Annotated in this window: 45 protein-coding genes and 6 pseudogenes (2 of these 51 only partly in view); 24 read left to right on the plus strand and 27 right to left on the minus strand. The window is 61.1% G+C overall.

Annotated elements, in window-relative coordinates:
* The 3 genes from EEQ99_RS03380 to EEQ99_RS03390 all read left to right on the plus strand — a co-directional run.
* On the plus strand, positions 1-678 hold the 3' portion of the coding sequence (locus EEQ99_RS03380) for a sugar-binding protein (RefSeq protein ID WP_028756645.1). The gene continues 285 nt to the left of window position 1, outside the view; only the last 678 of its 963 coding nucleotides appear in the window; the start codon falls outside the window, past its left edge; its stop codon occupies positions 676-678.
* Positions 679-756: 78 nt separating this feature from the next.
* Complete coding sequence (locus EEQ99_RS03385) at positions 757-2,298, plus strand: sugar ABC transporter ATP-binding protein (RefSeq protein ID WP_028756397.1); 1,542 nt, start codon at positions 757-759, stop codon at positions 2,296-2,298.
* Between the two features lie 36 nt (positions 2,299-2,334).
* Positions 2,335-3,360 (plus strand): ABC transporter permease, encoded by a 1,026-nt coding sequence (locus EEQ99_RS03390; RefSeq protein WP_127430018.1) that lies wholly within the window; start codon positions 2,335-2,337, stop codon positions 3,358-3,360.
* Between the two features lie 396 nt (positions 3,361-3,756).
* Here EEQ99_RS03390 and EEQ99_RS03395 read toward each other — a convergent pair whose 3' ends face one another.
* Together EEQ99_RS03395 and EEQ99_RS03400 are read right to left on the minus strand one after the other, a co-directional pair.
* On the minus strand, positions 3,757-4,947 hold the full coding sequence (locus EEQ99_RS03395) for a DUF1173 domain-containing protein (RefSeq protein ID WP_028756399.1): 1,191 nt from the start codon (positions 4,945-4,947) through the stop codon (positions 3,757-3,759).
* A 124-nt stretch (positions 4,948-5,071) separates the two neighbouring features.
* On the minus strand, positions 5,072-5,335 hold the full coding sequence (locus EEQ99_RS03400) for a WGR domain-containing protein (RefSeq protein ID WP_373289065.1): 264 nt from the start codon (positions 5,333-5,335) through the stop codon (positions 5,072-5,074).
* A gap of 628 nt (positions 5,336-5,963) precedes the next feature.
* Here EEQ99_RS03400 and EEQ99_RS03405 point away from each other — a divergent pair.
* From EEQ99_RS03405 to EEQ99_RS03430, 5 genes and pseudogenes are all read left to right on the plus strand, one after another.
* A complete protein-coding gene (locus EEQ99_RS03405; protein ID WP_028758523.1) occupies positions 5,964-6,287 on the plus strand; it encodes a DUF736 domain-containing protein in 324 nt (107 codons plus the stop codon).
* Positions 6,288-6,626: 339 nt separating this feature from the next.
* The gene (locus EEQ99_RS34860) at positions 6,627-6,794 is read left to right on the plus strand and encodes a hypothetical protein (RefSeq protein ID WP_174824426.1); all 168 of its coding nucleotides are present in this window, start codon (positions 6,627-6,629) and stop codon (positions 6,792-6,794) included.
* A gap of 317 nt (positions 6,795-7,111) precedes the next feature.
* Positions 7,112-7,571 (plus strand): annotated as a pseudogene (locus EEQ99_RS03420) (hypothetical protein).
* 191 nt (positions 7,572-7,762) lie between these two features.
* A complete protein-coding gene (locus EEQ99_RS03425) occupies positions 7,763-8,029 on the plus strand; it encodes a type II toxin-antitoxin system prevent-host-death family antitoxin (protein WP_097596302.1) in 267 nt (88 codons plus the stop codon).
* Positions 8,029-8,442 (plus strand): hypothetical protein, encoded by a 414-nt coding sequence (locus EEQ99_RS03430; protein ID WP_097596301.1) that lies wholly within the window; start codon positions 8,029-8,031, stop codon positions 8,440-8,442. The genes EEQ99_RS03425 and EEQ99_RS03430 overlap by 1 nt, the downstream gene beginning before the upstream one ends.
* 20 nt (positions 8,443-8,462) lie before the next feature.
* On the opposite strand, the pseudogene EEQ99_RS03435 reads toward EEQ99_RS03430, so the two are convergent.
* The 4 genes and pseudogenes from EEQ99_RS03435 to EEQ99_RS03450 form a co-directional block, all read right to left on the minus strand.
* Positions 8,463-8,766, minus strand: a pseudogene (locus EEQ99_RS03435) (alkylphosphonate utilization protein).
* Between the two features lie 92 nt (positions 8,767-8,858).
* Positions 8,859-10,770, minus strand: a pseudogene (gene traG / locus EEQ99_RS03440) (Ti-type conjugative transfer system protein TraG).
* A complete protein-coding gene (locus EEQ99_RS03445; RefSeq protein WP_097622674.1) occupies positions 10,761-11,000 on the minus strand; it encodes a conjugal transfer protein TraD in 240 nt (79 codons plus the stop codon). The pseudogene traG and the gene EEQ99_RS03445 overlap by 10 nt, the downstream one beginning before the upstream one ends.
* Positions 10,990-11,278 (minus strand): annotated as a pseudogene (locus EEQ99_RS03450) (TraC family protein). Before EEQ99_RS03450 ends, EEQ99_RS03445 begins: the two are co-directional and overlap by 11 nt.
* A gap of 213 nt (positions 11,279-11,491) precedes the next feature.
* Between EEQ99_RS03450 and traA the strand changes: the two are divergent.
* Entirely contained in the window at positions 11,492-16,108 is a 4,617-nt protein-coding gene (gene traA / locus EEQ99_RS03455) for a Ti-type conjugative transfer relaxase TraA (RefSeq protein WP_127430019.1), read from the plus strand.
* Positions 16,109-16,198: 90 nt separating this feature from the next.
* On the opposite strand, the gene EEQ99_RS03460 is transcribed toward traA, so the two are convergent.
* The 3 genes from EEQ99_RS03460 to EEQ99_RS03470 form a co-directional block, all read right to left on the minus strand.
* Positions 16,199-16,648, minus strand: coding sequence for a 2'-5' RNA ligase family protein (locus tag EEQ99_RS03460; RefSeq protein ID WP_244604758.1), 450 nt, complete (start codon positions 16,646-16,648; stop codon positions 16,199-16,201).
* Between the two features lie 158 nt (positions 16,649-16,806).
* The gene (locus tag EEQ99_RS03465) at positions 16,807-17,139 is read right to left on the minus strand and encodes a type II toxin-antitoxin system RelE/ParE family toxin (RefSeq protein ID WP_029868341.1); all 333 of its coding nucleotides are present in this window, start codon (positions 17,137-17,139) and stop codon (positions 16,807-16,809) included.
* A complete protein-coding gene (locus EEQ99_RS03470; RefSeq protein WP_029868342.1) occupies positions 17,136-17,375 on the minus strand; it encodes a type II toxin-antitoxin system ParD family antitoxin in 240 nt (79 codons plus the stop codon). The genes EEQ99_RS03465 and EEQ99_RS03470 overlap by 4 nt, the downstream gene beginning before the upstream one ends.
* A gap of 816 nt (positions 17,376-18,191) precedes the next feature.
* Between EEQ99_RS03470 and EEQ99_RS03480 the strand changes: the two genes are divergently transcribed.
* Both EEQ99_RS03480 and EEQ99_RS03485 read left to right on the plus strand, forming a co-directional pair.
* Entirely contained in the window at positions 18,192-18,884 is a 693-nt protein-coding gene (locus EEQ99_RS03480) for a winged helix-turn-helix transcriptional regulator (protein WP_097622677.1), read from the plus strand.
* A 114-nt stretch (positions 18,885-18,998) separates the two neighbouring features.
* Positions 18,999-20,239: pseudogene (locus EEQ99_RS03485) on the plus strand (8-amino-7-oxononanoate synthase family protein).
* Between the two features lie 49 nt (positions 20,240-20,288).
* On the opposite strand, the gene EEQ99_RS03490 reads toward EEQ99_RS03485, so the two are convergent.
* From EEQ99_RS03490 to EEQ99_RS03505, 4 genes are all read right to left on the minus strand, one after another.
* Positions 20,289-21,344: an extracellular solute-binding protein gene (locus EEQ99_RS03490; protein WP_097622837.1), complete on the minus strand. Its 1,056-nt coding sequence runs from the start codon at positions 21,342-21,344 to the stop codon at positions 20,289-20,291.
* 34 nt (positions 21,345-21,378) lie between these two features.
* Positions 21,379-22,149 (minus strand): ABC transporter permease, encoded by a 771-nt coding sequence (locus tag EEQ99_RS03495; RefSeq protein ID WP_097622678.1) that lies wholly within the window; start codon positions 22,147-22,149, stop codon positions 21,379-21,381.
* Positions 22,150-22,219: 70 nt separating this feature from the next.
* Positions 22,220-23,128: an ABC transporter permease gene (locus tag EEQ99_RS03500; protein WP_029868302.1), complete on the minus strand. Its 909-nt coding sequence runs from the start codon at positions 23,126-23,128 to the stop codon at positions 22,220-22,222.
* Between the two features lies 1 nt (position 23,129).
* Positions 23,130-24,239: an ABC transporter ATP-binding protein gene (locus tag EEQ99_RS03505; protein WP_029868301.1), complete on the minus strand. Its 1,110-nt coding sequence runs from the start codon at positions 24,237-24,239 to the stop codon at positions 23,130-23,132.
* Positions 24,240-24,474: 235 nt separating this feature from the next.
* Here EEQ99_RS03505 and EEQ99_RS03510 point away from each other — a divergent pair, with 235 nt between their 5' ends.
* The 6 genes from EEQ99_RS03510 (at position 24,475) to EEQ99_RS03535 (ending at position 31,400) form a co-directional block, all read left to right on the plus strand.
* Complete coding sequence (locus EEQ99_RS03510; RefSeq protein ID WP_127430020.1) at positions 24,475-25,173, plus strand: GntR family transcriptional regulator; 699 nt, start codon at positions 24,475-24,477, stop codon at positions 25,171-25,173.
* A gap of 104 nt (positions 25,174-25,277) precedes the next feature.
* The gene (locus tag EEQ99_RS03515; RefSeq protein ID WP_029868299.1) at positions 25,278-26,639 is read left to right on the plus strand and encodes an aspartate aminotransferase family protein; all 1,362 of its coding nucleotides are present in this window, start codon (positions 25,278-25,280) and stop codon (positions 26,637-26,639) included.
* 2 nt (positions 26,640-26,641) lie between these two features.
* Positions 26,642-28,351: an acetolactate synthase catalytic subunit gene (locus EEQ99_RS03520; protein ID WP_029868298.1), complete on the plus strand. Its 1,710-nt coding sequence runs from the start codon at positions 26,642-26,644 to the stop codon at positions 28,349-28,351.
* Positions 28,348-29,106, plus strand: coding sequence for a 3-oxoacyl-ACP reductase FabG (gene fabG / locus EEQ99_RS03525; protein ID WP_028756402.1), 759 nt, complete (start codon positions 28,348-28,350; stop codon positions 29,104-29,106). Before EEQ99_RS03520 ends, fabG begins: the two co-directional genes overlap by 4 nt.
* 39 nt (positions 29,107-29,145) lie before the next feature.
* Complete coding sequence (locus EEQ99_RS03530; RefSeq protein ID WP_028756403.1) at positions 29,146-29,817, plus strand: response regulator transcription factor; 672 nt, start codon at positions 29,146-29,148, stop codon at positions 29,815-29,817.
* A gap of 452 nt (positions 29,818-30,269) precedes the next feature.
* Positions 30,270-31,400: an RHE_PE00001 family protein gene (locus EEQ99_RS03535; RefSeq protein WP_097622679.1), complete on the plus strand. Its 1,131-nt coding sequence runs from the start codon at positions 30,270-30,272 to the stop codon at positions 31,398-31,400.
* A gap of 221 nt (positions 31,401-31,621) precedes the next feature.
* Here the strand turns inward: EEQ99_RS03535 and EEQ99_RS03540 are convergent, their stop codons facing one another.
* Genes EEQ99_RS03540 through EEQ99_RS03550 form a run of 3 tightly spaced genes read right to left on the minus strand, consistent with a single transcriptional unit; the run spans position 31,622 to position 33,646 of the window.
* Entirely contained in the window at positions 31,622-32,332 is a 711-nt protein-coding gene (locus EEQ99_RS03540) for a Bax inhibitor-1/YccA family protein (protein ID WP_029868142.1), read from the minus strand.
* A gap of 20 nt (positions 32,333-32,352) precedes the next feature.
* Complete coding sequence (locus EEQ99_RS03545) at positions 32,353-33,120, minus strand: anti-sigma factor family protein (RefSeq protein WP_029868143.1); 768 nt, start codon at positions 33,118-33,120, stop codon at positions 32,353-32,355.
* On the minus strand, positions 33,107-33,646 hold the full coding sequence (locus tag EEQ99_RS03550) for a sigma-70 family RNA polymerase sigma factor (RefSeq protein WP_003553462.1): 540 nt from the start codon (positions 33,644-33,646) through the stop codon (positions 33,107-33,109). Before EEQ99_RS03550 ends, EEQ99_RS03545 begins: the two co-directional genes overlap by 14 nt.
* Between EEQ99_RS03550 and EEQ99_RS03555 the strand changes: the two genes are divergently transcribed.
* Both EEQ99_RS03555 and EEQ99_RS03560 read left to right on the plus strand, forming a co-directional pair.
* On the plus strand, positions 33,645-33,839 hold the full coding sequence (locus tag EEQ99_RS03555) for a hypothetical protein (protein WP_029868144.1): 195 nt from the start codon (positions 33,645-33,647) through the stop codon (positions 33,837-33,839). The two genes, EEQ99_RS03550 and EEQ99_RS03555, sit on opposite strands and share 2 nt — an antisense overlap.
* Positions 33,836-34,144, plus strand: coding sequence for a hypothetical protein (locus EEQ99_RS03560; protein ID WP_029868145.1), 309 nt, complete (start codon positions 33,836-33,838; stop codon positions 34,142-34,144). The genes EEQ99_RS03555 and EEQ99_RS03560 overlap by 4 nt, the downstream gene beginning before the upstream one ends.
* A gap of 37 nt (positions 34,145-34,181) precedes the next feature.
* On the opposite strand, the gene cueR is transcribed toward EEQ99_RS03560, so the two are convergent.
* The 5 genes from cueR to EEQ99_RS03585 all read right to left on the minus strand — a co-directional run bounded on the left by cueR (position 34,182) and on the right by EEQ99_RS03585 (position 47,477).
* Positions 34,182-34,571: a Cu(I)-responsive transcriptional regulator gene (gene cueR / locus EEQ99_RS03565; RefSeq protein ID WP_029868146.1), complete on the minus strand. Its 390-nt coding sequence runs from the start codon at positions 34,569-34,571 to the stop codon at positions 34,182-34,184.
* A gap of 9 nt (positions 34,572-34,580) precedes the next feature.
* Entirely contained in the window at positions 34,581-37,106 is a 2,526-nt protein-coding gene (locus tag EEQ99_RS03570) for a heavy metal translocating P-type ATPase (RefSeq protein WP_029868147.1), read from the minus strand.
* Between the two features lie 108 nt (positions 37,107-37,214).
* Positions 37,215-39,824, minus strand: coding sequence for a malto-oligosyltrehalose synthase (gene treY / locus EEQ99_RS03575; protein ID WP_063475946.1), 2,610 nt, complete (start codon positions 39,822-39,824; stop codon positions 37,215-37,217).
* A gap of 103 nt (positions 39,825-39,927) precedes the next feature.
* On the minus strand, positions 39,928-42,009 hold the full coding sequence (pbpC, locus tag EEQ99_RS03580) for a penicillin-binding protein 1C (protein ID WP_029868149.1): 2,082 nt from the start codon (positions 42,007-42,009) through the stop codon (positions 39,928-39,930).
* Complete coding sequence (locus EEQ99_RS03585) at positions 42,009-47,477, minus strand: alpha-2-macroglobulin family protein (protein ID WP_127430021.1); 5,469 nt, start codon at positions 47,475-47,477, stop codon at positions 42,009-42,011. The genes pbpC and EEQ99_RS03585 overlap by 1 nt, the downstream gene beginning before the upstream one ends.
* Before the next feature lie 198 nt (positions 47,478-47,675).
* Here EEQ99_RS03585 and msrA point away from each other — a divergent pair, with 198 nt between their 5' ends.
* A complete protein-coding gene (gene msrA / locus EEQ99_RS03590; protein WP_028756287.1) occupies positions 47,676-48,380 on the plus strand; it encodes a peptide-methionine (S)-S-oxide reductase MsrA in 705 nt (234 codons plus the stop codon).
* Between the two features lie 18 nt (positions 48,381-48,398).
* Here msrA and EEQ99_RS03595 read toward each other — a convergent pair whose 3' ends face one another.
* Complete coding sequence (locus tag EEQ99_RS03595) at positions 48,399-48,938, minus strand: L,D-transpeptidase family protein (RefSeq protein WP_028756286.1); 540 nt, start codon at positions 48,936-48,938, stop codon at positions 48,399-48,401.
* Positions 48,939-49,218: 280 nt separating this feature from the next.
* Here EEQ99_RS03595 and EEQ99_RS03600 point away from each other — a divergent pair, with 280 nt between their 5' ends.
* The gene (locus tag EEQ99_RS03600; RefSeq protein ID WP_028756285.1) at positions 49,219-49,659 is read left to right on the plus strand and encodes a response regulator; all 441 of its coding nucleotides are present in this window, start codon (positions 49,219-49,221) and stop codon (positions 49,657-49,659) included.
* Between the two features lie 29 nt (positions 49,660-49,688).
* Here EEQ99_RS03600 and EEQ99_RS03605 read toward each other — a convergent pair whose 3' ends face one another.
* Positions 49,689-50,429 carry a TetR/AcrR family transcriptional regulator gene (locus tag EEQ99_RS03605; RefSeq protein ID WP_028756284.1) on the minus strand — a complete coding sequence of 247 codons (741 nt, stop codon included), beginning with the start codon at positions 50,427-50,429 and terminating at the stop codon, positions 49,689-49,691.
* A 272-nt stretch (positions 50,430-50,701) separates the two neighbouring features.
* On the opposite strand from EEQ99_RS03605, the gene EEQ99_RS03610 reads away from it, so the two are divergent.
* Both EEQ99_RS03610 and EEQ99_RS03615 read left to right on the plus strand, forming a co-directional pair.
* The gene (locus EEQ99_RS03610) at positions 50,702-51,901 is read left to right on the plus strand and encodes a multidrug effflux MFS transporter (protein ID WP_028756283.1); all 1,200 of its coding nucleotides are present in this window, start codon (positions 50,702-50,704) and stop codon (positions 51,899-51,901) included.
* Positions 51,902-52,042: 141 nt separating this feature from the next.
* Positions 52,043-53,335 (plus strand): MFS transporter, encoded by a 1,293-nt coding sequence (locus EEQ99_RS03615; protein WP_097595617.1) that lies wholly within the window; start codon positions 52,043-52,045, stop codon positions 53,333-53,335.
* Between the two features lie 7 nt (positions 53,336-53,342).
* Here the strand turns inward: EEQ99_RS03615 and EEQ99_RS03620 are convergent, their stop codons facing one another.
* Together EEQ99_RS03620 and EEQ99_RS03625 are read right to left on the minus strand one after the other, a co-directional pair.
* Positions 53,343-54,380: a LacI family DNA-binding transcriptional regulator gene (locus tag EEQ99_RS03620; RefSeq protein WP_127430022.1), complete on the minus strand. Its 1,038-nt coding sequence runs from the start codon at positions 54,378-54,380 to the stop codon at positions 53,343-53,345.
* 123 nt (positions 54,381-54,503) lie between these two features.
* Positions 54,504-55,488, minus strand: a pseudogene (locus EEQ99_RS03625) (LacI family DNA-binding transcriptional regulator).
* Here EEQ99_RS03625 and EEQ99_RS35055 point away from each other — a divergent pair.
* Complete coding sequence (locus EEQ99_RS35055; protein ID WP_244604771.1) at positions 55,415-55,606, plus strand: hypothetical protein; 192 nt, start codon at positions 55,415-55,417, stop codon at positions 55,604-55,606. The pseudogene EEQ99_RS03625 and the gene EEQ99_RS35055 overlap by 74 nt on opposite strands.
* Positions 55,607-55,689: 83 nt before the next feature.
* Here EEQ99_RS35055 and EEQ99_RS03630 read toward each other — a convergent pair whose 3' ends face one another.
* Both EEQ99_RS03630 and EEQ99_RS03635 read right to left on the minus strand, forming a co-directional pair.
* Positions 55,690-56,007, minus strand: coding sequence for a hypothetical protein (locus tag EEQ99_RS03630; protein WP_097543513.1), 318 nt, complete (start codon positions 56,005-56,007; stop codon positions 55,690-55,692).
* A 106-nt stretch (positions 56,008-56,113) separates the two neighbouring features.
* Positions 56,114-57,671, minus strand: the 3' portion of a protein-coding gene (locus EEQ99_RS03635; protein ID WP_097543512.1) for an ABC transporter ATP-binding protein. The gene runs 341 nt beyond the window's last position; the window shows 1,558 of its 1,899 coding nt (coding positions 342-1,899); its start codon lies off the right edge, out of view; it ends in the stop codon at positions 56,114-56,116.

The raw sequence follows: 57,671 nt of genomic DNA on the forward strand, positions 1-57,671 counted from the left end.
GTCGATCCAAAGACGCAGACGGACGGCCTGAATAAAATTGGCTCGCAGACCGCTCTCTTCACCACCGACAGTGACGCCCCGCAGACCAATCGCGTCGCCTATATCGGTTCATCCAACATCGACGCTGGCCTGCAGGCAGCCGAAATCGCCAAGAAGGCGATGCCGGACGGCGGCAAGTGCATCGGCTTCGTCGGCCTGCTCGGCGCCGACAACGCCAAGGAACGCATCCAGGGCATGAAGGATGGCCTGAAGGGCACGAAGATCGAGTTGACCGATGTACGCGGCGACGATATCGATCAAACGCGCGCAAAGAAGAACGTCGAGGACGCGCTGGTGGCCAGCCCTGACGTCACTTGCATGGTCGGCTTCTACTCCTACAACACGCCACGCATCTATGAGGCGCTGCGCGACGCCGGCAAACTCGGCCAGATTACCGTCGTCGGCTTTGATGACGATCCGATCACGCTCGGCGGCGTCAAGGAAGGCACCATCGCGGCGACCGTCGTGCAGCAGCCGTTCGAGTGGGCCTATCAGGGCATGAAGCTGATGGCAGCCTATCTCAAGGGCGACAAATCAGGCGTTCCCAGCAACGGCTTGATCATCATTCCGACCGTGATCATCGGTAAAGATGACGTTGACAAATATGCCGCCAACCTGAAGGCCATGGCTGGTAAATAACCCTCCTTCGCGGCGGGGCACTTGCCGCCGCCGCGAAAGACGTCTCATGCCGACAGCTTTAGCAGCCATGGACAGGCGATGAACCACAGTTCCGACATTCCGTCACCGGACGCGCTTGCAACGCCGTTCCTTTCGCTTTCCGGCGTTGGCAAGACTTATCCAGGTGTCGTTGCCCTTGAGGGCCTGTCGATCGACATCATGCCTGGCGAGGTCATCGGCCTCGTTGGCGAGAACGGGGCTGGAAAATCGACGCTGATGAAGATTCTCGGCGGCGTGATTACCCCCGACCGAGGAACGATCATGCTCGACGGGGCAGAGCTTCGTTCCCTCACCGTGGAATCGAGCATCGCATCCGGCATTGCCTTCGTGCACCAGGAACTCAATCTCTTTGAGAATCTCGACGTTGCCGCCAATATCTTCCTGGGCCGCGAACCGCTGAAGGCCGGACCTTTCAAGCTCGTCGATCGAGATCGACTGCGAGACCTGGTCAAGCCGCTCCTGAAGCGCGTTGGGGCGCATTTTTCCGCCGACACACCAGTGGCATCGCTTTCCCTGGCCGAGCAGCAGATGGTGGAAATCGCCAAGGCGCTATCCATCAACGCCAGGCTCGTCATTTTCGACGAACCCACGTCGAGCCTGCCGCTGGCCGAAACCGAGCGGCTCCTGAGCATTATCAAATTGCTGAAAGCGGATGGCATCAGTGTCATTTTTATCTCGCATCGCCTCCACGAGGTTGAGCGGGTCGCAGACCGGGTCGTGGTCCTGCGCGACGGCACGCTGGTGGGCACACTCGCCAATCAAGACATCGGCCACGATCAGATGGTCAAGCTGATGATCGGTCGGGTGCTTGCGGCGCGAACCGCAAAACCGCAGCGCTCGCCCGGCTCGGTTGCGCTGAAGGCAATCGGCGTGCGCACCGAGGCCTATCCCGGCCGTCCCGTTGATCTGGAAATCCGGTATGGAGAAATCATGGGGCTTGCAGGGCTCGTGGGCTCGGGCCGCACCGAGCTTGCAAGGGTCCTCTTCGGCATTGATCGGTGCTACGGCGGAGCCATCCTGCAGGACGGGCGGCAAATTGCGGTCAAATCTGCCCGGGACGCCGTCGACCGCGGCATTTTCCTCGTGCCGGAGGACCGCAAGCGCAACGGCATTCTTCTTGATTTCCCGATCGCCCAGAACATAACCCTTGCCGATCTCCCCAAACTCTCCAGCCGCTTCATGCTCTCCGCTGAACGGGAGAAGGCGGCGGCCGAAAAGCAGCGCGTTCGTCTCGGTATCAAGGCGCCCTCGGTTTCGACGCGAACCGGCACTCTGTCCGGCGGCAATCAGCAGAAGGTGGTGCTTGCCAAATGGCTATCGATGAGCCCCAAGGTGATGATCTTCGACGAGCCGACACGCGGCATCGATATCGGCGCGAAGAACGAGATCTACGGCCTGATGCGAGCGCTTGCCGATGCGGGAGTGGCGATCCTGATGATATCCAGCGACATGGAAGAGGTGATCGGCGTTTCGGACCGCATCGCCGTCATGCATGAGGGCCAAATCGCCGGCATATTGGAAGAGGACGAAATCAGCCAGGAAAGCGTCCTTTTGCTTGCTGTTGGCAAACGGGTAAAATAGCGGCCTGTACAAATAAGTATCGGGGATGGATCTCGGATGATCAAAAAAGATCTCGGACTGCTGCTTTTGATCGTCGTCGTCGGCATCGTCGTCGCCATCATCAATCCGCGCTTCCTGCTGCCGATCAACCTGGCCAACACGGCCAACCTGATCGGCCTGTTCGGCATCCTGTCGATCGGCCAAGCCTTCGTCATCATTACAGGTGGTATCGAGCTTTCCGTGGGCTCGCTCGTCGCGCTTCTCGGTGTGCTGTTCGTCGATTTCATCGCGGTCCAGGATATGTCATGGATGCTGGCGCTGCCGCTCATTCTCGTGCTCGGTGCGGTCATAGGTGCCGTCCACGGCTGGCTGATCACCCGGCTCAACCTGCAGCCCTTCGTCGTCACCCTCTGCGGCCTCCTGATTTATCGTGGGGCGGCGCGTTTCTATACCGCCGACGGAACGGCGGGTTTTGCTTTTGGCCAAAATTTCCCCGAGCTCGAATTCCTGACCGCTGGGCGGTTTTATGGCGTTCCCAACACTTTCATCGCGCTCGTCATCATTGCCGTGGCCATGTGGGTTGTGCTCCATCGCTCCGTCTTTGGGCGCTATCTTTACGCGATCGGCAAGAACGAGGAGGCGGCCCGCTATTCCGGTATACGCGCCGGCCGTATGGTCATGTCGGCCTATGTCATTTGCGGACTGCTGACGGCGCTTTCGGCGATTTACTTCGCCATGTACACGCGCTCGATCTCGCCGGCCAGCCACGGCCAGTTCTATGAACTCTACGCGATTGCCGCTGCCGTACTCGGCGGCTTTTCGCTCCGCGGTGGCGAGGGATCGATCGTCGGCGTCGTGCTGGGAACGGTCCTGCTCCAGGAGTTGCAGAATCTCGTGAATCTCCTTGGCATCCCTTCGTCGTTGAATTTCGCTGTCATGGGTGGCGTGATCCTCATCGGCGTCCTGATCGACCAACAATGGCACGCGATCCGCGCAAGGCGTCGCCTCGTCTCTGCCGCCCGGCAGGCTGAAACTCGTCTTTCAAACGAAAGCAGCCTGCCGGTGGTCGCCAACCAGGACTAGGTCCGGGGACGGGCCACGGTATAGGTGATCTCCTCTTTGCCTCAGTCGAAGAGGGCAAGTGCGGCAAGACAGGCTGCCGCGAAAGAAAACTTCCCTCATGCTTCGCTGCTGACGCAGAAAAATAGGGCCACTGGAAAACCAGGGCCCTTTAAGGTGTGAAGGTCAATGAACCTCCAGAGGGGAACAGCTGATGCGATGGCACTGGGAGGAAAACCATCAGCTGCATCAACTGAAGGCAATATGCACATATTTTGACCGGCTGGTAAAATATTTATTATGCAGTGCAGCTATGCGGAAAAGGGAGAGCCGCATCATCCAGACGGGACGGAGCCCATGTGGAACTGTTCCTCCTACCATTCGCCAGCATACGCGCGCCGACGCAGTACCTGCCGGCGATCACGGCAGTGGCGGCATTTCTCCCTCGGCGATGCGCCAGATCCATGGCGTCATCTCCGGTCTCGCGGCAATTATCTCATTCAGGGCGAGTTCGTAGTCTTTGCCGGCGCTTATCGGGACGATGAACATCGCGACGGGCGCGGGGCGTTGTTCCGGCAAGGTGATCGAGACCACCGGTTGTTCACGCGAGAGATTGAAGCGCAGGCCTTTCACGCTCTTTCGCTTCAGCCTTGAAAGACGTTCCAGGAGATGTTGCTCATGGATGCTCTCGAACGGGATCCAGTTCTCGTTGACCACCATCATGGCGATCTCCTCGATTGAAGCGATCCCCGCGGCGGATATCCCGAAGGTGGCGATCATGATCAGATGGAAGTCTTCGCTCGACCGCCAGAGCTCGAGTTCCGTCTCGTATCTGGCGCTCAATCGCCTCCATGTCCAGCCCTGGATCATGAAAGGAAAAGGGAGGTGGCGAACGACGATTTTCTGGCCGCCGCGGGCAACCGCGAAATCCTTAACCTCAGCCACGGTTACCATAAGCTTCCGGGGGCCATGACCGGCGTCAAGAGCATTTGCTAGCGCGTTTGCCCGGCGAGAAGCTATTCCCTCGCGGTCCTCCTGATGAAACACTTCCGGTACGAACAGAATGTCACTCAACGGTTCGCCGCGAGCGGTCATCTGTGAGGCGGCATTTATGAGGCTTGTCCGAACCCGGCCCCAGCCGCGTTTTCCGGACCACGACGAGCGCCATTCCGTCAACTCTCCCGCCTCCCAGAGATAGTGCAGGACGGCGCGCAACGAGAGCTTCTTTGTCTCATTGCGCAGAGCCGACTCGGATGCCTCGGAAGAAGACGCGGGTGCGCCGCGAGTGCCTTTCTTGGTCAGGGCAAATTCGAGCTTTAGGGCTGCCTTCCCACTCGCGTCGATGTGGATCGCGTTGCCGATCAAGGATCCTAAGCCTGATAATTCGTAAGGCGGTTGGTAGGACGAACATGCGGGGTCATGGCCAGGCCCCGAAAGCGGCATGCGCTTGATGAAATAGAGGTCGTCGACGCGTGCGATGTACATGGGAAGCGGCGGGTTCTTGCACCGGCACAGTGGCCGCAGCTTCTGCGCGTAAGCACGTTCGAGCCGGGCCTGAAGCTCGGGAGCGTCTTCGTCGAATGTCTGGTCGCCGATTAAAAATTGTCTCACAGCGCTCCCATGATCATCTCGCCGGACCGGCTTACCAAACCACGGGCAAAAGTACCACGGACTTCGACCATTATACTAGCGCAAATTAGGAAGTATGTTGTTGCTGGACCAGCGCGGTGAGCGATCAGTTCGACGGCATCGCAGCTTCGCTCGGTCTATAGCCCTTTCGATGTTTCCGGCGTGCGAGGTCGAGAAAATGCGCGACAGCTTCCTGTTCGGTCCCGAACATGTCGGTCCTTTCACCGCCACGCCTGCCGATCCGTCCCCAGTTACGCACGACCGCGGTTTCGCCGAACAAGGTCGGCTGGATCGCAAGCATGTAATAGCGCGCCATATTTCGGCTTGCATCAATGCGCTGGAAATGCAGTTGGAACGACATTCGGTTCATGTCGGGAATCATTCCTGCTGGGGCCGGCCATGTCCAACGAGAGTTTTGAATCCGTTGCATCCGATGGATTCCGTTTTGTGATGTGTTGGCGGGTCAAAGGGCAGCGAAGAGCGCCTGACGAAGCCGGTGCCGGTCTACCGGTGTGGCCCGGGCGCCAGCGTCGGGTTAATGGCGCAACACCATCCATGAGCCGGCGCTGCCGGGCGTGTCGCCAAGGATCACGTATTCGATCCTCGCAGCGAACATCTACACTTGGCATTACCGTACGACCTGTAGCGCCGATGCGATTACCGCGCCGCCCGCCGGGCGCCGACGTATGATGGGCCAACTGGTACGAGTTTCTGGCTTGCCGCGGTTAGCACGGTGAGGGCTTTGTGCGGAATGGCGGCGGGTTATTCCAAGCTCCTGCCTTCTCGCAAGCACTGGACCGAGCGCCATAATGGTTTGTCTCGCCCTTCGGTCGCACGAGGCCATTCCCGTTCTGCATGTCACCTTTCTAAGGGATCGGCCGCCATCAGCGTCAACCCGCAAGGGGTTCCCCTGCGCTGCGCTTCGGTGACGCCTGCGGCTCGGCCCCTTCTTCGGGCGCCATCGGGAATGGTCCCGAGCAACCGAAGGAGACAATACCATGGCCACCACGATCGCAATCCTCACCGCAAAGAGCGACGGTACCCTCGAAGGTATCTTCGCCACCATCCGGGTCAACGCCCCGATCGCCATCGTTCCGAATGCCAACAAGGCGAGCGAGGAAGCTCCCGACTACCGCATCATCCACCGCAAAACCGGCTTCGAGATCGGCGCGGGCTGGAACCGCATCGCCCGCCTGACCGGCGAGGAATATCTCGCGGTGAAGCTGGAGGCTCCGGAGATCGGCGTGATCTTCGGCAACGTCGCTCCAGCCCCCGGTGGCGAGCCCAACCGCAAGGTCATCCTCTGGAACAATCCGAGCTGAACGACAGACCGTCGGCCTCGAGCGATCGAGGCCGACTTCCGGAATGTCTCTGCCGCGAGTCTTGTTGTTATTCGAGCCGTCAAGGGCATCGAACTCGTCGACGGCTCTTCTGGTGCCATACGAGAGGGAAGGTCTGCTCAATCGATCCGAGGGTGTCATGGCGGCATGAAGGCCTCAAGGATGAGCGGTGCCCCCAATTTTGCTTCCGCTCCGGTCCCCTCCATGTCGACAAAATCGGCTCCCCCACTCGCCGGCTCCGCCGGTTGCTTCGCAATCCTTGACCCCTCCATGCCGCCATGGCCGGGGCGCTCGTCTTTCACAAACGTCAAGGAGACGACAATGACCATTTGCATCGACGAAGTCATCGCACTGCTGCAGGCCGAGCTGCGGAACGCCGATCCAGCCGAGCGTCGCCAGATCGAGAACGAACTCGAACTGGCGCTGGCCGAACGTGAGGTGATCTGGGCCGAGCAGGACGGCCGTATCGACGCCGAGCCTCCGTTCTGACGGAGGCTTATCGCCGTGTCCGTGACCCTGGGCGGCCGGATCGACCAGGCGCCAGGCCATCAGGGGTTTCGCCCCTCGACACTCCCCGCCGGCTGACGCCGGAAACGGTCGCGACCCCTTTGGGGCCGCTGGTCTCTTCTCTCTCTGACGTCCTAATTTACTCCAGCAAATCCGGCGTCAAGGACGGCGCGGTCTCTCCCAATTTTGCCACAAGCGATAAAATCGGTTCCCCCGCTTGCGAGCCGCGTTCCGCGGTTCTTGACCCTCTTTGCAACAGAGTGGCCGATCTCCGTCATCAAGATGAAGGAGATCACATTATGACAAGCGACCAGAACCTCATGCTCTACACCAAGCTCGCTGGCTTTCGGCTGATGGTCCTTGCAGAGCGTCACGGATGCGACGATGCTTTCCGGCGGGTGCTTCATGACCTGCTGCTCGAGGGGCTCGACGCGGCAATCGCCCGGGTCCCGGTGATGAAGGCATTGGAACGAAGTGTTCTGACCGGAGGGGATGAATTCGCCGAATATCAGATGCAGGGTGAGAGCGAGATTTTCGGGCGCCTCACCATCAATCTGCTGGATGATCTCGAAATCGACGTCGACACCCACGAATACCGCATCAATGGCGGCAGCTGGATCAACGCTTTGACGGCCGATGACGGTGGGGTCGAGGTCCGGTTTCCGACATGGTTAGGTTGACCAATCGGTTCACTGGCATCGATTATTGAGGATATCGCTGGAAACTGGCATCCCCGTTCATGCGGTGCGCGCCATTTGATCCCTGTGGTAAACGATGCCGAGAGACGGCCGCCTCTATTTGGCGATGGCCTCAGTCTTTTAGAGCTGAGCGGCAATGGCGGGACGCCGCAATTTCCCTTCCAGCCGACGCGCAACACCTCAAACCAACAAATTTGCAGCATTGTTGGAAATGCTGTATATTGCAACAAATACAGCAGTAAGGAAACCCATATGTCTAAGTCAAGCGGTTCCTATTCAACCAGCGACCTCTCCCGTAAGTCTGGTGACATTATCGCCGAGGCCCTGCGCCATCCAGTGACCATCACCCAGCGGAATAAACCCCGTCTGGTCATCCTCAATATCGAAGACTACCAACGGCTGATGAAGCAGTCCGACCGACGCGCCGCCGGGACCATCGAAACGATGCCTGATGAACTGTTTACCGAGTTCGAAAAGGCCGTCGATGGCTACGCCGGCGAGGACGAGGCAGGCCACTGATGAACTACGAGCTGATCCAGACCGCAAGCGTCATACGCTATCCCTATCTATGGGCGAGAGAAGCTGGGCGTGGAGAGACGGAAGGACGCAAGGAGCGGCCGGTCGCCGTCGGCGTAAGAATGCCGCGGCCGGACGGCGATCTGGTTCTCTTCTTTCCCATCACCACCAAGCAGCCGGAGGCGTCGCGGTTTGCTGTGGAAGTGCCGGCCATCGAAAAGCGCCGCGCCGGCCTCGATGCCGATCGCAGGCTTTGGATCATCTTCGATGAGTTCAATACCGACATCGTCGGAAATTCATTCTATCTTGAGCCTGAGCCGCCAACCGGCCGCTTCAGCAAAGCCTTCTTCCTGCCGCTGCTGCGCGAATTCATCCGTCGCCGTAGGTCGGCCACGGAGGTCAGCCGATTCCGCTGAGCAGCCCCTGAGAACTCGAATTAGCGTTTGCGCACGAACTCGGTGCGTAGAACGAGGCCCTTGATTCCATCATGGCGGCAATCGATCTCCTCAGGACTATCGTAAGGCGGATCGACCTGATGACAGTGCCCTGTTTCAGCGTTAGGCCGGCCCCCTTGACCTTCAAATCCTTGATGACGGTGACCGAGTCGCCATCGGCAAGAAAATTGCCGCTTGCGTCTCGAACGACCGCCGCACGCCACTGGCGGATGCTGCCATCTCCGAAGCCGGACGCCATTCGCCAGTCACTTCGTCATAGATGTATTCGTCATTTTCAGCGGCCATGTTCGTCTCCGTGCGGGAACGGCGCGCAAAGGCGCTTATCGCAGACATCCGCCCAAGGCAACTCCGGCAGCGCTCCGGACTGCCTGTGAAAGTCAACTCCGCACGAAGCGATTGGCCTTTGCTTGCGCATCCATCTCCTTCCGACGGAAATAGATCGCCCTGCCGCAGCGGATCGGGCTATGGCCTTGAACGATGATGATCTGCTCGTCCTTGCGCATCGATTGGGTGATCTCGTGTGGCATGATCAGTGGCCGGCGCTGGAAATTGACGCTCTCGGATTTGCGCGCCCCGCCGCTTTTCGTGTCCCAGCCGATGTTGCGCGACCGCCCTTGCACCTCGACGGTCATTTCCCCGCATTGAGCGGAGACATTGCGGGCGGTATCGAGAGCCTTGATAGCCGCATAGGAGGCGAAAGCGCAGCCGTCGATCCATGACGTCGCGCCATCCTTCCCGAAGTGCCGTTCCAGTTGTCCGACCGATTGGTAGAGCAGCATCATGCTGATGCCATACTTGCGACCGCGATCGCGCGCCTCTTCCAGCACCCGCATATAGCCGAGCAGATCGACCTCATCGAGCATGAAGAGCGCTCGGCGACTGAAGCCGCCATCGGCCTGGACCATGGCGTTGATCAGAGAGCCGATGATGACGCGCCCGATGCCCGGATACGAGCGCAGGATGGACGCCGGGATATTGAGGAACACGTCCTTCTTGCCCGATACGATATCGCTCGACCTGAAGGCATTGCCGCAGACGAGCGCGGCGTAACTGTCCAATGAGAGCCACTGCGTATCCTTCGACGCCGTCGAATAGACACCGGAGAAGGTCTGTTCGGTCATGTTGGTGAAGACACCAAGCGTTTCGCGAATAAAGACAGTTTCCGAGTGTTCCTGAATGTCGCGCAGCATGGCGAGGACGGAGGGTTCCGGCTCGGACACGATCTGGCGCAGGCTGCGCAGGTTCCGCCGGCCGGCATATTCCGGCGACAACATGACATGGGCAAGCAATCCGGTTAGGAGATTGTGCGCCTGGTTCTGGAAATAGGAGCCCGTCGAGGATTCAAAACGCAGGCTTTCTGAGAGCAGCATGTGGGCGATGCCAACGATATCCTCCTCTTTCTGCTTCGAGTGCTCGATGCCGTCGAGGGCGTTGAAGCCCATGATCGGATTTGTGGGATCGAGCACCATGACCTCGCGCCCGAGCATGCGCGTGCGATGGTCGACCACCATCGGCGCGACCTCGGTCGAGGGATCGAGGCAGATCAGCGGTCCGGTATACCGCAGTGCCGTCGGCAGGACGTTGCTGGTCGTCTTGTATCCGCCTGATCCGGCGAAGAAGAGCATATGCGTGGAATCGAAGTCCTGGCTGTAGGCGAGCAGTGGCGCCTGGCCGCCCTGCCCCCACGTGCTGCGATCCTTCGGATCGAAAGGCACTTGGTGAACGGCTTCCTTGTCGACGCGGTAACACTCGCCGACGACGATCTCGCCATCGCACGGAAAGAGCCTTGCTGCCGCCGACATCGAAAGCCAATCGGCATCGCCGAAGGTTCCGCCCTTCGCCCGTTTGATTGCCTCGGGCACGACGACGGATCCGAGCAGCGACCGCCACGGCCATAAAGCCCGCCAGCGCGCCGATGACGGCAATGAAATCCAGGTAGGAAAGCGCATGGTCCCATGTGACGACGCCACTCTCCACCGACGGAGCGAGACGGCCATATTCGCGCAAGGCGTAAAATCCGGCGACAACGAGCAAGCACAGGAGGCTGACTATCGCGATCGGCCGCCGACGATGCAGCGGCAACGCCCAGACGGTCAGAAGACCAGCAAGCGGCCCGAACAGAAGCGTTGGCACAGGCGTTGCGCGGAAAAACCAGTATTCAGTTTTACCAGATAGGCTGTGCGCCAGCGCCGGCCATCGCCAGGCGGTGATGTAGACGGTGATCGCTGTCACGGCGATCGGCACGAAGACCAGCAGCAGGCTTGCATGCAGTCGACCCTTCAGCGCCATCCGGCGTTCTCCTCGACGCGCGGTGAAGAAGAATCGAGCGAAGGGGCCTTGAACGCCTCTTCACCGATATGGCGTAGCCACCGATGTTCGGACGATCCCGGAATCACTGTCGCCAGCACGAGGAGTCCGCCGAGCAGAAACGCCCGGTCCGCCTTCGACAGGCCGGCTTTGACGACGATGCCGCCGAGCAGGAATTTCTCGCGCGCTTCTTCCTTCCTCTCAGCCGTCATGTGAAACCTCCGGCGCCGGTCCAAGGCCACCAGCTGTTGGTCGACGCGCTTGAGGAGGCGGGCCGCCGGCCCCCTTTCTTCTCCTCTTTGCGAAATCGAGCGGCGATCTCTTCGAAGATCCGCTCGACCTCCTCGTCTGCAATTTCCATTTCCGCCAGCCCGGATTTCGTCGCAGCGCGGGCAAACCGCTCTGCCGATTTAACTGTCAAAACCCGCCGACGTTCTCGCAGCTTCTCCATCTGTGCATCGAGATCAGAAATCGATGATTTTATGGCCATTGAGGAATCTTCCCTCCTGGAACCAGCCTCAGCGATTATACTAACTAGTCTAAGATAGTTAAATAGGCTATTTTGCACCAACCCCAAAACGTCGCAGCTGGAATTTCGGCCGATGCCGTCTTCCGGGAAAGGCGGCATCGGCCCTTCGGTCCGATCGGTTTGAGGGCGCAATATACGTCGCTGTCGCGACGCGCCCGGGATCAGGAGACGGCAGTGGCGATCATGTTCGTCAGAGCGCAGGTGATCAGCAGAGGGGCGGGGCGAAGCATCGTCTCGGCCGCGGCCTATCGCCATCGCGCCCGGATGATGGACGAGCAGGCCGGCACGTCGTTCAGCTATCGGGGCGGGGCGTCCGAACTGGTGCACGAGGAACTGGCGCTACCGGACCAAACCCCGGCCTGGTTACGGTCAGCAATCGAGGGGTATTCCGTTGCCGGCGCCAGCGAAGTGCTGTGGAATGTGGTTGATGCTTTCGAAAAACGGGCGGACGCGCAGCTGGCGCGCGAGCTGATCATTGCGTTGCCGGAGGAATTGACCCGAACCGAGAACATCGCGCTGGTGCGCGAATTTGTGCGCGACAATCTCACCTCGAAGGGAATGGTCGCCGACTGGGTCTACCACGATAAAGACAGCAATCCGCACATCCATCTGATGACGACGCTGAGACCGTTGGCGGAGGAGGGGTTTGGACCCAAGAAGGTAGCAGTGACCGGCGAAGACGGTGCGCCGTTGCGGGTCGTGACGCCGGATCGGCCAAAGGGCAAGATCGTTTACAAGCTCTGGGCGGGCGATAAGGAAACCTTGCAGGCGTGGAAGATTGCCTGGGCGGAGACGGCCAGCCGGCATCTGGCGCTCGCCGGCCATGACATCCGTCTTGACGGCCGCTCTTATGCCGAGCAGGGCCTCGGTGGCATCGCGCAAAGACATCTGGGCCCCGAGAAGGCAGCGCTCTCCCGCGGGGGTGTCGAGATGTATTTTGCACCGGCCGATCTTGCCCGTCGCCAGGAGATGGCCGACCGGCTGCTCGCCGAGCCGGAGCTCCTGCTGAAGCAGTTGAGCAATGAACGCTCCACCTTCGACGAGCGCGATATCGCCAAGGCGCTGCATCGCTATGTCGACGATCCCGCAGACTTCGCCAACATCCGGGCGCGGCTGATGGCGTCGGACGATCTGGTCCTGCTGAAGCCGCAGCAGGTCGACGTCGAAACGCGCAAGGCGAGCGAACCCGCCGTTTTCACCACGCGCGAGATCCTTCGCATCGAATATGACATGGCGCAGTCGGCGCAGGTTCTGGTGGAATGTCGCGGTTTTGCCGTTTCCGACCGGGCGGTCGCCGCTGCGATCAGAAACGTCGAAACTCAAGATCCGGAAAAGTCCTTCCGGCTCGACCCGGAGCAGGCAGACGCCGTCCATCATGTCACGCGGGACAATGGCATTGCCGCCGTGGTCGGTCTTGCCGGCGCCGGTAAGTCGACCTTGCTTGCCGCGGCCCGCCTCGCCTGGGAAAGCCAAGGCCGCCAGGTCATTGGTGCGGCCCTTGCGGGCAAAGCCGCCGAGGGTCTGGAAGACAGCTCCGGCATCAGATCGCGAACACTCGCCGCCTGGGAGCTGGCCTGGGCCAATGGACAGGAGACGCTTCACCGCGGCCATGTGGTGGTTGTCGACGAGGCCGGCATGGTGTCGTCGCAGCAGATGGCCCGCGTGCTGAAGCTCGTCGAGGAAGCGGGAGCGAAACTCGTGCTGGTCGGCGATGCGATGCAATTGCAGCCGATCCAGGCGGGGGCGGCGTTCCGGGCGATTACCGAGCGGATCGGTTTTGCCGAACTTGGCAGCGTGCGCCGCCAGCGCGAGCCGTGGGCGCGCGAGGCGTCGCGGCTTTTTGCGCGTGGCGAGATTGGGAAAGGTCTTGATGCCTATGCGCAGCAGGGTCATTTGGTGGAGGCAGACACGCGGGACGACATCATCGGGCGGATTGTCAGTGATTGGACGCAAGCGCGCCGACAGGCGATCCAGGATTCCGTTATGCCCGGCAATGATGGCCGTCTTCGCGGTGATGAGCTTCTCGTGCTCGCCCACACCAATCAGGACGTCAAACGTCTGAACGAGGAACTGCGATCTGTGATGGCAGGCGAGGGGGCGCTGGGTGAGAGCCGCGCATTCCAGACCGAACGCGGCGCGCGGGAATTCGCCACCGGCGACCGCATCATCTTTCTGGCAAATGCCCGCTTCGTCGAAGCGCGCGCAATGCGTCTCGGTCCGCAATACGTCAAGAACGGCATGCTGGGGACGGTCGTATCCACCGGCGAAAAGCGGGGCGAGGTCTTGCTTTCGGTGCGTCTCGACAATGGCTGCGATGTCGTCATCAGCGAGAACAGTTATCGCAATGTCGATCACGGCTACGCCGCGACCATCCACAAATCTCAAGGCTCGACCGTCGACCGGACCTTCGTTCTTGCCACCGGCATGATGGACCAGCACCTGACCTATGTGTCGATGACCCGGCATCGCCATCGTGCCGATCTCTATGCCGCGAAGGAAGATTTTGAAGCAAAGCCCGAATGGGGCCGCAAGCTGCGTGCCGATCATGCTGCCGGTGTCACCGGCGAACTCGTGGAAACCGGACAAGCCAAGTTCCGGCCGAATGACGAGGATGCCGACGATAGCCCCTATGCCGATGTGAAGACGGATGACGGAGCCGTCCATCGTCTTTGGGGCGTGAGCCTGCCGAAGGCGTTGGAGGATGCCGGTGTCTTAGAGGGCGACACGGTGGCCCTGCGCAAGGACGGGGTGGAGCGGGTCAAAGTCCAGGTTCCCATCGTCGACGAGCAGACCGGGCAGAAGCACTTCGAGGAAAGACAAGTCGATCGCAATATCTGGACAGCCAAACGGGTCGAAACCGCCGAAGCGCGCCGGGAGCGTATCGAGCAGGAAAGCCATCGGCCGGAACTGTTCAAACAACTCGTTGAACGCCTGTCGCGCTCCGGCGCCAAGACGACGACGCTCGATTTCGAAAGCGAGGCTGGGTACCGGGCACATGCCGACGATTTTGCCCGCCGCCGCGGCCTCGATCATCTCTCTCTCGTCGCAGCCGGGATGGAGGAGGACGTCTCGCGCCGGCTCGCGTGGATTGCCGATAAGCGCCGGCAGGTGGCAAAGCTCTGGGAAAGGGCGAGCGTTGCGCTGGGATTTGCGATCGAGCGGGAACGACGTGTCTCGTACAATGAGGAGCGCACTGAGACACACACCGTCTCGGAGACAGATGTTGGCGGCGGCCGATATCTGATGCCGCCCGCCACTGTTTTTGCCAGAAGCGTGGAGGAGGAAGCGCGGTGGGCGCAGCTTTCCTCGCCGGCCTGGAAGGAGCGGGAAGCAATCCTGCGGCCGCTGCTGGAGAAGATCTATCGTGAGCCGGAGGCGGCACTGGTCGCCCTGAACGCCCTGGCATCGGATACGAGCAACGAACCCCGCAGGCTCGCCGACGATCTTGCTATTGCACCGGATCGGATCGGCCGCCTGCGGGGTTCCGACCTTATGATAGACGGTCGCGCCGCACGTGACGAGCGCAGCATTGCGACCGCGGCATTGACGGAACTGCTGCCGCTCGCCCGCGCCCACGCCACAGAGTTCCGCAGAAACGCCGAGCGGTTCGAAAGCCGCGAGCAACAGCGCCGCGCGCATATGTCATTGTCGATCCCAGCGCTCTCCAGAAAGGCGGTGGCACGTCTCGTCGAGATCGAGGCGGTGCGCAAGCAGGGAGGGGACGATGCCTACAAGACGGCCTTTGCATTCGCCGCCGAAGACCCCTCGATCGTGCAGGAGATCAAGGCCGTCAGCGAGGCGCTCAGCGCCCGCTTCGGTTGGAGCGCCTTCACATCCAAGGCCGATACGGTTGCCGAACGCAACATCGTCGAGCGTATGCCGGAAGACTTCACAGGCACCAGGGGCGAGAAGCTGACCCGGCTGTTCGAGGCCGTGAAGCGTTTTGCCGAGGAGCAGCATCTCGCCGAACGGCGGGATCGTTCGAAGATCGTCGCCAGCGCCAGTGCCGATCCGCAGAAGGAGAATATCCCCATGCTTGCCGCCGTCACCGAGTTCAAGACTCCGATCGAGGAAGAGGCGAGATCGCGTGCTCTGGCCGGCCCTCTCTATCGCCAGCAGCGAGCAGCGCTAGCCGACGTGGCGTCAACGATCTGGCGCGATCCGGCTGGCGCTGTCGAGAAGATCGAAGAGCTGCTTGTCAAAGGTTTTGCCGCCGACCGCATCTCTGCTGCAGTGACCAATGACCCGGCCGCCTATGGTGCGCTGCGTGGCTCCGATCGCCTCATGGATCGGATGCTGGCCGCCGGCCGGGAGCGCAGAGACGCTGCGCAGGCCGTGCCCGAAGCCGCCGCTTGGCTACGATCGCTCGGTGCGGCCTATGCCGGCGCCCTCGATGCCGAGCGCCAGGCGATCGCCGAAGAGCGACGGCGCATGGCGGTTGCCATTCCCGGCCTGTCGAAGGCGGCGGAAGAAGCGCTCATGCGGCTGACTGCCGAGGCGAAGAACGACGGCCGCAAGCAGAATGCATCGGCTGCTGTTCTTGATCCCACCATTCGCCGGGAGTTTGCCGCAGTCAGCGCGGCGCTCGACGAGCGCTTCGGCCGCAATGCAATCCTCCGAGGAGAGAGGGATCTCATCAACCGCATCCCGCCGACGCAGCGCCGCGCCTTCGAGGCGATGCAGGACAGGCTGAAGGTCCTGCAGCAGACCGTCCGCAGGGAAAGCAGCGAGCAGATCATCTCGGAACGCCGCCAGCGCACTGTCAACCGCGGCCGCGGCGTTGATCTTTGAAGTCCATCGAAGAAGGCAAGGATTCGGCCGGGCCGAGGAGCGGATGGGGGTGGCGTCGAGCAGATCTACGATACGCGTGAAATAGGTGCGTTATCGCGGGCTCTCGCCATGTAGTAACGGCTCGCTGAGGATATTGATGTCGACGCTCGGATAAACCCGCTCTTCCAACAATTGAAGGGATCTAACGCTGACTTTTACGGGCAAGATCCCCGCGTCAAAGTCGACCGCTGATAGCCATTCTACCGCAGAAAACCTGAACAATGTCATGTGAGCAATCTGGGGCGCGGTTGGACGCCAATGTTCGAAGTGGATAGCATCTGAAATGGCGGACCGAAGGTCGCACAATTCCAGCGGCTGCTGGGCCTTTACGAAGAAAGCGGCTTCTGAGGCTGCGACCTCATCGAAATGGAGGTCAAACGGCGGGGTCTCTTCGACCAGTTTTTCCACGATCTCCTTCCATCTTTCCCTTTTCCGCTTCCAGACTTCGTGGTTTGGAATCCTCAATTGGGTCGCTGCGTTGAGCAACGTGGCGACCGTCATATGCAGGCTTGTGGCGGGACGCGCAGAAGCGGCGCAGTGATGGCGCCTCGCGATCGGGAAAAAACTGCAGATGAAACGCGGCACCGCTTAAACCACAGTGGATCGACCTTCGTTCGGATCATAGCCGCAGGCCCCTTCTACCTAACACAGCAACCAAACTATGCAGACACTTCGGGATCTTGCAGCCACGCGGGAATGTCGCGCTTCATATGCAGAATACGCCATATGTCGACATAATCGGCGTGCTCAAGATAGAAGACGAGGTATGGGAAAGCCTTCAGCGTCATGCTCCGCAAATCGGGCAAACCGAGTTCATATGCGTAGCGCAACGACCCCGATGCAGGATGCGTTGCGATTAAACCGAATGTCGGCTGCAGCGCATCAACGAAGCTTATCGCGACTTGCGCGCCAGCCTCGCGAGCATAATAGTCTACGGCATTCTCGACATCCCTGCGGGCCGACTCGCGGGGAACGATCGACTTTCCCGTCACCTGGAGCTTTGCCGCGAGGCACGGTCTCGCAGACTATCGAAATAGGCGGCATCAACCGGCTCCGTCGTTTCGGATGAAGCACCCTCAAGCAAAAGATCACGCAAGTGCTGGCGATCTTTGTCGCGACGGATCAACTCGCGGACGTATTCGCTGCTGGTCCCATAGCCTCGCCCTGCGACCTGCTTGTCGACGAACTGCTTCAGGTTCTCCGGCAGCGAAATGTTCATAGTGCTCATCGGGCTAAAATACCCCGGATGGCAAAATTTGGCAAGGTAGGAACTCCACCAGTCCCCATGGGGCTTACTGTGGAGATCATGAATTCTTCGCTCCGGCTACATTCATTTGTTTGCTCCGTGCCTACGTGTCTTGCAATATCGCATTTCAATTCGAGCGGGATGCATGATCAGTGCGAAACCGGCCGACCTATAAGGCGGCCAGATTCATAGTGTCGGAACGGACCGAATAGGCGTGCGACATAACGTTCAAAGTTTATGACAATCGCTTTTGTTTTCGAATTTCCATGAACTCCTCTGGTCCCAGATGCTCGAAGACGCGCACCCAAAATTTGAAATCGCCTGAGCGTCCGTCAGATCGGGCGCAGATTGCACACCAGGCGGCGGCTGTTTTCGCATGCCGTCCATAAAGCAAACGGAGAGCGGTACTTATGTCCCCAAAGTCTACATCACTCCAAAAGTCCGGTGTGGCTACTGCGCAGCCGGCTGAGAACCCTTCGAATATTTCGCGCATTAAAAAGCCCCGTTACCGTCCGGAAACAGGCTATCAAATTATGCCGGACGTCGATCCCACTGCGTGGGCCACGATCACGTGTCGTCCCTGGCAAATCTACGCTTCTGTGCGAAGTGCTTCTCAGCTTCAACATTATGTTGTAACAAAATTGAAAGGCAAGCTATAAAATAGCCGCCGTCACGGTGTATTTCGCAGTCAGTTTTGCCCGCCAGGGTCGAGGTGCCGCCCAATATGAAGCAGTCCCGCGAGAATTTTGTCGTATCAAACGAGTTCGCAATACAGGCAGTAGCGAGGGAGGCGAGCCAATGAGCGCTCTTCTGGCGATCGTATCGCGTGATGCCGACTACTATTTGATGCTGTCATATATCCTGAAGGGCGCCGGATACAGGACCGTCCTCGTCGATATTCCAAATGAAGCAGTTGCGACCGCTGAGGCGCGCGGGGCTGCAGCCATCATCGTCGACTGCCAGCCGGGTTCACAAATTCTGGCAGATATCGCGTCGAGTCTGGAGGAAAAAGGGCTTGCCGACGGCCTCACGCTCATCGCGCTCGTTGCCGAAAAGGCCGCCTATCTCGACATACTGAAAGCCAACGTCGATGAGAGCTTTACAAGGCCGATGCCTCCGGAACGTCTCCTGACTTACCTGCACCGTGAAATAGGCAATTCCTCAAACGAAGCGTCTGACCGTTTCGTTCCGATGTTTGACGATATGAAACTGGACGTCAGCGGCCGGCGTGTCTTGGTAAAGGGGATGCCGATTAATCTCAGCCCGATCGAGTTTCGTCTGCTGAGAGCTCTTATGGGCGACGCGGGGCGCGTTCTCGGTCGCGCGGAACTGATTGCCGCTGCTTGGCCGGAATCAGCCTTCGTCGAGCCGCGGACAGTCGATGTTCACATCGGCCGGCTCCGGCGCGCATTGAGGCGGGCGCTTGGCCGCGACGTGATCCGCACCGTGCCAAAGGAGGGATATGCAATCGAGATTACCCAATATATGTGACTTCGCTACGTTCACATGTTCACTGGAACTTCCCGAAAATTTGTGGCCGCCTTCGTTGTATAAACAACGATCTCGCGCATAGCGTGAAGCCCATGGAACACCTGGGAGGTCAGCATGCAAGAGTTAGCTTCGGGCGCCGGATCGGCGAAAACATCCCACAGAAACACCGCGGGCCTGATCAGTCACGCAAGTCCCCACTTTGCAGCGGCCCATCTTGACGGCCTGATGGCACTCTATGTCCATCCGTCCGATGGGCGAGCGGTGGAACTGCCAGTTTCAGAGGGCAGATCGGAGCGCGTCATCGACTTCGTCCGCTGCTCGTATCTCGGGCTCGACAATCATCCCTCAATCATCGAAGGCGCAATTGAAACCATTCGGCGCTATGGAACCCTGCATTGGTCGTGCGCCCGCACGCGGCTCAATTTTGCAGCCCTCGGAGACCTTGAGGATGCTCTTTCTGATCTCTTCGGCGCCAGGGTGATCACCTATACAACTGTGCTTGCCGCCAACCTGAGCGCGCTTCCCCTAATTGCGTGCGGCGTTCTGACGGGCGGCAAAAAACCAGTCATGGTATTCGACCGTCTCGCGCATGCAACGTTGGCCTTCAACAAGCCCGTCGTTGCCGAAGAATGCGAGGTGCGCACCATAGGCCACAACGATCTTCAGGCGCTCGAGGAAATTTGCCGCCAGAACGAGACGGTCGCTTATGTTTGCGACGGTGTGTATTCCATGGGCGGCTGTGCCCCAATCAAGGAGTTGCGGGAGCTTCAGGAGCGATACGGACTCTCCTTTATATCGATGATGCTCACGGCATATCGATCTTTGGGGAAAGAGGTGAGGGGTTTGCCCGTTCACAAATGCCAGAAGGTCTCGGTGAACGGACGATCATCGCAGCTTCGCTCGGGAAGGGCTTCGGAGCCTCGGGCGGCATTCTGTTGCTCGCAACAGCCTTCCAGGAAGAGATCTTCCGGCGCTTTGCTCTCGCGCACGCCTTCTCGGCCTCTATCAATGTTGCCGCGATCGGTGCAGCTCTCGCGTCTCAGTCGCTCCATCGCACACCGGAACTCGGCGTGCGGCAAAGGGCGCTCGCCGAACACGTTTCTCTTTTCGACGAACTGGTGCCGACCGCACAAGCAGGATCCCCACTCCCGATCAGAACAGTCATGGTCGGTGACGAGCTCGCGGCAATCGGCGCTGCCAGACTGGTGCTTGATTCTGGTTGTTATACGTCGGCCATTTTCTTCCCGACAGTGGCTAAGGGGAGGGCGGGGCTGCGGATATGCCCGACCGCCGGGCACACGGCTTCCGAAGTGCGCGACGTCGCAACTGCCATCAACCGTGCACTCAAGGGATGAAGGTTCGTCTGAACACCTCCGGGCGACATTGGCGCCCGGAGGTGAATCATCATCGGATCCAGGTATTCCAACGCTCGAGCATCATTGCGGCATTGTCGTTGATCCATTTAGCGTCCGGGATGACGATGTAATCCCGGATGTCCTCGTCGCTCGGCAGGGCCACGCGTGCAGCCGGTGACATCAAATCGATCGCCTTGCGACTCGGTGGCGTGCAAAGAAGTTCGTCGCACACACGGGCCTGCGCTTCCGGATGATCAAGCCAGTAGGCGATCAACTTCAACGCGTTTGCTTGGTTCGGCGCATCCTTGATGATCGTCAAGCGATCGCCAACGAGGAACGACGCTTGCTTGGACCAAGCGATTTGGCGCCCTTCCGCCTTCAGTGTATTTGCGCGCGTCAGCCAGATCTGCCCGATGCTGTAGTCGCCATTGCGAAAGCCCTGAACGCTCTGATCGCCGGTCTTCCACCAGAGCGATATTGCCGGGCGTATCTCGTTGAGCTTGCTGAGGGCGCGGTCGACGTCGAGCGGAAAGAGCTTATCGCGCGGGACGCCATCGGCGAGAAGCGCGGCAGCCATGACCCGCCACGGATCGTCGAAATTTGGAAACGCGCGACCACCAGGGAACTTTGTCTCGTCCCACATATCGGCCCAGCTCGATGGATTTCCATCTTTAAAGGCAGTTGGGTCGTAGGCCATCAGCGTTGCGGTTGAAAAAAGCCTGGCCCCTGCACTGACGCAGGCGTCCTCGACCAGGTCTGGCCGCCCCTGGAAAGTTTTGCAGAAGTCGGTCAAGTCTTCAGATGTCAGCCGATGCGCTTCGGCGCTCGCCTGTATCTCGCCGTCCGGGTAAAGGTCCCAGGTCACATTGCTGGTCTTAACCATAGCAGCAGCTTTCGCGCGCATCTCGGCATTCGTTGCCGCGACCGAAACAACCTTAATGCCGGTGTCTCCGGTAAATGGTTCGAACCAGAATTTTCGAAGCGCCGCATCATAGGCGCCACCCGTGGTCGCAATGATGACCTGCTCCTCAGCTTGAGCCGCCCCCGCACCGGCAAGCATAAGGCAAGCCGTAAGCATTGCATTGATCTTGGTTCGCTTATTCATCGCGTGTTCCTCTGTTCGATTGATATGGGCCACGTTAGTCCTCCCCGCGGCCGGTAAGGAGATGAACGGTCGCCATGAGCGCCAGTGATACCGCAACGAGCAGTGTCGAAACCGCAGCAATGACCGGGGTGAGGTTGAAATCGATATCCTCGAACATCTTGCGGCTGATCGTTTTGCCGCCAGTATCGGAAATGAAGAAGGCGACTGTTGCCTCATCGAACGACGCTAGAAATGCAAAAACCGAAGCGGCAGCCACTGCTGGTGCGATGTTGGGAAGCACAATGCTGAAAAAGGCGCGGCTCCGGCTTGCCCCGCAATTCAGTGCCGCAAGCTCGAGCGACGTATCGAAGCGCTCGAGTGCCGCCGAAACGGTGATGATCACGTAGGGAACCGCAAGCACGGTGTGCGCGATCAGGAAGCCAGTGAAATTACCGGTCAGGCTGAGCGGGGAAAAAACCAGATAGAGGGCCACGCCAAAGACAACATGGGGAACGATCATTGGCCCCAGCGATAACGCTTGCAGAAAGGTCTTGCCCGGCAGATTGCCTCGAACGAGCCCGATGGCAGCCAACGTTCCGACAACCGTCGAAGCGACCGTCGTCGCCAGCGCGATCTGCAGACTGAACATCGTTGCTGCCCGCCAGTCCGGATCGGATAGAAATTCGGCATACCAGCGAAGCGTTAGGCCCTTCGGCGGAAGCTCGATATAGCTGCTGTCATTCAGCGAAATCGGGATGACGAGCAGCGTCGGCAGAACCAGTAAGAACAGGATTGCTCCGATCAAGAGGCCGCCGAGGAGCTGCAAGGCTGCTTTGCCGTAAGGTCGATGGGTGCTTTTGACGGGAGAGCCGGCGAATGGGGCGATGGCTACGGGTTCAGTTGACACTGTTCATCCCTTTACTGAGGGAAAGCGCCTTGCGGAACACAAGGACGAAGACCAGCGTCGTGGTCAGAAGGACGGTCGCGAGCGCTGCGGCAAATGGCCAGTCGAGCAGGACGGTGGTTTGCTGACCGATCAGCGTTGCCATCATCAATGCTCCAGGCCCACCGACGAGTGCCGGTGTGATGTAAAAGCCGATCGCCAGGATGAAGCACATGACGCACCCGGCAAAGATTCCGGGCAAGCTGAGCGGCAAGGTCACGCGCATGAACGCGCCGATCGGGCCGGCGCCGAGATTGCGGGCGGCTTGGGGGTACTCTGCAGGAATAGTGCGAAGAGCGTTGTAGATCGGCAGGATCATGAAGGGCATCAGGACATGCGTCATCGCAAGGATCACTGCGCCTTCGGTGTAAATAAGCTTCAACGGGCTGTTAATGAGGCCGCTCTCGATCAGCAGACCGTTTACGATGCCGTTTCTCTGCAGCAGCACGATCCAGGCGTAGGATCGCACCAGCACTGAGGTCCATAGCGGCACGAAGACCGCCGCCGATACGATCACCGCCGTCTTGCCTTTGGCGCGGGACATGAGAAAGGCAACCGGATATCCAAGCAGCAAGCTCGCCACTGTTACGATTGCACCCGTCTGCAACGTGCGAAGCAGGACTTCCATGTAGAGTGGCTCGGTCACGATCCGCTCGTAATGCTCCAGCGTGAATCCCGGCGCCATTAGGCTCAAAGAGACGAGCCGCCCAATTGGATAGATGAAGCCTCCGGCCAGTAAGAGCATCAACGGCACAATAAGCAAGAGCGTCAGCGCGTGCGAATACTGGCGCGCCGAGCGTGAGAAAATCCAGCTTGCTGGACGGGTTGGTGCAACCGGCAAATTATCGACTGTCATGGTCATTTCATGCCTCCGCAGCCGTAAAGAGCCGTAGACCGTCGCGTTCGGCGATGACATCCACGAGTGCCCCCGTTGCAAAGGGCACCCGCTTTCCGTCAGCAGGGATCTGCACCTGAATGAGCTCTCCGCTTCCGAAATCGGAGCGAACGAGATGAAGGTCGAAGGAGCCTGCAAAGACCGACGTTTCGATCCGGCCGGGGAGGGCGTTCTGTCCCCCTGCGCCACGCGCTGCAAGGCCAAGGCGCTCAGGCCGCAGCGCGAGCCGAACGCGATCACCTATTTTTGCCGAACCCTCGAAACCATGGGCTGCACCGGGCGTATCAATAACCACGTCGTCACCCAGTCTGATCGTCTGGCGGCCAGCGGTCCCGCCCAGGAATTCTCCCGTCAGGAAGTTCATCTTGCCGATGAAGTCGGCTACAAAGGCACTCTGCGGATTACAGTAGAGATCCGTCGGGGTTCCGAGCTGCGCGAGATGCCCCTTTGCCATGACAGCGATCCGGTCGGACATCGTCAAGGCCTCCTCCTGATCGTGCGTCACGTAGATGACCGTTGCACCGAGGCGCCTCTGAAGCTGCTTGATCTCGATCTGCATGGATTCGCGCAGCTTCTTGTCCAGTGCCCCGAGTGGCTCGTCCATCAAAAGAACAGGCGGTTCGAACACGATTGCTCGCGCGACCGCCACCCGCTGCTGCTGGCCGCCGGAAAGTTCGTGGGGATAGCGCTTGGCGTAGTCCGGGAGTTGAACGAGATCGAGCGCCCGGCCAACGCGTTCTGCCCTGAGGTCCTTGCGGATGCCTCGCATCCGCAAGGGAAAGCCGATGTTTTCGGCGACGGTCAGATGTGGGAACAAGGCATAACGCTGGAAGACCATCCCGATATTGCGGCGGTCGGGCGATACGGCGGTGACATCTCGACCGCCAATGATGATGCGTCCGGCAGAAGGGCTTTCGAAACCGGCGATCATTGTCAGAAGCGTCGTCTTGCCCGATCCGGATGGACCAAGGATCGACAAGAATTCGCCTGCCGAAATGTCCAACGTCACTTCGCCTACGGCAGTCTGGCTGCCGTAGGCCTTGCCTATGCGATCGATAAAAACAGGCGCGCCAATCAAAATGATATCTCCTTTTGTGTGCTTTGAGATGCATGGACCCCCCCCCGGCTCCGCCCGCGCGGCGCCAGGTGCTGTGAGCGTCGTGCCGGCAAGACCGGAGCTATTCAGCCGCCGGGGCCAAGGCGTTGCTAATATTCGCGATCCCGTTATGCTGTCACATTACGTGATCAATTTTTGCGTGATGCATTTTTGTTGCAACAAAAATGTGAAAATGTCAACTCGTGGGGAGTTAATTTTGAACGATAATACAACTGAAGAGGAATCGTCGGCGTCGGAATTGCCCTCTGGGCGCCTCAGCGACTTCGCCTATTCATCCATCAAAGAGCAACTTACGCGGGGTGTTTACAAGCCCGGTCACAAGTTGCCGATCCGTTCGGTTGCCGAAATGCTGAAGGTTGGTGCCACGCCAGCGCGCGAGGCAATCAACCGTCTGGTTTTTGAGGGTGCGCTGGTCATGGTAGGTCCAAAAACGGTCATCGTTCCACATCTCGATCTTGCGGCACTTTATGAAGCCACGCAGATGCGGCTTGCGCTTGAGGGATTGGCGACAGAAAGAGGCACGCTTTGCGCGACGAATGATGTCGTCGATAAGCTATTGGCGCTTCAAGAGAAAATCACGCTGTCGCTCGACGAAAAGCGTTATTCGGACGCTCTTCACGACAATAAGGAATTCCACTTTACGATCTATCGACTGTGTGAGATGCCGCACCTTCTTTCGACCATCGAAGCCCTATGGTTAAGGGTGGGTGCCGCGTTCCACGACCTCTATCCCGAGTTTGCGGAAGCAAAATACGGTGTCCACAACCATCTGGCCGCGATTGAGGCTCTGGTGGATAAAGATCCCTCCGCCGTCCGAGCCGCAATGGAAAACGACATTCGAGACGGCTATCGTCGCCTCAAGAAAGCAGCGCAGGAGCGTCTCAAGCGAGAATAGCATTGTGGCCGGATTTTTTTGTTGCAACTTCTTCGGGTTCATGATTTTTGTGATAACAAAATTATGAAGGGTCGCACCGTGACCCATTTGCCGGAGAAGATCGAATGTTTCACCCTTATATCTTGCGCGACGGCCGGGGATTTTCCCGGTCGAGGTCCGAACATTTCTTCAAACGGGGTCGTCGCGTATTTCCGACCGGAATCACGCGGGTCACGGTCAATCATGAGCCTAGCCCGCTATACATTTCACGCGGGGAAGGCGCCTATCTCTTCGATGTCGACGGCAATCGCCTTCTCGACCTGAATAATAATTTCACGACGCTGATACACGGCCATGGCTTTCTTCCAGTTGCCGACGCGGTTGCAGATCTGCTTCATCGCGGAACGTGTTTCTCTAACCCGACTGAGCACGAGATCACTCTGGCTGAGCTGTTGATCGAGCGCATTCCAGCGATCGAACATATTCGCTTCGTCAACAGCGGGACCGAGGCAGTGATGTTTGCGATAAAGGCCGCTCGCGCCTTCACCTGCCGGCCAGGCATTGCACGGATCGAAGGCGCCTATCATGGCGCCTATGACTGGGCGGAAACGGGGCAGGCGGTGACGCCGACTATATGGAACGACCCATTGGGGTCGCCGGCCGTACCCGCCTATCGCGGTATGCCGCCTTCGGTAGGTGAGGAGGTGACCGTTATCCGCTTCAATGACATCGCGGATCTGGAGCGCCGAATTGCTTCGGCTGCCCCTTCGCTTGCCTGTATCCTGATCGATCCGATGCCGAGCCGCGCCGGGCTGATAGCGCCTGAGCCGAGCTTTTTCGCGGCTGTCGAGGCGATCGCGAAGCAATATGGGATTCTCATCGTGGCCGATGAGGTCCTCAATCTGCGGCAGTCATATACGGGGGCATCGGCCCGCTATGGTCTCCACCCTGACCTGGTCGCCGCCGGAAAAATCATCGGCGGAGGTTTTCCCGTCGGGGCCATCGGCGGGCGCAAGGACGTAATGCGGGTGTTCGCAAGCGACAGCGGTAAGCCGCTGCTGCCGCAGGGCGGCACGTTTTCGGCAAATCCCGTGTCGATGGTCGCAGGCCGGGTCGCCATGGAGGCGATGACGGAGGACGCTTTCGCTTCACTGGAGAGCCTTGGAGATCGCATCCGGGTCGGACTTCGAAAGGAAATCGAACGCCATGGTGCAGCCTTCAGCGTGACGGGAGCTGCCTCTTTGTTTCGCATCCATCCGAAAGGAAGGCAGCCAAGGGACTTTCGCGAGGCGTATCTCGCACCGGAAGAGGCCGAGTTGATGGGTCGGCTCTCAAAGCATTTCCTCAATTGCGGCATCCTGCTTCCCGATGGCGCTGCGGCCTGCATTTCGACGGCAATGACGACCGCTGACGGTGACGCAGTCATCTCAGCCTTCTCAGACTTCCTTTCAATCCTCGAAGTAACTCCAACCGAAGCAGGCATGTGACCATGGCAACCAATAATCTAACCGTCGCCGAGCGGATCGCTCTTTGCCTGAAGAGGCATGGCGTCACCCATATCTTTGCTCAGAGCCTGCCTTCGGCGGTTATCCTTGCGGCCGAAGCAATCGGCATCCGTCAAATCGCCTACCGACAGGAAAACATGGGAGGGACCATGGCCGACGGCTATGCGCGCCTTTCCGGCAAGGTCGGCGTGGTCGCAGCGCAGAACGGACCTGCCGCAACGCTTCTTGTTCCGCCGCTGGCCGAGGCGCTGAAGGCGAGCGTTCCGGTCGTTGCTCTCGTCCAGGATGTCGAACGCGATCAGGCTGACCGTAATGCATTCCAGGAACTCGATCATCTTACCCTATTCCAATCCTGCACGAAGTGGGTGCGAAAAGTTCTCGTAGCGGAGCGGATCGACGATTATGTCGATGCTGCCTTCACGGCAGCCGCCTCGGGCCGGCCAGGACCGGCAGCTCTCCTGCTCCCGGCCGACCTCTTGCGGGAGCAGATAGTCCCTTCGCCCTTTCGTCGTGAGGCTGTCCTAGGCCACTGGCCGCTCGATCGGTTACGTCCGCGCGATTGTGACATCGAGCGCGCGGCCTCAATGATCGCCACGGCCCAGGCACCCATCGTCATAGCCGGAGGAGGCGTCCATGCGAGCCATGCCGCTGGCGAGCTTTCGGGGCTACAGGACGAAGCCTCGCTTCCCGTGCTGACGACCAATATGGGAAAAGGCGCCGTCGACGAATACCACCCGCTGTCAGCTGGCGTTCTCGGGGCTCTCGTCGGGCCGCGATCGCTTGGGCGGCACACGCTTGCCCTTGTCGAAGAGGCCGATCTCGTCATTCTGGTCGGAACGCGAACCAATCAGAACGGCACTGACAGTTGGCGCCAAATCCCCCGGTCCGCATCAGTCATCCACATCGATGTCGATCCCACCGAAATCGGGCGCAACTACGAAGCGGTCAGATTGGCAGGCGATGCGGCCGAAACCATTAGCGCACTTCGAAGCGCGCTTGCCCGACGCGATCTCTCGTACCGCGCATCGCAGCGCGATAAGATGACGGCCCGGATCGCCGGTTTCTGGCGCGCGTTTGACACGGAGCGGGAATCCGTAGCTGGTTCGGAGAACAGTCCGATACGTCCCGAGCGGGTCATGTCGGACCTGCAGCAAGTGCTGACGGCAGAGACGACCGTTGTTGCCGATGCGAGCTATTCCTCAATGTGGATAGCTGGCCAATTGCGGGCTCTTTCCTCCGGTATGCGCTTCCTGTCGCCGCGGGGTCTTGCTGGACTCGGGTGGGGCTTGCCACTTGCGCTCGGTGCAAAAGCGGCGAGGCCGGACGAGCCGGTGGTCGCCATCGTAGGGGACGGCGGCTTCGCGCATAGCTGGGCGGAGCTGGAGACCATGGTGCGGAGCAAGCTACCCGTACTCATCATCGTCTTGAACAACGGCATCCTCGGCTTCCAGCGTGATGCTGAAACCGTCAAGTTCGGCAGCTTCACCACCGCCTGCAGCTTCGCGGATGTCGATCATCGACAGATTGCCGAAGCTTGCGGCTGCCCGGCTGTTCGAATCTCTGATCCCGCCGATCTTCCTCGTTGCCTCGAGCGCGGCCTGCGTGAAGAAGGGCCTTTGCTGATCGAGGTGATAACGGACGCCGACGCCCATCCCCCGATTTCGCTATTCGCTGCATTGGATCAGGCAGCATGAGCCAGGATACCCCGCGTGTTGCGGTCGTCAGCGGTGGCACGACCGGAATCGGTCTTGCCTCTGCGTTTCGTCTGCTCAGTGCGGGACATCGGGTTGCCGTCTTCAGCCATGGTGATGCAAGCGTCATCGCCGCAGGGGCCGCGCTTGCCGAGGCTTTCGAGCCAGAGCGGTGGCTGGCGAAAAAGGTCGATCTCCGCGAACCTGAGGCCATCAATTCCTTTTTCGGCGAAGTCGGTCGTGTCTTGGGCGCACCTGGGATTCTCGTTTGCAACGCGGGGATTTCGCCAAAAGGTCTTTCCGCCGACCTTACCCTGGAAGAGTGGAACGACGTGCTCTCCGTCAACCTGACGGGGGCGATGCTGTGTTGTCGAGCCGTTTTGCCCGTGATGAAGGAAAAGGGTTACGGACGGGTCATATTCGTTGGCTCTCTTGCCGGCCGGACGAGACCACGGATCGCAGGCGCCGCTTATGCGACGTCCAAAGCCGCACTTTCAGGGTTGTCCCGTGCGCTGGTGTCTCAATATGGCCCCTATGGCATAACATCAAATGTCGTGGCGCCAGGTCGCATCCTGACGCCACTGACAGGCTCCCCGCAAAACAACACCAACATCGACGCGCTGGCTCGTATTCCAGCCGGCAGGCTCGGTTCTCCGGACGACGTCGCCGGGGTCATTGCATTCCTGGCATCGGAAGATGCCGGGTTCGTCAATGGAGCCATCATAGATGTCAACGGTGGCGAATTCGCGCCGAGTTGAGTTTTGCCGTTTTGTCTGGCTAGGAAAGAGGCAATCGACATGGCTTCTGTCATTCTGGTTTGCTCACGGAACGCTGAGCTTTATCTGCTCCTCGCGCATATCCTGCGTTGTGAGGGCTTCGAGGCGCGTCTTGCTGCAAGTGACGACGATGTCGTGGTAGCCTGCGCATCTGCAGGGGTTTCCGCCATCGTACTGGATTGTGCAGGGTGGTCGAGTGATATTGCGCCGTTATGTGCGCTCTTGAAGAATTCAGGGATTCCAGTGGGTGCTCTTATCGGTGAGGACACGCGTGCCCAACACTTGGAGTTGATCAAGGCCGGGCTCGACGAAGGCATCACACGTCCTTTGTCGCCGTCAAAGCTTCTCGCCTTTCTCCACGGCATAAGGCCGCGCTCGGAGGCGCTAACCCAACCAAATTTTGCTGCCACCGCCGAGGTCGTCCTCGGGTCGCACGTCGTCGTGGTGTCAGGCACAAGAATAGCACTTGCGCCAATGGAGATGAGAATCTTTAGATTCCTATTAGAAAGGCAGGGGCAGATCAGTACGCGCATGCAACTCATCGAGGCCGTTTGGCCAGCTCCGCACGCCGTGGAAAGCCGGACGGTTGACGTGCATATCGGCCGGCTGCGAAAAGCATTTGCAGGACTCCGCAATCTGAAGATTCGCACGCGATACGGTGTGGGTTACGCTCTTGAATGTCACGATCTTTGATGCCCGATCATAGCTTCAGCCGGGGTGGGTCCGGATTGGCTAGCCTGAGAGATCGGTGCCAGTGGGAAGCGGCGCAGCCAGAATTTGACCTCGACCTGCAAAAACAGACTTCGTTTTCGAATTGGTTGGCGCAGCTAATGAGGTCGACAAGCTGACAATCTTCGAAGACACCCATTTTGAACCGGGCGATCGTTACCGTTCGGGAACGGCGTGCGGTGGTGGGGATTGCGAGCAGCGGTACTTCGAAGGATGCGATTGTCTATCTGAGAGAAATCGCAGGCATGCCTGGACGCCATGCCGCGTCCGAGAGTGCTTCCTTATGCAGCCGCTCGATCAGCCATCTTAACGGCTCCTTCCCATACCTTTTGTTGAAATACATCGTTAAACCATGGCATACATCGGAAAGAAACTCGTAATTTGCTTCCATTTGTGAAAAACCGTAAAGTTTAACAATGCGCTACGATATCGACGGTGCAATGCTCCAAACTCTGCTTCCCTCCCTTACCGCGGCGGAGGATGCGCTGGCGCGGCTGGACGAGCGGGTGTTGCGTTCGGTGGTCGGCGAAGGCTTTGCCGAACGTAGTCATTTCTTCGATGCCGCCGGCGCGCTTTGGGTGGCCGGCGAACTCGTGCATGTCGAGGATCTCGTTTTGCATGATGCGCATATGGATAGCCGCGCTCCGACCCACGAACTGACGATCGCCCATTCCGTGCTGCGGGCGCGTCGGCGCATATGGACCGGCGAACCCGGCTGGGCACTTGGCGTCGCGGGCCTCGCAACGCTGACCGCGACCGGCGGGGAAGGGGAGGGGAAAGCGCAGGACGCCAAGAGCCTCGCAGCTCCGGTTGAGGCCGATGAAGAGGGCGAGGATGAGGACGGGCCGCTCGCGGCCGAAATGGCGGAGATCGATGCGCTGCTTGCGCGCTCGCAGAAGCTGCTCGATATCCATACCGGGAAAACGCCGGCAGGCGAGACGGCCGTTGTCCCGGCAAGGCCCAACGAAGATCCTCTCGGCTTGCTTGGTGACGACGAATGGGACGAGGAACAGCGGCTTGCGGAGTGGCGGAGCGTACTGCCATTGGCCGACAGCCTGCCGCCGGTTCTTGGCGCCGTCATCCTTTTCGAAGCCTGGGAGAGAATCGAGCCGTTGCGACGTCAGCACTGGCTCGGCGGTCTTCTTGTCGCAAGCCAGCTGCGCGCCCGCGGCAAGGTTGCTTCGCACCTCTTTTCTTTCTATGGCGGATTGAAACTGGTGCGCCATGAGCGTCGTCGGGCGCGCGATCGGGCCACACGGCTGCTAGCCTTTCTGGAGGCGATGCATCTCGGTGCTGCGGCCGGCCTCAAGGAAATCGACCGCCTGTCCCTGGCGCGCACACAGATGGAGCTGCGCTTTCGCGGTCGCCGTTCGAACAGCAGCCTGCCGGAGCTTGCCGATTTCATCCTGTCGCGGCCGATGGTCTCGGCGGCGATGATCGCCCGTCATCTGCGCATTACGCCGCGCGGCGCGCTCAACCTCGTCAACGAGATCGGCATTCGCGAAATCACCGGCCGCGGCCGCTATCGCGCCTGGGGTATCATCTAGTGCATGTCGCCCAAAAGTGTGCAGCGGCTTTGGGACAACGACATGCATAAGACAAAGATTTAAAGCGCGTCGCATGAGTGCGATTTGACGCGGTTCGCTTGAAACGAAAACGGCCGGGCGTTGGCCCGGCCGTTTCCTTTAGGTGAGCACCCAGCCAGCCATCCTGTCACAGACTGCAGACCAGGCGCTCTTGCGCTTCCTTTGCCCCCAGAAGCGCAGTCCTATTCCCGCTCGCCGGTGAAGTTGAGCAGAAGCTGGAAGATGTTGACGAAGTTCAGGTAGAGCGAGAGCGCACCGAAAACGGCGAGCTTCTGGTTCGATTCCTGATCGAAGTTCTCCGAATACTGTTCCTTGATGTTCTGCGTGTCGTAGGCGGTGAGGCCGACGAAGACGACGATGCCGATCACCGAGATCGCAAACTGCAGTGCGCTCGAACCCAGGAAGATGTTGACGATGCTGGCGATGATGATGCCGAACAGGCCCATCATCAGGAACGAGCCCATGCGCGAGAGGTCACGCTTGGTCGCATAGCCGTAGAGGCTGGTGGCGCCGAACATCGTGGCGGTGATGAAGAAGGTTCGCGCGATGCTCATCCCGGTGAAGACCAGGAAGACGGAAGCGAGCGACAGGCCCATCACGGCGCAGAAGGCCCAGAAGGTGATCTGAGCGGTGCTGGCCGACATCGTCTGGATCTTGAACGAGAAGAAGAAGACGAAGGCGAGCGGAGCAAGCATCACCACCCACTTCAGCGGCGAGCCGAAGATCGGGACGTAGAGTGCCGGCGTCGAGCCGACGACAAAGGCCACGAGGCCTGTAATGACGAGGCCGAGAGCCATATAGTTGTAGACGCGCAGCATATGCTGGCGCAGGCCTTCGTCGAAGAGGGCCTGGGAGCCGGCGACGGCACCGTAGCGGGGATTGATCGGGTTCATGCTGATCTCCTCGGTTTGAATTAATAGAGCGAGCGGGCGAGCCGTTCGGCCGCCTGGTCGAGATTGAGACCGCTATCGTCGGCGATGAGCGCATAGGCGACCTCGCCGATCTGCCAATAGGCGGCTTCTGCTTTCTCAAGCGTGAGATGACTGACCGGCTTGACTTCGAAGGCGCCCGGGCGGACGGCGAAAAGCGACAGCCGCTTTCCATCGGACTGCTCGATCGCCATTTCGACGCTGGGGCCGAATTCGGACGGGAAGATCTGCACGTCGGCAACTTTCCAATCCCTAGGCAGTTCGGGCATCACGATCGCGGTGGCGGCGCGGATGTCGTCAGCGTTATAGGTGGCCGATGTCTGCGAAGGCATCGATTGGCGCAGGGCCGCGGTCTGATAAGCGCGAACGGCATCCTCGACATAGGCGGGCGCCGGGACGGAAGCCGACACCTCCGTCGCCGAGAAGGCGCCGAAGGAATTGTGCGCCACCCAGCCGGCGGCGATCAGAATACCGACGGCGGCAACGCGCTGCATGGAATGGAAGATGCGGCCATAGGAAAGGCCACGTTCCAGCCGGCGGGCGGCATCGCGGGTCTCTGGGCGGCCGAAGGCACTTTCGCCGGCAAGCGCCAGACGCAGTTCGCCCTTGACGCTGAGGTCGGCCATCACCTTGGCGGCAATCGCCGGATGCTCGGAAAGATAGGATTCCACCTGGATGCGACGGGCGACATCGAGTTCGCCATCGACGTAGGCGTCGAGATCGGCATCGAGGATCGGATCAATTGCTTTCATTGCCGTTCCCTCCGATGATTCTCAGATGCGAAACGCGTGGCGTCTTCTCCTCGAATTCGCGCAGCTGCGCACGAGCCCGCGAGATGCGCGACATCAGCGTCCCCACGGGAATGCCGAGCGCCTGGGCTGCTTCCTGGTAGGAAAGGTCTTCGATGGCGACGAGATGCAGCGCCTCGCGCTGTTCCTCCGGCAGGTCGAAGAAGGCGTCGCGCACCTGCTGCAGGCGCACAGCATGTTCCTGGCCGGCCGGCAGCGACTGCTCTGCTTCGACAGCCGCCTCGTCGTGGCGGCGCGTCAGCGACCGGTTCCGGCGCAGACGGTCGATATGGGCATTGTGCAGGATGGAGAGCAGCCAGGTGCGCAGGTTGCCGCCGCTGCGGAAGCTCTTGCGCTTCTCGAAGGCGCGCACCAGCGCATCGTGCACCAGATCCTCCGCCTCGTCCGAATTGCGCACCAGCGAGCGCGCGTAGCGCCTCAGCGCTGCAAGCTGTCCGATGACATCGAAGGGGCGGTCTTTGCGTTCCATGATTGAGTATACGCAAGTGCAGCCGATTTTATTCCCGGCCGAGGCAAAAAAGTTGATTAGCCAAAAGAATGCTGCCCGGACCACGATCGGACATTCTTCTCCAGTGGACAGGCGCCTCAAATCGGCGATTGTGTATGACAATTACATGACAGATCATGACGCCGCTGATTTGCAGGGGAAAAATAAAGAATGAAGGAAAAGAAGCGGGTCTACGAAGCTCTCGTGGACGGCGCCATGGAAGGGCTGACGGATGAGGCGCTCTATGATTTCGTCAAGGCGCGTTGTCCGAAGGCCACCAGCAAGAAGATCGTCCGGGCCTCGCTTCTCGCGCTGACCGATCCTCATCTCAGAGACCGCAATATTCTCGACGTGATCTATGCGCTGGCGATCAAGCATAGGCTGGATGACGGCGTGCTGGACGATAGTGAAGACGACGAGCCCGACGAGCGGGCTCAAACTTCGCAGGCGGCCAACCAGAACATGCCGCCGCTTTCCTGATGCAGGCCGCCTGAATCGGCCTGCTCGTGCGAAATGGTCAGGCGCCGTCCGAAAGCTCTTCGAGGATCGGACAGTCCGGCCTGTCGTTGCCGTGGCAGGCAAGCACGAGGTGCTCCAGCGTCCGTCGCAGTTCCGTCAGCTCGCGGATCTTGCGGTCGATCTCGGTAAGCTTTGTCTGAGCGATATCCCTAACGTCGGCGCTCGCCCGATCCTTGTCCTCATAGAGCGCCAGCAATTGCCGGCATTCCTCGACCGAAAAGCCGAGGCCGCGCGAGCGCTGCAGGAAACGCAGCTTGTGGACGTCGGTCGCGGCATAGTCGCGATAGCCGTTTCCACCCCTTTCGGGGCGGATGAGGCCGATATCCTCGTAGTAGCGGATGGTCTTAGACGGCAGGCCGGACCGTTCCGATGCTTCGCCGATATTCATCGCTATCTCCTATAGTTTTGCAAAGCGCAGTCTCAGCGCATTTGAAATCACCGAGACGGATGACAGGCTCATCGCTGCCGCGGCGATCATCGGCGAAAGCAGCAGCCCGAAGATCGGATAGAGCACGCCGGCGGCGACCGGCACGCCGAGCGCATTATAGCCGAAGGCGAAGCCGAGATTCTGGCGGATGTTGCGCATCGTCGCCTCCGCCAGCCGCCGCGCCCTGACGATGCCGGTGAGATCGCCCTTCACCAATGTGATGCCGGCGCTTTCCATCGCGACGTCGGCGCCGGTGCCCATGGCGATGCCGACATCGGCGGCGGCAAGCGCCGGCGCGTCATTGACGCCGTCGCCGGCCATGGCGATGATAGCGCCTTTGCTACGCAGTTCATCGATCAGCGCCTTCTTGCCTTCCGGAAGCACATCGGCGCGCACCTCGTCGATGCCGAGGCTTTTTGCCACCGCCCGCGCCGTGCGCTCATTGTCGCCCGTCGCCATGATGATCTTCAACCCACTATCATGCAGCGCCTGGATGGCGGCAGCCGTCGTCGGCTTGATCCGGTCGGCAACGGCAACAAGCCCGGCAAGCGCGCCGTCGAACACCACGAACATCACCGTCTTGCCGTCGCCCCGCAGAGCTTCGGTCTTCTCGCTAAGTGCTGCCGGATCGATGCCGAGATCGGCAAGCATCGCCGCATTGCCGAGCGCGACCGTCGTGCCGTCGGCAATGCCCTGAACGCCCTTGCCGGTCGTTGCCTCGAAGCCGGTGACCTCGACGAAGGCGACACCGCGCTCCTCGGCGCCGGAAACGATCGCTTCGGCCAGCGGATGTTCGGAGCCGCGCTCCAGGCTTGCCGCCAGCGATAGCAGCCGGTCTTCCCCGACCCCGCCGAAGGCTGCGATATCGGTAAGCTTCGGCTTTCCTTCGGTCAGCGTGCCCGTCTTGTCGACGATCAGCGTATCGACCTTGGAGAAGCGTTCTAGCGCTTCGGCATCTTTGATCAGCACGCCTTCTCCAGCACCACGCCCCGTTGCGATCATGATCGACATCGGCGTCGCAAGGCCGAGCGCACAGGGGCAGGCGATGATCAGAACGGCGACGGCGGCAAGCAGGCCGTTCGCCATGCGCGGCTCCGGCCCGATCGCGGCCCAGGCGAGGAAGGCAAGAAGGGCGACGGCGACGACCGCCGGCACGAAGACGGCCGATACTCTATCGACCGCCCCCTGGATCGGCGCCCGCGAGCGCTGTGCCTTGGCGACCATGTCGACGATGCGCGACAGCACCGTGTCTGCGCCGACCTTCTCGGCGGACATCACGAAGGTGCCGTTCTTGTTGATCGTGCCGCCGGTCAGCGGATCGCCTTTCGATTTCTCTACGGGCAGGGGCTCGCCCGATATCATCGATTCATCGACGGTCGACTGGCCCTCGAGGACGGAACCGTCCACCGGCACCCGCTCGCCGGGGCGAACGCGCAGCCGGTCGGCGACATTGATGTCGTCCACCGGCACGTCACTTTCGTTGCCTTCGGCATCGATGCGGCGTGCTGTCTTCGGCGCAAGGTCCAGCAAAGCGCGGATTGCCGAGCCGGTGCGTTCGCGCGCTTTCAATTCCAGCACTTGGCCGACGAAGACGAGCGCGACGATGACGGCCGCTGCCTCGAAATAGACCGGCACGGCCGCGCCATGGCCACGAAAACTCATCGGGAAGATGCCGGGCGCAAGCGTGGCGACGACGCTGTAGAGATAGGCGGTGCCGACACCGAGACCGATCAGCGTCCACATATTCGGGCTGCGGTTGACAACGGACGCCCATGCGCGGCGGAAGAAGGGCAGGGCGGCCCAGAGCACCACCGGGGTTGCCAGCAGCAGTTCGATGAAGGTCGCCTGCGGCTCGCCGATCGCTTCGCGGAGCGGCAGGCCGAGCATCGGCCCCATGCCGAGCGCCAGCAGCGGCAGGGCAAGGATGGCGCTGACCCAGAGCCGCCTGACGAAATCGACGAGTTCCGGGTTCGGGCCTTCGTCGGCTGGGGGGATGCCCATCGGCTCCAGCGCCATGCCGCATTTCGGGCAGTCGCCGGGGCGATCGCTGACGACTTCAGGATGCATCGGGCAGGTATAGAGCGTACCCTTCGGCGCCGGTTTTGTCGTCGGGCGCTGGCCATCGCGGTAGGCTGCAGGGTCGGCTTCGAACTTCGCCTGGCACGCGGCCGAGCAGAAATAGAATTTCTCGCCCTCGGCTTTCAGGAAATATCTCGCCGTCGAGCGATCGACGCTCATGCCGCAGACGGGGTCCTTCGCCGTCAGGTAATCCTCGGGTGCTGCCGCAAATTTCGTTCGGCAATGCTCGGAACAGAAATGATAGGTGCGGCCGCCATGGTCGAGTGAGGGCTTGCCGGCCTGCGGATCGACGGTCATGCCGCAGATGGGATCACGGACAATGGCGTCGGCAGCCTTCTCCTGATCATGGCCGCAATGGCAATGATTGTCGCCATGGGCGTGGCTGTGATGGTGATCGTGTTCGTGCTTGATATTCATAACTCTCTCCGCGCCGGGAGCGGCACCTGAATAGGGTTATGAACCTTCCAGCAACTGGAAGGTCAAGCACTATTTTGACGAATGTCCGATGCGTTGGCGCTGGATACCTCAGAGTGGGGTGATCAGCCCGACCGGCTGGCTCCCGAGCAGGGCGGCGACCGAGATGCTGCCCCCGGGCTCGATCGTCTTTCCGGTCACCAGATCCGCCTTCAGCCCGTGAAGCGGGGAGGGGACGGCGATCGCCGTATCCTCCCAAAATTCCGGGCCGGCAAAGAGCACGCCAGGGTCGAGCCAGCCGAACATCAGCCGCGGCGCGGCGACGATCGCGAAATCACTCTTATGCACCCGGGCAAAGGCGAGCACATGATCGCGGCGGTTGCCCGTCACCTTCAGCGGCAGATAGTCGCCTCTGGCAAAGAGGTCCACATACCGTTGGCGCAGCTGCAGGCCGATCGCGACGATGCGCTGTTTCAGCGCCGCCGCCTGCAGCTTGGCGATCGGCCCGGCTTCATCAAGCCAGGCCGCCAGCCGTTCATGATCGACCGGCCGGCGGTTGTCGGGATCGACGAGGCTGAAATCGAAACCCTCCGCACCCTGGTAGATATCGGGAATGCCGGGGGCTGTCAGCTTGAGCAGCGTCTGCGACAGGCTGTTGAGGTAACCCGCCGCTATGAAGGGCTGTAGCACCCTTTCGAAATCTTCGAGGAAGGCGTCATTCTCAGGCGCAACCAGCGCCGTGGCATAGGTCGTCACCGCCTCCTCGTAAACGGCATTCTGTTCCGTCCAATCGCCGCGCAGTTTCGCCTCGCGCACGGCTTTGACCGCGTAGTCGGCGAGGCGTTCGCGCAGTTCTTCCGTCCGTCCTCTGTCGAAGTCTTCCGGCCAGATGCCGGCCAGCGCCTGATAGAGCATCCATTCGACATTCGGCTCCGGCGCAACGCCATCCGCCAGTTCCTGCAGCCACGGCCGGTTCATGTCGCGCCAACGCTCCACCGCCTGGGCAAAGACATCCGCGCCCTCGCTCAGCGCGTAAAGCCTGGCGCGCGCATCCTCACCGCGTTTGGTGTCGTGGGTGGCGCTCGCCGAAAGCCCATGCGGCTGCAGCCGCGCCCGCTCGGCCATGCGACGGTGGAATTCCTCCATGCCGCCGGGCGCCTTGCCCGGTTCGCCGCCCACTTCGTTTGCGGCAAGCAGCCTGTTGTAGCGATAGAACAGCGTATCCTCTGTCGCCTTCGCCATCACTGGCCCGCTCAATTGCTGGAAGCGGATCCGGAACGCATGGGCCGCATCACCTTCGATCTTGCCTTCGAGAAGCTTCAGCACATGGTCGCAGGCACTGCGATCATCGAGCTTTGGCAAAACCTGCGACGCGGTCCCGGCAAGGACCGCTGCATCCTGCCAGGAAAGCGGGCCTCCGTCGCCATAGGTGCGGTAGACGGGAAAGGCGATCAGCAGTTCGCAGAGCGCGGTGGCGATCTCGTCTCTTTTCAGCTCGGGAAAGATGCCTGCCGCGATCGACACCAGCCTGTCGGTCTCGCCGGCGAAATTGCGTTCGACCATCAGTCGCTTGGCAATCTGCCGGCTCTCTTCGAGATTGCCGGTCTCGCCGGCGAGGCTGCGATAGGCGCCGTCCAATATGCGCAGACCGCTGCTCTCGATGAACAGCTCGCTGAGCGCGGCGATGAACTCATATCCCGTGGTGCCGGCGACCGGCCAGTTCTCCGGCAGGACCTCACCGGGTCCGAGGATCTTTTCGACGACGATATAGGTGTCTGGTCCCACCGCCTCCCGCAACCTGTCGAGATAGGCCTTGGGTTCGGCCAGCCCGTCGACATGGTCGATGCGCAGGCCTTGCACCTTGCCATGGCGCACCAGTTCGATCACCAGCCGGTGCACGTCCTCGAACACCGCGGGATCTTCGACGCGGGTTCCGACCAGGCCGGTCACCTCGAAAAAACGGCGATAGCTCAGATGCCGTGCCGCGTCCTTCCAGTGGGTCAGCCGCCAATGCTGTCCCTCAAGCAGGTTTCTCAGGAAATCGAGATCGGCCGAGACCTCTTCGAGCTTTTGCTGGAGGATGGCCCGATCGCCGCCTTCGAAGAGGATATCGCGCATCGTGCGGTTGAAATCCTCGCCGGAGGTCTCGGCCGCAGCCTCCGCCATTCGGGTGGCGACCGGATCGTCGAGCCGGTTTGCGAGGGCGCCGTAACTCGTGGGGTTCAGCGGCAACAGCGTCTCGAAGTAACCGAGCGCGAAATTGCCATGCGTTTCGTCGAGCGCGATGCGCAGCTCGCCGCCAGCCAGAGCGCGATCGAAATCCTGACCGAGCTGTGGCAGGGTCAGCGGCTCGCTCCAGTCGATGTCGAAGTGGCTGGCATAAGCGCTCTGCCGGCCGAATGCCAATACGTCGCGCCACCAGCCGTTTTCCGGCGAGGCCGCCATGTGGTTCGGGACGATGTCGAGGATCAGTCCCATGCCGGCGGCGGCGAGACTTTCCGTCAGCCGCTCGAATCCGGCCCGGCCGCCAAGCGTCGGGTCGATTTCGTTGGCGTCTGTCACGTCATAGCCGTGGGTCGAGCCGCTGACGGCGGTAAAGATCGGCGAGGTATAGAGGTGGCTGATGCCAAGCGTCTTGAGATAGGGGACGAGGTCGCAGGCGCGATCGAAAGTCATGCCGTTGCGGAATTGGATCCGGTAGGTCGCGGTCGGAAGTGTCATGAGGCCGTCTGACGTTGGAGGGAGACCCTCTCCAACGGTTGTGCCCGGGTTTTTGTTCCCTTACAGCGCCGCGCGTCTTTTCAGACGCGCAAAGCACGATGCGTTAGTCGATGAAGACGCCCACGCTTGCGGCCCTCCCGGCCGAGTCGATGACGGTCAGTTTCGAGTAGCCGCCGCCATCGGGCAGCCATTGCTGGGTGCGCCGACGCGAGAGGTCGGGCAGCGGCTTGCCGTTGGCAAGCCAGCGGAACGGGGCGCGGCCGCCCTGCAGCTTCAGCATCAGGGGTGACAGGTTGCCTGCTCCAGCGCCGAGATCCACATGCGCGCCCTCGGGCGGATAGATGATCTGAGGTGCTGCCTCGCGACCGGAGGCGACGAGCAGGCCATTGGCATTCAGCGCAAAACGGCGCTGGCTGATCGGCAGCTCAGACTGGGCGATGCGCACGGCGCCGGCCGGCGGGCGGGGCAGCGGCGTCGTTGCGATGCCGGACTTGGCGAAGCCCTCGAATAGGATGGGTGCTGCGGTGCCATAGCCGGTCAATCCCGGCACGGCGCTATTGTCGGGCCGTCCGACCCAGACGCCGAGCACATAGCGCCCGTCATAGCCGACCGACCAGGCGTCGCGATAGCCATAGCTCGTGCCGGTCTTGTAGGCGATGCCGCGCTGCGGCGCGCCGGCGGGCGGAATGACGCCGGAGAGAATATCGGCGACGTTCCAGACCGCGACCGGCTCCAGCAGCGGTTCGCCGTTGAGTTTGCCCGGTGCGCCGGTGACACCGTCGCCGAGCCTTGCCGGCTGGCCGCGATTGGCGAGCGCCGTATAGAGCTGCACCAGATCCTTCAAGGTGATGCCGACGCCGCCAAGACCGATCGCCAGCCCCGGCGTCTCATTCGGCGGCAGGACCGGGCGCACCTCGGCGCGGCGGAAGCGTACCATCAGCCGCGACGGCCCGACCGCATCGAGCAGCTTGACCGCCGGCACGTTCAGCGAAAGCTGCAGCGCCTCGCGCACGGTGACGTCGCCCTGATAGCTCATGTCGAAATTGCGCGGCCGGTAGCCGAAGAAATCGGCGGGCCGGTCTTCGATGATCGTTTCCTGGGACACCAAGCCCTGTTCGAAGGCGAGCCCATAGATGAAGGGCTTCAGCGTCGAGCCCGGCGAGCGGTTGACGCGGGTCATGTCGATCCAGCCGGAGCGGCTGGCGTCGAAATAATCGGCCGAGCCGACCTCGCCGACGATCGCGCCGGTTTGCGCATCAGCCATCACCATAGCGAGCGACAGCTTCGGCCCGAGCTTCATGGCCGCTGCCCGCGCAACCGATTCCAGCCCCTGCTGCACCTGCTTCTTCAAGGTCGTCTGATGCTTGAGGACATCAGGCTCCTTGCGCAGCGCGGCTTCCGCGACATGGGCGGCAAGTGCGGGCAATTGCATGCGCCGCGATGGGACCGCGACACCCTCGGCACGCTCCGCTTCGCCATCGCCCACGGCTTCCGCCACCGCCACACGGTCAAGCACACGCTTGCGCGCAGCCTCGGCTGCCTTGAGATTGCGGTCCGGCCGGCGCCGTTCCGGCAATTGCGGCAGGGCGACGAGCAAAGCCGCCTCTGCGACCGTGAGGCGGCGCGGTTCCTTGCCGAAATAGGCAAGGCTTGCGGCGCGCACGCCTTCCAGATTGCCGCCATAAGGCGCATGCGTCAGGTAGAGATCGAGGATCTGTTCTTTCGACAGCCGCCGCTCGATCTGCACGGCGCGCACCAACTGCAGCAGCTTTGCCGAAAGCGAACGCCCTTCGCGCGGCTCGATCAGCCGCGCTACCTGCATCGACAGGGTCGAGGCGCCGGAAACGATGCGGCCATTGCCGACCAATTGCATGGCGGCACGCCCGAGCGCCCAGGGATCGACGCCGCCGTGATCATAAAAACGCTGGTCCTCATAGGCGATCAGCATGCGCAGGAATTGCGGATCGACGTCGGAGACCGCCGTCTTCAGCCGCCAGCGGCCTTCCGAGGTCGCGAAGGCGCGCAGCAATTGCCCGTCGGCATCCAGCACCTCGGCGGAGACGGCATTCGCCCTGTCCAATGGCGGCGGATAGGCCTTGTCGGCAGCGTCGAGCGCAAAGAGAACCGCGCCGGCAAGAACGATGCCGGCCGCGGATCCGATCGCGATCTTGTGCCACCGCTTCATTATTGCGCTGCCACGACCTCCATCTTGCCGGTCGCCGTGCGGGCCGAAAGCTCCGGCCGGTACATGTCCTCGACGCTTGCCGCCGGATGGTCGTAGGTGCCGGGGGTAACGGCGCGCACGACATAGGCGACGTTGAATTCGCGATTGTCGCCTGCTGCGCGGTTGAAGGCGGCAACGAAGCGGTCATAGCGGAATTCGGTATGGGCGGCCGAGATCTCGCCGATCCAATCGAAATTCGTCATCTGGGCACTGTCGACGAGATTCGGATTGTCGATCTCGAAACCGGCGGGCAGGAGATCGGTGATGACGATGCGCGACGGCCAGTCATTGGTTTCGCGCACATGGATGACGACGACGTAGCGTTCGTTCTGCTTCGCCTCGCTGACATTCGCCTCTTCGCCGTCGAGCGTGTAGTAGCTGCGCTCGATGATGAAGCCGTCGCCACCGGCCGGCAGCGGCATTGTGGGGGCGGCAACGGTGGTGACTGCAGCCGAAACCGTGTCGTTCGTCTGGTTGGTCAGCGTCAGCGGATGGTCGGCGAGCGCATCGCCGGTCATGCGGGCCATGTAGGCGCCGGTATGCGGCGCGCCATTGACATCGACCTTCAGTCCATCGTCACCGCCCTGGATGGCGCGCGCGGCAAGCAGCATCCAGGTTTCTTCCTGCGTGCTCTTATATTTGCTGCGCCCCCATTCCTTGCCGACGGCCTTGGCGAGTTCCGGGATGACAGGCGGCACCGGCCGGCTTTCGGCGGCAAGCGCCAGGATCGCGGCACCATCGCGCAGGATCGTGCCGTAGTCGGTGCGCGACAGGTTCACGCGCGACACCATCGATTGCTCCGACATCTGCAGCGCGTCGAGGAAGATATTCTTCGAACGCTGCGCATCACCATAGAGGGCCAGTGCCGCAGCGATATGCGCCTTGGCGAGCGGCGTCGGGAAGTCGTTGATCATCGTATCGGCATAGTAGCGCAGATCGCTGATCGCGGCCTTCTTGTTGCGGGCAAGGACGTAGATGGCATAGGCGATCTGATCGCCCTGGCCCTTGATGTCGGTGGTGTAGGACAGCGTGTTCTGCAGGTTTTCCAGCGCCTGCACGAAGGCCCTTTCCGGCACGTCATATTTCATTTCGCGGGCCCGCGTCAGGAAATCGGTGACGTAGGAATCGAGCCAGACGTCGCCCGAATCCGGTCCCCAGAGGCCGAAGCTACCGGCCGAGGCCTGGTAGGAGAGCACGCGGTAGATCGCGTCCTGCACGCGCTGGTGCACGTCCTCGTCATTTGCCATGCCGGCCTGCTTTGCCACTTCGGCGAGGTAGAGCAGCGGCAGCGCCCGGCTGGTGGTCTGCTCGGCGCAGCCGAAGGGATAGCGGTCGAGCGTCATCAGCAAGGCCGGGATATCGAAGGCGGCCGAACGTGTGACGTTGACGCTGATCGAGGCGCCGGGCAGCACGCTATCGGCCAGCAGGTTCTTGTCGACGGTGAGCTTTGCTCCCGGCTTCAGCGCCAGCACCCGCCGTTCGGTGATCGGCAGCGATGCAGGGCGCACCGGCACGTCGACGGTCTGGTCGAGCGACAGGCCGGAAGCATCGGAAAGGTTGATCGAGATGCTGCCGGCGCCTGGCTGTTTGCCGACGAGCGAAAGCGTCAATTCGGATTTCGCTCCGGCCTCGAGGCGGATCGTCTGCGCGGCGGAAGCCTGTTCGATGCCGACGGCATCATTGCCGGTCAGCTGCAGCTTGTAGTCGCCGGCCGACGCGTCGGTGTTGGCGATGTCGAGGCGCAGATTGGCCTTGTCGCCGGGGGCGAGGAATTTCGGCAGGCTTGCGGTCACCACGACAGGGTCGCGGATGATGACATCCTTGACGCCGTGGCCGACACCTGATTTCGACCAGGCGACCGCCATGACGCGCGCCGTGCCGTTGAATTGCGGAATGTCGAAGGAGACATGGGCCTTGCCTTCGGCGTCGAGCTTCACCGGCCCGGAGAAGAAGGCGACGAGCTTCTGCGTCGGCGGGCTTGCCTGCAGCGCCACGGCGCCGCCGTCACCACCGGTCCTGAGCTTGCCGGTCGCACCGAGCGAGCCGTCGATCAGCCGGCCATAGAGGTCGCGGATTTCAAGGCCGAGTTGGCGCTGGCCGAAATACCAGTCTTCCGGGTTCGGCGGTTCGTAGCGCGTCAGGTTGAGAATGCCGACATCGACGGCGGCAACCGTCACATAGGCGTCCTCGTTGGCGCCGGCGCCCGCCACCTGCAGGCCGATATCGAGCGGCCCGCGCGGCAGCATTTTTTCGGGTGTTGCGAGCGTTACCTGCAACGCACGCTGTTCGGGATCGACCTTCAGCCATTTGATGCCGATCGAGCGCATCGGCATATGGCTGTCTTGGGCATCGCCGGGACGGAAGAGCGTGGCTGTAACATAAGCGCCGGCACCCCAGTCCGCTGTCACAGGGATGTCGACCTCGCCGCCGGTCTCACCGATCGCAGCGTTCTGCACGGCGACCAGCTTTTCGGTGCCGGCTGTCACCATCAACTCGCCGCCGTAACGCGAGGTGACTTTCAGCCTGGCGGTCTCGCCGATCTTGTAGCTGTCCTTGTCGAGGGCGATTTCCAGCCCGTCGGGCGTTTCGGTCGAGGTCGAGGTGACGAACCAGCCGGCGTCGAATTCGACGCTGGAGGTCGGGCCGTCGGCATCCGGGCTTTCCACTTCGAGACGATATCGGCCCCAGGTCACCGGAACGGAAATCTTGCCGCCATCCATCGTCGCGTCGACGCTGCCGTTGGAAACCTGCTCGGCGGTGTAGACCGGCTCGTATTTCCACGCCGTTCCCTCGCGATACCATTGGTATTCGCGATTGAGGCTGTAGAATTTCCAGCGCAGGCTCTTCGCCTCCTGCTTCTGCCCGGCGGCATTGACGCCGATCACCGTGAAGTTGGCGATCGAGTTCTCGGGCAGGTCGCCGGAAAATTCCGGCTTGATGCCGATAGACGCCCGCTCGTTCTTCACCGGAATGGTCAGAGAGCGCTCGATGGCGCGGCCGCCCGCTTCCTGCATGCGTATGTAGACAGTGGCGTTGAGCAGCTGCGTCGTGGCCGGCAGGTCGCTGATGGTGAGATCCGTCGAGGCTTCGCCGTTCTCGTCGAGTTCCGGCAGGCCATCGATCGGCAGGCGCGAATCCTCGCTCGCCTCTTCGTCGGCGAGGCCGAACAGAAAGCCCTTAAAGGCAGCACTCTCACGCGTCGGCTTGACGACGACATCGCCTTCGAGCGTCAGCCCGGCGGCCGGGGCGCCGTAGAGATATTTGCCCGAAACGGTGATCGTCGCCGGCGTGTCCGGACCGACTTCCTTGGCCTCGGTCTTGATCTCCATGTCGGTGCGATCGGGGACGAAATCGTCGACCAGGAAACTCTTGCTGGCGATCGCGCTGCCCTTGGGATCGGTATAGATGTTCATCGTCCAGGTGCCGCGCATGGCGGTTTCCTGGGTCGGGAAATCGATGGAATAACCGCCGAGATTGCTGGTCTGGCTGACGATCCGCCGGTCTTCGACGCCATCGGGGCGGCTGAAGATGAAGGTGAGCGGCAGGTTCTCGATGGCGTTGCCATCGGTGTCGCGGGCGAGCGCCTGGGCATGCACCGTTTCGCCGGCGCGGTAGATACCGCGTTCGGTGAAGGTCAGCACGTCGATCGCGCCGGGGGCGGCGCGGCCCGTCACGCCGCGGTCGGAAAGGTCGAAGCCGGCGCGTGTCATGTCGAGGAAGACGTAGTCCGAGGTCCCGTTCCTGGCGGCGATGACGGCGGGTGTGAGCGCCGCCGTGCCGCGGATCAGGCCGGCGGTGAAGGTGGCGCGGCCGTTTTCGTCGGTCGTCGCGGTGCCGAGCACTTCATTGTTCTTGGCGAGAAGCTGCAGTTCGACGCCTGCGATCGGCTTGGCCGAGGCGAGCGAACGGGTGAAGACGTTGAGCCCGTCGGTGCCGGCATAGGTGGTGACGCCGATATCGGAGACCAGGAACCATTGGGTCGCCTGTGAATCCCACTCCTGCGCCGGGCCGTTCGGGCCCGATGCCGTCAGCACGTAGATGCCGGGCTTGCGCTCGGGCAGCGCCTCGTCGACCGGGAAGCTGGTGACGATGTCCTTGTTGAGCTCGTTGGCGATGTCGATCGAGCCCTGCCAGACGAGTTCGCCATTCTGGTCCTGAATGTTCTGGGCGCTGTAGCCGTCGAGCTGAGCCAGGAATTGCGAATTGGTCAAGAGCGGCGCAATGGCGCGATCGCCGATGCGGTAGAGTTTGAGATTGGCCGAGTTCAGGTTGACCGAGACGAGCGGGATGCCGCGGCGCGCCGTCGAGGGCAGCACGAAGCTGTCGCCGGTGAAACGCACCATCTGGCTACGGTCCTTGATATAGACGTCGATGCTGACGGGTGCTTCGAGCGCCTCGTCGACGGAGGACGGCAGGCCGGTGCGGAAAGCGATCTTGTAGGTCTCGCCATGCGTCAGCCCCTCGACGCAGATCTGCTTGTCCTTGGTTTCCAGCGCCTTGGGAGCTGCCCCGTTCAGCGTCACGAAGGGCGTGTAGTCGGTGGTCTTGACCAGCGCCTCGGAGAAGGTGACGCAGGCGCGCGGCGTGGCGCTGTCGGCATCGACCGTGTGTTCGGTGATGCGGAAGCCCTGCGTCGATTTCAGCTGCAGGTAGGCGGTCTGAACATCGTCGGAGGCAACCAGCGCCAGGCTCGCCTTGTAGGCGTCGAGCGCCGGGCGGTAATTGGCGTTGCGGTCCAGGGCGTCAGCGAGGACGGCGAGCGCCTCGGCGCGCTTGGCCTTGGTGCGCGTCAGCTCGTAGCCGTTCAGCGCGTCGAGCACGGCCTGGCCGGATGTGTTGGTCTCGGCGTTGCCGAGCGAAGCGGCGGCGCGGGCGGTTTCGAGCCAGAGATCGGCGTCGTCAGGGGTGATCGACAGCGCGCCATGGAAGGACTTCAGCGCCTCGGCCAGATTGTTGGCGGTGAGGTCGATGCGGGCATTGGCCGTCAGGCTGTCGACGCCCTGGCCCTGCTGGTCGTCGGCAAGCGCCAGATTGTCCTTGAAGTCATGGGCCTGCTGGATGAGGTCGTTGGTTAGGAATGTCAGGCGCGGCGCGGCGCCGATTTCGGGCTCCTGCTTGCCTGATGTTTCGACGATCTTGCCGGCGATCGCGCCGGGGAAAGCATTCATCGTCTTGAAATCGGATTTCAGGAAACACCATTTCACCTTGGGATTGTAGGTGAAGGCCTTGCAGCTCTTGTCGCCGATGCAGGAGGTCTTGCACTGATCGAGCGAGACATTCTGCTCGGTGCGAAGATCGAAGCCGAAGAAATCGGCGTCCTTGATCGTCTGGATGTCGCGCTTGGTGTCCGCAGCGACGGCGGGAAGGCTGACGGCGATCGTGGAAAAAAATGCGATTGTCGCGAATGCAAAGAACGAGCGCACGGACATAGGTTCCCCCCGGAAATGCAGGCTCTGATCGGCGGCACTCTCCTCACTCCTCGCGGGATTGTCAACTCAAGTTGAGCGCTGTTTCATGTTCGCACAGGGGCTTTCGTCCAGCTGTCACATCGGCGTGAGTGACCGGCTTGTGATTTGCGGGTTTTGCAAGGATGCGCAAGAATTTGGGCTGTCGCAGGAGGTAGCGCAATGCCCACGTCTTCCCATCGCAGGCGCCTTGCCGCGTTCCTCGCCGCCGCCGTCGTCTCGCTCAGTGCGTGTGGCGTAGCCGCGGCCGAGGAGGCGGTTGTCATCCCGCCGCCAGCCATTGACCAGGCGGCCGGATCCGGCACCGAGACGGCCATTTTCGCCGGCGGCTGTTTCTGGGGCGTCCAGGGCGTCTTCCAGCATGTGAAGGGCGTTAAGAGCGCCGTCTCCGGCTATGCCGGCGGCGATGCCAAAACGGCGCAATATGAAACCGTGAGCACCGGCGCGACGGGTCACGCCGAATCCGTTCAGGTCAAGTTCGATCCGAATCAGGTGAGTTATGGCAAGTTGCTACAGATCTTCTTCTCGGTGGCGCACAACCCGACGCAGCTGAATTTCCAGGGTCCGGATCGGGGAACGCAATACCGCTCGGCGCTGTTCGTCTCCGATCCCGAGCAGCGCAAGGTCGCCGAGGGCTATATCGAGCAGCTCGACAAGGCGCATGTCTTCGCCCAGCCGATCGTCACCAAGGTGTCCGACGCCATCGGCTTCTATCCCGCCGAAGCCTATCATCAGGATTTCCTGACGCTCAATCCGACCTATCCCTATATCGTCTATAACGACCTGCCGAAAATCGAGAACCTCAAGTCGCTGTTTCCCGCCGACTATCGCAGCCAGCCGGTCCTCGTCCTGAAGGCCAAGGGCTGAAAAGGCCGTGGCAACAGTTCAGGGCATAATCTCGATGGGTGTATGGTCGGGTACGCGAGCCCAGATTTCGCGCATCTCCGCGTTGGTGACCGCAATGCACCCATCCGTCCAATCCCACAGTTGATGGATGTTTCCGAACAGGCCCCAGCCATTGGGAAGGCCGTGGATCATGATCGCGCCACCGGGAGGGAAGCCGCCGGATTGAGCGTTGCGCTGGTCATCAGGATTTGGATAGGAAATGTGCAGGCTGAGATGCGCCATGGAATTGGGATTTCGCCAGTCTATCTCATACCGTCCTTCGGGTGTTTTCTCGTCACCTTCTCGCTGCTTGGGACCCTCGTCGGCAGCCCACCCAAGAGAAATCCGGTATGTCGAGAGGGCGGCATCGCCTCTGAGAAGGACCATGCGGCGTTCGGATTTATAAACGCGAATGAGGTCAGCCCGTTGCTCGAAAGGCGCATCCGCAGGCGGCGAGCCTGAACCGACCCCGGCCATCAATTTGGTGTAAGCGAACAAGCCGATGATCACGGCGGCCAGAACGATAAATGTGTTTCTCAATATGATTCTCGTTTGAGGTAACGCAAGGGTTATACCGTCTTATCGCGCCTTCAGCCATAAGATGTAGCCTCGAGCTTAAGCGCGATCCGGCTCCGCCTTTTTCTCCATCTCCTTGTTATTAAGAATTTATCAACGTTAACAATGCCTTAAATATGGCAAATCGCGTTCCACCGCGGAACATATCTTCGAGTTGCCCGTTACCGCCATGAGTTTCGCTTGAAGGACAGGCTGGCGGAGCGGATCCCTCTTTCGAAGTATAGGCGTAACAAGGGGACGTATCATGGCCACCAATGTCGTGCGGCGCTGGCAACGAGATGATCTGATGAAACAGAGAGTATTGATCGTCGAAGATGAATTCCTGATTGCGCTCGATCTCGAGGCGACGGTGGAAGGCATGGGGATGCAGGTCGCCGGCCTTGCCAATGATTGCGAACAGGCGTTACGGCTGGCGCCGCTTGCCGATATCGCTTTCGTCGACGTCAATCTCGCCGACGGCCCGACCGGGCCTGAGATCGGCCGGCGGCTGGCGCAAGAGCACGGCATCGCGGTCGTCTTCATGACCGGCAATCCAGAAATCGTCGCCGATGGGGTCAAGGGTGCGGTCGGCGTGGTCCAGAAGCCGGTCATGCCTTCGGTTGTCGAACAGCTGGTGAAATATCTCGCCGCGCGCCGCGTCGGCATGTTCGCGGTCGTGCCTTCGCAGATGACGGTCTTTGCCTGATCAGAGGGCCCCGATCAGAGGAGGCCTGATCAGCCTGAGATGGCTGCGAGTTGCGGCTGCTGGCCGGCCTTTTCGGCCACCGGCCTGCCATAGGCCTTGAGAAAAGTACGGACGGCGTTGCGCGCCGCCTTTTCCAGCTCTTCATCGGTGGGTGTGGCGCCGAGAAGGATCATCATTTGCAGGTCGGCATTGCCGAGTGCGACGAACTGCCGGGCGGCGACGTCGAAATCGTCGATGACGAGCGTTCCCTTGTGGGCAAGCCGCGCGAACAGTGCGGAAAGGGCAGTGATCAGCTTGCCCGGCCCCTGCTGGCGCCAGCTTTCGAAGAGGTGCGGATACCGCTCGCCTTCGGTCTGCACCAGCTTCCGCAAGAATTTTCCATCGTGGTTGCAGATGCAGTTCTTATTGAGGCGCACGGCGAAAGCCGTCAGTTCACCCTCAAGATCGTCGGCGTTGTCCGGGAAAGATGACAGCACCGAGAAGAGCATGGCGTTGGCGCGGTTCATGACGTCTTCGACGACGGCGACGAACAGCGTTTCCTTCTCGCGATAGTGATTGTAGATCGTTTGGCGGGATACGCAGGCGACTGCGGCGATCTCGTCGATGCTGGCGCCGGCAAAACCCTGGCGGCAGAAGACGTCGGCGGCGGCATCGAGGATCGACATGCGCTTGGCGCATTGGCCGCGCTGCGTATGCCCCCCCATCCGGGCTGCCGGTGTCATGCGATCTTTCATGAGAGCGAAGATAAGACGTCTTGACGTTTTAGACAATGGCGTCTAATTTTACATCCGTGTCCAAATTTGTTGACACTCTTGGTTTGCCGCTGGAGATATGAGCTCCCAACTTCGTCTTCGCGCGAACGATCATCATTGAACCCTAGCGCATCGGCCCGAAAATCGGTTCGATTTTCGGAAAGCACGATGCGTAAATTCAAAGATTAGAGCGTCCCTTGTGCGTCCGAGAGGACGCATGGCGCTCTAAGAGCAAAGTCGCGGAGCGACGATCCGGTAGCTCCGCTGCGCTTTTAAGAAAGATCACCATTATGACGGCTTCCTTCTTTCGCATTGCCCTCATTCTCGGCCTTTTGTCGGCCATCGGGCCTTTCGCCATCGACATGTATCTGCCTGCGCTGCCCTCCATCGGCCAGGACCTGCATGCCGATAACAACGTCACTCAGCTCACCCTTCTCGCCTTCTTCATCTCCTTTGCGCTCGCCCAGCTCGTCTACGGTCCGCTGTCGGATATGTGGGGTCGCAAGCTGCCGCTCTATCTCGGCATCGGCCTCTTCGCCATCGCTTCGATCGGCTGTGCGCTGGCCACCGATATCGAAACGCTGATCGCCTTCCGTTTCGTTCAGGGTATCGGCGGTGCCGCCGGCATGGTCATTCCGCGCGCCATCGTCCGCGACATGCATACCGGCGTCCAGGCCGCGCGCCTGATGTCGCTGCTGATGCTGGTCTTCTCGATCTCGCCGATCCTGGCGCCGCTGACGGGCAGCGCCGTCATCGAATTCTATGGCTGGCGTGGCGTGTTCTGGGCCGTGACGATCGCCGCCTTCATCGGCCTTGTCCTGCTCGCCACCCAGCTCGAGGAAACCCGTTCGGCCAGCGAGCGCAGCGGCAGCGGTCTGAAGAGCGCCATGGCCGCCTATCGCCTGCTGCTCACCGACCGCAACTTCCTGACGCTGACCTTCATCGGCGGCCTCGGCATTTCGAGCTTCCTCGTCTATCTCGCCAACTCGCCCTTCGTGCTGATCCAGCATTACGGGCTGACGCCGACGCAATACAGTTTCGCTTTCTCGATCAACGCCGTGTCCTTCTTCGCGGTATCGCAGGCGACGGGCTGGCTCGGCGAGCGGTTCGGCCTCGTGCGCGTCATGCGGATTGCAGTCAGCGCCTTTGCCCTTGCCATGGTCGTCATGGCGGTGGTGATGGCCGCCGGCTTCAACCAGCTGCCTGTGATGGCGACCTTCCTGTTCATCGGCTACGGTTTCCTCGGCTTAGTCATTCCGACGAGCGCGGTGCTCGCCCTCGAGGATCACGGCGAGATCGCCGGCACGGCCTCGTCGCTGATGGGCACGCTGCATTTCGTCATCGCCGCCGTCGCCATGGTCATATCGAGCGTCTTCTTCGACGGCACCGCCGTTCCGATGGCCGCCGGTATCGCGCTCTGCGCCTTCTCGGCCTTAGTGCTGACCCAGGCAACGATCGGCCGCCGCTCCGCCGTTGCCGCGGCCGAATGATCGACGACAGGCCGCACCCGGTCTCCCGGGTGCGGCCACATGACTGGTCGCACTTGCGTGAGAAAATGCAACGCGCAATTGATTATCATCTGACCGCTCTATCTACGCCGTGACGAAGCACTGTCATTTCGGAGGATACGCATGGTCGACGAGAAGCGGCTGATCTCGAAAATCACCTGGAAGCTGATGCCCTTTCTCGGCATCCTCTATCTCATCGCCTATATCGACCGGCAGAATGTCAGTTTCGCCAAGCTGCAGATGGTCGATGCACTTGATATGAGCGAATATGCCTATGGCCTCGGCGCTTCGCTGTTCTTCATCGGTTATTTCCTCTTCGAGGTGCCGAGCAATCTCTTCCTCGACCGGCTCGGCGCCCGCGTCTGGTTTGCGCGCATCCTGGTCTCCTGGGGCCTCGTCACCGTCGCGCTCGCCTTCACGCAGAACGCAACGATGTTCTATATCCTGCGCTTCCTGCTCGGTGTGTGCGAAGCCGGTTTCTTTCCCGGCGTCCTCTATCTGCTGACGCTCTGGTTTCCCTCGGCCTATCGCGGCAGGATGGTCGGGCTGTTCATGATCTTCAGCGCGATCGCCAATGCGGTCGGCGCGCCGCTCGGCGGTATGCTGCTCGATCTCGACGGTCTCTACGGCTTTGCCGGCTGGGAGTGGGTCTTCCTCGCGACGGGCGTTCCGGCCGTCATCGCCGGCATCGTCACCTTCTTCTATCTTCCCGGCCGGCCCGAAAGCGCAAGCTTCCTCAGCGGTGAGGAGAAGGCCTGGCTCGAACGCAGGCTTGCCTCGGAAAATGCCGGCATGGGCGAAAATGCCTCAAACGGCTTCAAGGCGCTCATCGACCCGCGCGTGCTGCTGATGGCGCTCTGCTATATCGCCTTTCCGCTTTCGGCCTATGGGCTCAGCTATTGGCTGCCGACCATCGTCCAGGCCTTCGGCGTCAGCAACACGGTGAACGGTTTCCTCAACATCATTCCCTGGGTGCTGGTTGCAGTCGCGCTTTATGCCGTTCCCGCCATGGCCGACAAGGCGCCATCGAAGACGCCCTATATTGTCATTCCCGCTTTCATCGGCGCTGCCTGCCTGCTGCTCTCGGCGCTGATCCCGAACCACGCTTTGCAATTCGCCTTCCTCTGCGTCGCCGCTGCCGGCATCTTCGCACCCCAGCCTGTCTTCTGGAGCCTGCCCTCCCGTTTCCTCAAGGGGGCGGGTGCTGCAGCGGGCCTTGCCGCCATCAATTCGGTCGGAAATCTCGGCGGCTTCGTCGCCCAGAACGTCGTGCCCTGGATCAAGGAAGCAAGCGGCAGCACGATCGCGCCGATGTTCTTCCTGGCCGCCTGCCTGGCTGCCGGCGCCCTGCTGGTCTTCGTCGTCACGCATCAGCTGTCGCAACGGGAGCATGCGGCGGCGGCGAGCCGGGTCTGAGAGAGGTTCAGATCGTCAGGGTGAAAGCGTCGCTTTCACCCGGAACGAGTTCCAGCGGCCAGATCCGGTTGCGGGCGCCCTGCGGATAATGATCGGCATAGGCCGGCATGGTGGCGAGCAGGGTTTCGCCAAGCTGGGCGCCGAGATCGCGCAGCGACATGCGGAAGGAGGTCAGCGACGGCTGCAGGAAATGCGTGCGCGGCTCCTCGCGGAAACCGACGACGGCGAGGTCGCGGCCGGGCACGATGCCGGCCTCGGCCAGCCGCCGGTAAAGCCCGATCGCCATCAGCTCGTGGATCAGGATGATCGCGGTCGGCCGCTCTTTGATCATCAGCAATTCGTGGCCAGCCTGATAGCCGCCCTGTTCGCTCGACTTGACGCGGATGACGAGAGCCGGATCGAAGGCAATGCCGTGCCGTTGCAGTGCCTGGCGGTAACTGTCGAGGAAGATGTAGCCGAGATTGATGTCGGAGGAGGGGGCGGCTACCGCGATCCGCCGGTGGCCTTTCGCGACCAGCCGGTCGACGCCGCGCGCCGCCACGCCCTCGAAATCGAGATCCATCCAGGTATAGCTGCCGCCGGACGCGCTGCGGCCGAGCGCCACGAAGGGGATGCGGGCCTTTTCCAGAAGCTCGATGCGCCGGTCGGTGCGTCGCGTCGCCGAGATGATCAGCGCATCGACGAGGCGGCGCGCCACCATGCGCTTCAGATATTCGTGCGGATCCTCGTCATCGGGGCAGGGCAGCATGACGAGATCGAGCTTGTGACGGGAAAAGACGCTCTGCAGCCCGTCGGTGACGCCGAGGAAGAAGTCGTCGCTGTTTTCGACCGTCTCGCGGCTGACTTCGAGCATCAGCCCGATGACGTTGGTCATGCCCTGGCGAAGGCTGCGGCCCGACTGGTTGGCGACGTATCCGAGCTCCTTGGCGGCGGCAAGCACCCGTCGGCGCGTTTCGTCGTTGACGTCGGGCTTGCCGTTCAACGCACGGGATACGGTTCCGATCGAAATGTCGAGATGTTTGGCAAGCTGGCGAATTCCCTTCATCTCAGGCGATCTTCCTCCCTTACAGCGCCCAGCGTCATATAGGACGCACAAAGGACGCTGTAACACTTTGATCTACGTGTCTTCTTGCCACAGGATAGCGTCCGCGAAAAGCGGTTGGGGAGGTTAGGGTTCGAAGCTCTGGCGGATGATGAGTTCCGGAATGACGCGCTCGTACCCTGGAGGCGCATCGGGGTTTTCAAGCCGCCGCTCCATCAACTCGACGGCGCGCAATGCCATGGTCAGCGGATCCTGGCGGAAGGTGGTGAGCTGATAGCTCAGCCAGGCGGATTCCGGCACGTCGTCGAAGCCGATGACGGCGACATCCTCGGGGATGCGCAGCCGCGCTTCCAGGCGCACGACATCCATCAGCCCGAAGGCGAGCTGGTCGTTGACGCAGAAGACGGCGTCGGGCTTGATTTTTTCCGAAAAGAGCGCGCGCCCGGCAGTGACGCCGCCATCATAATCGGAATCGCCGCCGCGCCCGACGACGACGGATGCACCGAGCGACCCGGCCGCCAAAAGGAAGGCGTTTTCGCGCTCGATGATGGCAGGCGTTCCCGTGTTCGAGCCGATGACCGCCAGCCGCCGTCTGCCGCTTTCGTAAAAGGCCGTCGCCGCCTTGCGGGAGGCTTCGGAATTGCCGGCGCGCACATGGTCGGCGCCGGGTTCCGAGCGGCCGATCACGACGAGCGGCTGGCCGTTTCGCTGTGCGAGTTCGAAAAAACTCGCCGGCGGCGAGCCGGAGAGGATGATGATCGCTTCGGCGCGGTGGCCGATCAGCATCTTCTGGGCGGCGAGCAGCTCGTCTTCCGTCTGGCCAGTGTTGATGAGGATAGGGATGCTGCCGCGTTTGATCAGGCTTTTGGCCAGTGCTGCGGCGAGATGCGCGCGAAAGCCCAGCTCCGGCCGCGTGGCGACGATGCCGACGAGACGGCTCCGGTTGGCAAGCACGCCGCGCGCTGACGTGATAGCCGAGTTCTTGCGCTGCCCGCAGCACCTTTTCCCGCGTTGCCGGCGCCACGCTGGCGCCCGGCGTGAACGTGCGCGACACGGCCGAGCGCGAAACGCCTGCCAATTGCGCGACCTGCTCGGCGCTGACGAAGCGCATGCGTTCTTTCTTCGGCGCCTTGCCGCCGGTCACCGGACCATCATTCATCGGCTTTCAGCTATTGCTCGTCTCTTACAGCCGAATGACAAGAAGCGCATGGGCAGCCAGAATTTTTTAATGAAAATGCCGAGGCTGCAGGACGCAACCTCGGCGGATGGGCGAAAATAATCAGATGAACGCCCTCGGAGGCGTTCAGGTCCGCTACTCGCAGACCCGCACGGTTTCGGTATGATAGCCGCCGTCATAGCGGTTGCGGACGTCACGGTCCTCATACCAGCATCGCGGCGCGGGTTCGACATAGCGAGGGCCGTCGACATAGCGGGGACCGCCATCGACGTAACGCGGGCCGCTATTGGCGATCGCGCCGCCGATCAAGCCGCCGACGACACCTGCGGCAACGCCGCCGGCGATGACACGACCGGTGTCGTTGTGATGATGGCGATCACGCGCGGCAGCAGGCTGAATGGCCGATCCAACAAGGGCCGTGGCGATCAACAGGCTGCTTATAATTCTCTTCATAACGTTCTCCTCAGTGGCAACTGGGTCCCCCGATAGGAGATAAATGGGGCAGCACGGCGTTTGTTCGTTCAAACTTTGCAACAGGCATTAATGCATGCTGCCCGAGTCAGGTCGCCGATTGCGCCGCTGTCGTCTCTTCCAGCACGTCTTCGGGAATGTCGTCGAAGGAGGCGTAGTTGAGATTATAGAGCTTGGAATAGAGCTTGCCGTTCTTCATCAGCTGGCGGTGGTCGCCGTTTTCGATGATTTCGCCGTTCTGCAGCACGATGATGCGGTCCGCCTCGCGGATCGTCGCCAGCCGGTGGGCGATGACCAGGCCGGTGCGGTTTTCGAGCAGCTTCACCAGCGCCTTCTGGATCAGCATCTCGGTATAACTGTCGATATTGGCCGTTGCTTCGTCGAGCACGAGGATCTTCGCGTCCGCCACCAGGGCGCGGGCAAAGCTCAAAAGCTGGCGCTGACCGAGCGAAAGATTGCCGCCGCGCTCACCGAGAACGCTGTCGTAACCATCGGCCAGTCGCATGATGAAGTCGTGCGCGCCGACGGCCTTCGCCGCCTCGATCACCTCTCCACGCGTCGCCCCCAGCTTGTGGTAGCGGATGTTTTCGAAAACAGTGCCGGTGAAGAGGAAGGGCTCCTGCAGCACCATGGCGATCTGCGCCCCGAGCGAATCCTGGGTCAGATCACGCACATCATGGCCGCCGACCAGCACCTGGCCCTGCTGCACATCGTAAAAGCGATGGATCAGCGACATGCAGCTCGATTTGCCGGACCCGGTCGGCCCGACCAGCGCCACCGTCTCGCCGGGATTGACCTTGAAACTGACATGCTTGAGCACCGGATGTTTCGGATTGTAGCCGAAGACGACGTCCTTGAATTCGACCGAGCCGTCCATGTCGCGCGACAGCGCCGTGGCACCAGGCGCATCCTTGATGTCGACAGGCACGTCGAGCACTTCGGTCAGCCGCTGGCCTGACGCCATGGCGCGCTGCATCACCGAATATTGCAGGGTCAGCGAACGGATCGGGTCGAAGAAGCGCTGGATATAGAACAGGAAGGCGATGAGCACGCCGACATCGAGCGCCTGGTTGAGCACGCGGGCGCCGCCGACGACGATGACGAGCGCCATCGCCACGCCGGTCAAGCTGTCGACGATCGGCACCATCACCTGCGCATAACGCGCCGCTGTCAGATGCGTCTTGAGGTTGGCATGCGCCTTGTCGTCATAGAGCGTGAAGTTGACGCCCTGCCTGTCCATGCTCTGGACGGCGCGCACGCCGTGGATCGCTTCGGCGAGTGCGCCGGCAGCAACCGAATTGGTCTCGTGCGCGGCCATGAAAGATTTGCGGGCGAGCGGCAGCCAGAACAGCCGGACGATGAACAGCACCGGCAGCACCGAGAGCGTCAGCAGTCCCAGCTTGAAATCGAGATAGAGCATCACGAATACGATGCCGAAGAGCAGCACGATGTCGCCGACGGAAAGCACCGAGGTTTCGAGGAATTCCTGCATGGAGTTTACGTCGCCCTGCAGGCGCGACATCAGCCGGCCCACTTCGGTCTTGTCCATGAAGGAGAGCGAGACGCGCTGGAGATGCGAAAACATTGCCTTGCGGATATCGAAGAGCACCTCTTCCGCCACGCCGCCGACCAGCGTCTCCTGCGCG

Origin of the sequence: Rhizobium anhuiense (genome assembly GCF_003985145.1) — a bacterium.
In the GTDB taxonomy this organism is placed as follows: Bacteria; Pseudomonadota; Alphaproteobacteria; order Rhizobiales; family Rhizobiaceae; genus Rhizobium; species Rhizobium anhuiense.

Bases quoted from the DNA above. Each gene is read 5' to 3' on its own strand.
- EEQ99_RS03470 (WP_029868342.1), bottom strand. From the start codon at position 17,375: ATGAGCACTATGAACATTTCGCTGCCGGAGAACCTGAAGCAGTTCGTC.
- EEQ99_RS34860 (WP_174824426.1), top strand. From the start codon at position 6,627: ATGACCATTTGCATCGACGAAGTCATCGCACTGCTGCAGGCCGAGCTG.
- treY (WP_063475946.1), bottom strand. From the start codon at position 39,824: ATGACACTTCCGACCGCGACCTACCGGATCCAATTCCGCAACGGCATG.
- pbpC (WP_029868149.1), bottom strand. From the start codon at position 42,009: ATGAAGCGGTGGCACAAGATCGCGATCGGATCCGCGGCCGGCATCGTT.
- EEQ99_RS03520 (WP_029868298.1), top strand. From the start codon at position 26,642: ATGGCAACCAATAATCTAACCGTCGCCGAGCGGATCGCTCTTTGCCTG.
- EEQ99_RS03610 (WP_028756283.1), top strand. From the start codon at position 50,702: ATGACGGCTTCCTTCTTTCGCATTGCCCTCATTCTCGGCCTTTTGTCG.
- EEQ99_RS03630 (WP_097543513.1), bottom strand. From the start codon at position 56,007: ATGAAGAGAATTATAAGCAGCCTGTTGATCGCCACGGCCCTTGTTGGA.
- EEQ99_RS03400 (WP_373289065.1), bottom strand. From the start codon at position 5,335: ATGAACCGAATGTCGTTCCAACTGCATTTCCAGCGCATTGATGCAAGC.
- EEQ99_RS03500 (WP_029868302.1), bottom strand. From the start codon at position 23,128: ATGACCATGACAGTCGATAATTTGCCGGTTGCACCAACCCGTCCAGCA.
- EEQ99_RS03600 (WP_028756285.1), top strand. From the start codon at position 49,219: ATGGCCACCAATGTCGTGCGGCGCTGGCAACGAGATGATCTGATGAAA.
- EEQ99_RS03540 (WP_029868142.1), bottom strand. From the start codon at position 32,332: ATGAACCCGATCAATCCCCGCTACGGTGCCGTCGCCGGCTCCCAGGCC.
- EEQ99_RS03385 (WP_028756397.1), top strand. From the start codon at position 757: ATGAACCACAGTTCCGACATTCCGTCACCGGACGCGCTTGCAACGCCG.
- EEQ99_RS03425 (WP_097596302.1), top strand. From the start codon at position 7,763: ATGTCTAAGTCAAGCGGTTCCTATTCAACCAGCGACCTCTCCCGTAAG.
- msrA (WP_028756287.1), top strand. From the start codon at position 47,676: ATGCCCACGTCTTCCCATCGCAGGCGCCTTGCCGCGTTCCTCGCCGCC.
- EEQ99_RS03550 (WP_003553462.1), bottom strand. From the start codon at position 33,646: ATGGAACGCAAAGACCGCCCCTTCGATGTCATCGGACAGCTTGCAGCG.
- cueR (WP_029868146.1), bottom strand. From the start codon at position 34,571: ATGAATATCGGCGAAGCATCGGAACGGTCCGGCCTGCCGTCTAAGACC.
- EEQ99_RS03555 (WP_029868144.1), top strand. From the start codon at position 33,645: ATGATTGAGTATACGCAAGTGCAGCCGATTTTATTCCCGGCCGAGGCA.
- EEQ99_RS03585 (WP_127430021.1), bottom strand. From the start codon at position 47,477: ATGTCCGTGCGCTCGTTCTTTGCATTCGCGACAATCGCATTTTTTTCC.
- EEQ99_RS03620 (WP_127430022.1), bottom strand. From the start codon at position 54,380: ATGAAGGGAATTCGCCAGCTTGCCAAACATCTCGACATTTCGATCGGA.
- EEQ99_RS03515 (WP_029868299.1), top strand. From the start codon at position 25,278: ATGTTTCACCCTTATATCTTGCGCGACGGCCGGGGATTTTCCCGGTCG.
- EEQ99_RS03560 (WP_029868145.1), top strand. From the start codon at position 33,836: ATGAAGGAAAAGAAGCGGGTCTACGAAGCTCTCGTGGACGGCGCCATG.
- EEQ99_RS03445 (WP_097622674.1), bottom strand. From the start codon at position 11,000: ATGACGGCTGAGAGGAAGGAAGAAGCGCGCGAGAAATTCCTGCTCGGC.
- EEQ99_RS03405 (WP_028758523.1), top strand. From the start codon at position 5,964: ATGGCCACCACGATCGCAATCCTCACCGCAAAGAGCGACGGTACCCTC.
- EEQ99_RS03490 (WP_097622837.1), bottom strand. From the start codon at position 21,344: ATGAATAAGCGAACCAAGATCAATGCAATGCTTACGGCTTGCCTTATG.
- EEQ99_RS03535 (WP_097622679.1), top strand. From the start codon at position 30,270: ATGCGCTACGATATCGACGGTGCAATGCTCCAAACTCTGCTTCCCTCC.
- EEQ99_RS03570 (WP_029868147.1), bottom strand. From the start codon at position 37,106: ATGAATATCAAGCACGAACACGATCACCATCACAGCCACGCCCATGGC.
- EEQ99_RS03530 (WP_028756403.1), top strand. From the start codon at position 29,146: ATGGCTTCTGTCATTCTGGTTTGCTCACGGAACGCTGAGCTTTATCTG.
- EEQ99_RS03390 (WP_127430018.1), top strand. From the start codon at position 2,335: ATGATCAAAAAAGATCTCGGACTGCTGCTTTTGATCGTCGTCGTCGGC.
- EEQ99_RS03480 (WP_097622677.1), top strand. From the start codon at position 18,192: ATGAGCGCTCTTCTGGCGATCGTATCGCGTGATGCCGACTACTATTTG.
- EEQ99_RS03430 (WP_097596301.1), top strand. From the start codon at position 8,029: ATGAACTACGAGCTGATCCAGACCGCAAGCGTCATACGCTATCCCTAT.
- EEQ99_RS03460 (WP_244604758.1), bottom strand. From the start codon at position 16,648: ATGACGGTCGCCACGTTGCTCAACGCAGCGACCCAATTGAGGATTCCA.
- EEQ99_RS03545 (WP_029868143.1), bottom strand. From the start codon at position 33,120: ATGAAAGCAATTGATCCGATCCTCGATGCCGATCTCGACGCCTACGTC.
- fabG (WP_028756402.1), top strand. From the start codon at position 28,348: ATGAGCCAGGATACCCCGCGTGTTGCGGTCGTCAGCGGTGGCACGACC.
- EEQ99_RS03615 (WP_097595617.1), top strand. From the start codon at position 52,043: ATGGTCGACGAGAAGCGGCTGATCTCGAAAATCACCTGGAAGCTGATG.